Raw genomic sequence first — 57,671 nt, 5'->3', positions numbered from 1 at the left:
CGGAACCCAATCTATTTACCCAGCACTTCGCCTCTAACACTTTCCACCAGTGCGGCAGCTTCCGAGATCAGATCTTCCGGCACATTCAGTTCGTGTAAGGTAGCGCCCAAATGCTCCATAACGGCGTCGTAATGCGAGTCATTCAAGCCCATGGTGACCAAGCGGGCATGACCGTCCCGTAAGGACCGCCCCGTATAGTTGTTTGGGCCACCGAAGGCTACCGTCATAAAGGCTTTCAGATGCTCAACCTGCTTAGGCATATCGGTTTTTGCGAAGAAGCGGTTGATCCGGTAGTCATCCAGCACTTTGCCGTAGAACACATCGACAGCGGCGTTGACTGCCGCATCGCCACCAATGCGCTCATACAACGATGGTCCTTGTACTTGGTTTGCTTCACTCATTTTTTTACCCCTCCTCTTATAATTATTGAATTGTCGAGGCGGCGACTAATTTGGCAAGCTATTGATTTTGCCAGTTTTAACGGCCTCGGCAGCGATGATAACTCATGATAGTTTCGCATCCAAACTATTTACTCGCCGCCAAAGACCCGATGATTTGTAAGTTATTGAATCTTCTCAAGACCGCCCAAATAAGGCCGCAAAGCTTCCGGCACCGTGATCGAACCGTCTTCGTTTTGATAATTTTCCATCACGGCGATTAAGGTCCGTCCAGCCGCCAAGCCCGAGCCGTTTAAGGTATGCACCAACTCCGGCTTGCCGGTTTCCGGATTACGCCAGCGGGCTTGTAAGCGCCGCGCCTGGAAATCCTTAAAGTTACTGCAAGACGAAATTTCTCGGTATTTTTGCTGACCGGGCAACCACACTTCCAGATCATAGGTTTTTGACGACGAAAAGCCGGTGTCGCCGGCGCACAGCAATACTTTGCGGTACGGCAAGTTCAGCTTTTGCAAAATGGTTTCGGCGTGTGCGGTCAACTCTTCATGGGCTTGGGCAGAGGTTTCCGGGGTGACGATTTGCACCAACTCGACTTTTTCGAATTGATGTTGACGAATCATGCCGCGTACATCGCTGCCATAAGCGCCGGCTTCACTGCGGAAACAGGGCGAATGGCAAACAAATTTTAACGGCATCTGCTTGGCTTCGACGATCACATCGCGGACGATGTTGGTGACCGGCACTTCGGCCGTCGGGATCAGATAAAAAGTCGGGTCGTTTTTGACCGTGAACAGATCGGCTTCGAACTTGGGTAATTGGCCGGTACCGCGCAAACTGTCGGCATTGGCCAGAAACGGTACATAGGTTTCCTGATAGCCGTGCTCGTTGATATGCGTGTTCAACATTAACTGAATAATCGCGCGTTGCAAGGTTGCCAGTTTGCCAGCCAGTACCACGAAACGGGCGCTGGCGATTTTCGCGCCCAGCTCGAAATTCATCCCCAGCGGTTCGCCCAAGTCGACATGGTCTTTCGGAGCAAATGAAAACTGGCGCGGTTCACCCCAACGACTGATTTCAACGTTGTCGGCGTCGCTTTTACCCGCCGGCACGGCTTCGTCGAGAATATTGGGAATGCCTTCCAGCAGGATATTCAACTGGTTTTGAATGTCATTCAACTCAGATTCCGCACCTTTCAGCTGATCGCCCAAATCCGCCACTTGATCCAGCAGAGGTTGAATGTCCTCACCCTTAGCCTTGGCCTGACCGATGGCTTTGGAACGGGTGTTGCGTTCGTTCTGCAATTCCTGGGTTTTGACCTGCACGTCTTTGCGCCGATCTTCAAGACTTTGATAGGCGGCGGCATCGAATTGAAAGCCGCGTCTTTGCAATTGTTGTAAAACCAGTTCCAGGTCGCTTCTAAATAAACGGGGGTCTAGCATGGTTGTGAATATCCTGATTTGAAAAAAGAGAAAACGGCGGCTATACCTGCTTGCCTAGCCACAAGCCGAACCACAGCGCGGCCGCACAAAAGACGATGTTACTTAGAAAAACGGTCAGCATCGCGCCCATATGCGATTCGAAGGAATGACCGCTTTCCAACAGGTAGAGAATTAAATATAAACCGGACAGGGTAATGAATAAGCCAATCAGAACGGTCACTAAAATAGCCCGGTACTCTATTGAAATGGACAGTTTGTGCATCAATACCGTGGCGACGATACCGATCAAAAACGCGCCGATACCATTGACCAGCGTCAAGGCATAAGGAAACGGCCAATCGAACAGCCGAAATGTACCTTGCGAATAGAAAAACAGGCCTTTGCCTAGCGCCAGACCGGCCCATACCGCTAACAGACACCCGAACACGCTGGCTACAATATTTAGCCCGGCCTTGCCGATTTGACCTTGTTCGAGCAAATAAAAGGTTTCCAGAGAAAAGCTGGAAAAGGTGGTAAAACCGCCCATAACGCCGACCAAAATCGCGGTGCGGTATTCCAACGCTATAGCAAGCCTTTGCAGAATCAGTGCTTCAGTCATCAGCCCGATCAAAAACGAGCCAAGCAAATTGACGGTCAAGGTACCGTATGGAAAACCTCTACCCAACCATAGATACACGCCGCTAGAGGCCAGATAGCGTAACATGGAGCCGATGGCGCCGCCCAAAGCGACTGCGAACAATTGCAGCATCAGTATTTAAAGAACGTTTCCCGGTAGTATCGCAGTTCTTCGATGGACTCGATAATGTCGTCCAGGGCCTTGTGCGAGGCCTGCTTGTTAAAGCCGTCCTTCAGTTGCGGCGCCCAACGTGCGGCCAGTTCCTTGACGGTAGACACATCCAGATTGCGGTAATGGAAAAACGCTTCCAATTTGGGCATGTAACGGTAGAGAAATCGCCGATCCTGACAGATGCTGTTGCCGCATATTGGTGAGGTTTTGGCAGGCACCCATTCTTGCAAAAACGCGATGATCCTAGCCTCTGCTTCGGCGGCATCGATTTTTGAATCCTTGACCCGTTGAATCAATCCGGATTGACCGTGATGTTGCTGATTCCAGTCGTCCATAGCCGCCAGAGCCGCATCGGATTGATGCACAGCCATCACCGGCCCTTCGGCGAGGATTTGCAGATTTTTGTCGGTCACCACCGTGGCGATTTCGATGATCAGATCGTTATCAGGATCCAAGCCTGTCATTTCCAGATCGATCCAGATAAGATTGTCGGCATCTTGAGCCATTTTCATTCCATGGTATTAATAATGTTGCGGCAAATTGTAGCATTAGCTAATCTGTACCGCTAATTGTTAACCCCACCCACATAGGCTTGATGAACACGTTTACTGGCATTTTTTTAGCGGCTTTAGTCCTTTCCTACGGCATCCAATTCTGGCTGGCAATGCGCCAGAAATCCTATGTTTTACAGCATCGTGAACAGGTGCCGACCGCCTTTCAGGACCGGGTATCGCTCAGCGCGCACCAAAAGGCCGCCGATTACACCATAGAGAAGAGCAAACTGGGCGACATCGACAGCGTGGTCGGCATGATATTTCTGCTGGCGCTGACCTTGGGTGGCGGCATCAGCCTGGTTTTCGATTTCTGGTCGACCTTCGATTTATCGCCACTGATGGCCAGCTTGTTCTCAATGGCCAGCATTTTTCTGCTGATGACCGTGATTGAAATCCCGTTCAGCTTGTACCAAACCTTTGTCATCGAAGAAAAATACGGCTTCAATAAAAGCAAACTGCCGCAGTTCGTGAAAGACCAACTGATGTCCATGGGCTTGACGCTGGTGATCGGTTTGCCGATTCTGGCTCTGATTCTGTGGGTAATGGACAGCATCGGCAGCCTGTGGTGGCTCTATGCTTGGGCCATCATCATGAGTTTTTCACTGTTGATGAGCTGGCTGTTTCCGACCGTAATCGCGCCGCTATTCAACAAATTCGAGCCGATGCAGGAAGGTTCCTTAAAGCAACGCATTCAAGGATTATTGGAACGTTGCGGCTTTAACAGCCAAGGCATTTTCATCATGGACGGCTCGCGCCGCTCCGGTCACGGCAATGCTTATTTCACCGGCCTGGGTAATAACAAGCGCATCGTGTTTTTCGACACTCTGGTGAATTCGCTGGATGAGGAAGAACTGGAAGCGGTGCTGGCGCACGAGTTGGGTCATTTCAAATGCAAACACACCATCAAAATGCTGGTGGCGTCGTCGGTAATGACCCTGATCAGCTTTGCGGTGTTAGGCTGGTTGATCACCCAGGACTGGTTTTTCGACGGTTTGGGTGTCAGCACTCACTCAAATGCCGCGGCGCTTTTGCTGTTTATGCTGGTGTCACCAGTCTTTACCACCTTCATGCAGCCAATCAGCGCCTATTTTCAACGCAAATTTGAGTTCGAAGCCGACGACTTTGCGACCCGTAACGCCCAAGGCAGCAAAATGATTAGCGGTTTGGTGAAACTTTACGAAGAAAACGCCAGCACCCTGACACCCGATCCTTTGTACTCCGCATTCCACTACAGCCATCCGCCTGCCGCGATCCGCATAGCGCATATCGAAGAAAAGATGCAGTCCGCCTGATGGCAGACCTGCACCAGGGTTTGGTGGTCGCCCATCTCGGCAAAGGCATCGCCGTCGAGGTTGGCGACGATGCAGGCAAAGCTGCCGAGCAACTCGTACTTTGCCAGACTTTACGCAAACTGGACACCGTGGTCGTCGGCGACCGGGTGATGCTTTCCATGTCCTCCCCCGAACAAGGCCGCATCGAGCAAATACTGCCCAGGCGCTCGGTGTTGCAGCGTCCCAGTCGCGGCAACGACACGCGGCCGGTAGCGGCCAATCTGGATACTATATTCATCGTCTTCGCCGCCGAACCGGAATGCGATTTTTTGCTGCTGGATCAATATCTGGCAATCTGCGAAAACTGCAATATCGATGCGGCACTGGTGCTGAATAAAGTCGATCTGCCGCTGTCAGCAGCTGTCGAAGCAGGATTGGCCTACTATCAAAACTTAGGCTACAGCCTACACAGAGTCAGCGCGAATCAAAAAATCGGCATCGACGGCTTGCAAGAGGTTTTGGCACAGCGCACCAGCATGTTCGCCGGCCAATCCGGGGTAGGCAAATCGTCCTTGACCAACGCGCTATTGCCGGAGCGCAATTTAAAAATCAACAGCGTCTCGGAAATCACTCGCCACGGCCGCCATACCACCACGGCTGCGACGCTTTACCATTTACCCGGAGGCGGCGATTTAATCGACAGCCCCGGCGTCGCGATATTTGGCTTGGCAGGTTTGTCGGAAGGACAACTGGCTTGGGGTTATAGAGAGTTTCAGCCTTACATTCCCAAATGCCGCTTCAACGACTGTCGGCATGTCAACGACAAGGATTGCGCGGTGCGCTTAGCAGTGGAAACCGGTGAGATCGCCACAGAACGCTATCAGCGCTTCTTAAAACTCAGAGAAAAGATGCCGCCGGGCAATCGTAATTGACCCGCTTAAATATCATCTAATTTTATAAAATAAGCGCACAGAGAAACAGAAAATAGATGTGTGAAGATTCACAGTTAAAGGGCGATAGAGCCGGTGCTGAAAAATTGAACAGCCCATTAAGTAAAGGGCATGCTAGTTTTGAGTAATCCGTAAGGACACACAGACAGAGTGGAACATATCCAAAAAAACCAAGAAGAAAGCAATATCAGGCCTATAACTTGCTGCCGCAGTTTAAAAAGGCAACCCAATCAATGGCTGGGACTTCACGTTAAATTCTGGAATTATTGCTCAATGGTTTGAGCCCACCTATCCATGTTGCCAGGAGTCAAGTGTCTGCTATTCGCGCCTATAAGGAAATCGCATGCATAAAACGAGTATTTAGCTGGGCGTATGAATATGAAAAAGTAAAATTTAACCCAACTTCCGGGGTTAAAAAGCTTACGGTTAAAGCCCGGCAACATTACGCTGGAGATCAAGATTACCAATTCATGCTGTAAGTTGCACGCGCTTCAAACTATTGATACGTAACAACATACATGGAGATTGCATACCTGTGTAGATACTCTGTTCCAAGTCAACAAAATTCCATCACTTTTTCAGTCAACGATGATGGGTGCCGGAATGGCATAAAATCGTGTGTTATCGAACGGTTGAAGTCGCGCAATTCTGCGCACTTTGGTTTGTTGCTCGTGATGTAGCGACCGCGCTTGGTTATGCTGATCCGGCAAAAGCCGTTTCAACTCATTGCCGCAAATCAGGCGTTTTGCCTGAATTTAACAAAATCAACGGCTTAGCGCCTTCTACAAAATGATGAAAAGGGTCTGCGTTTAATGCAGACCCCTGGAGGTCAGCAAGAAATAACCGTCATCAATGAATCAGGACTTTACTCGCTAATTCTAGGCAGCCGCAAGCCAGAGGCCAAGCCATTGATTTGTTTAGTGTCGGAAATTCCGATAGCAGTAAAATCAATGGGTTATCGAAAGACGTTGTAAACACTGCAAGGGGCGCTGTTTCACCACCCTTCAAACTGCCGTCGGCATTCCCGACGCCATCCGTAAAACCGCCAGAACGGCGGTTTTGCCCTGAGAATGCACCCGCGCGCGTGAATAGCTGGTTTGTTTTAATTTCCGCCGTTGGCGGTAATTCAAAACGCACCGAGGCTCGTGAAGAGCTGACGACTGGGTGGGGATCACAAGTCAGTATCAAGACATTGTAAAAAAGCTAAGTCATTGAAAAAGAACGGTGGCTCCAATTTTAAGCCAGTAAAATCCTCGTTCAAGGAGATAAACAAGGTCACTGCTGATTTTTCAGCAGTCCATCCAAAACACTTGTTTACACCTACGCCGCGTGGATCAGCGCCAAGCCATCATCAAGACAAAAACCGCCAGACATAAAAAAGCCGGCGCCAAACCATGAAGAAAGACGCCGGCTTATAAGTCCCGGTTGCCTCAATGACTCAACTCACCGTGCCCGGCAACCGGCGCGCTTAAATGCCTAAAAGCGCACTGACAGTATGCCGCGTTTTTGGCGGGCGGTTGGGGTGGTTTTCTGTGGCGGGAATAGCAGTTTAGCCGGTCAATTGCCGGTGATAATCGAGGGGGTTTGCTTGCACGTCAGGAATGGAAAGTTTCTCCATCTGCTTACATAGTGCTTGCATGGGATTTTAGACTAACTTAAGCTTTACCTTAAGTTATTGAATTTATTGGGGTGAACGATGGGGCTCGAACCCACGACAACCGGAATCACAATCCGGGACTCTACCAACTGAGCTACGCTCACCATAATGATGAATTTTTGCGATGGCACGCTTGGCAGGACTCGAACCTGCGACCCTCGGCTTAGAAGGCCGATGCTCTATCCAGCTGAGCTACAAGCGCAAATCTTGGTCGGGGTAGAGAGATTCGAACTCCCGACATTCTGCTCCCAAAGCAGACGCGCTACCAGACTGCGCTATACCCCGAATTGACCTTCTTATTATCCCGAAGAGCGGAAGCACTCCAGAAAGATAGCTATGATAAAGACGTAGATTACTTACGTCAACAGATTTTTTCACATTGATCTGATAATCCGATTTTAGCCGTCAAATAGCTGGCACAAAAAACTCCAAAAAAGCGTTGAAAGCCTCAATATTATGATCTAACGCAGGCGACGTGTTAAGCGACAACACACTCCAGCCCATCCACTTTTTGGAAGCCGCGCGGCAATGCTGTGCCGCGATTGGCGCGATTGCCGGTGTATTGAGCAATATCCATAGCCTTGAGTGTAACGTGTCGTTTGCCGGAGACGATTTTTAATTCGCTATTCGCTGACAACGCTGTCACCGCAACCACCGCATCCTTGCCGGAAACTAAGTCTCCACCGGGAATTTGGATCAGCTTATTGCCCTTGCCTTTCGCCAGCTCCGGCAAATCCAGCGCCGGAAATATCAGCAGCCTTCCCTGCAATGTCGCAACCGCCAGCAAGTCAAGACCGTTCGGAATAGGCGCGGGTGTCAAAACTTTTGCTCCTGTAGGCAAGCTCAACAACGCCTTACCCGCCTTATTTTTACTTTGCAGCTCTTTTACTTGAACCCGAAAGCCGTAACCGGCATTGCTGGCAATCAACAACCAATCATCAGGCTGCCCGGTAAACACATCGGTGAACAAACTGCCTGGCGGCGGATTAAGTCTACCGGTCAGCGGCTCACCCTGACTACGCGCGGACGGCAGATCGTGCGTAGTAATCGTATAGACGCGCCCCGTGGAATCCAACACATACGCCGGCTGAGTAGTCCGGCCTTTTGCCGACGATAAATGCCCATCGCCGGCCCGGTAGCTGAGACTTTCCACTTCGATGTCATAACCCTTGGCGGCGCGTATCCAACCTTTTTGCGACAAAATAATAGTGACCGGCTCGTTGGCGATTAGCTCGGTCGTATCCAATGCCTGCGCGGCTTCGCGGGCAACGATGGGCGAACGGCGGTCATCGCCGTATTTTTCCGCGTCTCGTTCAATTTCCTTGCGGATCAGACGATTCAGCAAACGCTCGGAACCCAGAGTTTTTTCCAACGCTTGGCGCTCCTGCTCCAACTCGTCCTGTTCGCCGCGAATCTTCATTTCCTCCAGCTTGGCCAAGTGGCGCAGCTTCAGTTCCAGAATTGCTTCCGCCTGCAAGTCGCTCAAGCCAAAACGTGCCATCAACACCGGCTTGGGGTGATCCTCGGCGCGGATGATGGCGATCACTTCATCGATATTTAAGTAGGCAATCAGCAAACCTTCCAGAATATGCAAACGCGCCAGCACCTTATCCAAGCGATATTGCAAACGGCGGCGTACGGTTTCGGTTCTGAAGCTGATCCATTCGGTCAAAATCATGCGCAAATTCTTGACCTGCGGCTTACCGTTCAAGCCGATCATGTTCATATTGACCCGGTAATTTTTCTCCAGGTCAGTGGTAGCGAACAGATGCGACATCACCGCATCGACATCAATGCGTTTGGTCTTGGGAATAACCAACAACCGTGTCGGATTCTCATGATCCGATTCATCGCGTAAATCCTCGATCATCGGCAGCTTTTTCGCCAGCATTTGCGCGGCAATTTGTTCCAGCAACTTGGCGCCGGAGACTTGATGCGGCAAGGCGGTGATGACGATGTTGCCATCTTCCAGCTCGTACTTCGCCCTCATCTTTACCGAACCGTTGCCGGTCGCATACATTTTTTGAATATCGGCACTAGCCGTGACAATCTCGGCATCGGTCGGATAATCCGGCCCCTTGATATGTGTCAGCAAGTTCTCCAGAGGCGTTTCAGGGGCGTCAAGTAATTGCAGACAGGCGTTGGCTACTTCCCGCAGATTATGCGGCGGAATGTCGGTCGCCATACCCACGGCAATGCCCATGGTGCCATTCAACAGCACATTCGGCAAACGGGCCGGCATCAAACTCGGTTCTTTCAAGGTGCCGTCGAAATTGTCGGTCCAATCCACCGTACCCTGCCCCAGCTCGCTGAGTAGGGTTTGTGCATAGGCAGTCAGTCGCGATTCGGTGTACCGCATCGCTGCAAAGGATTTCGGATCGTCCGGCGACCCCCAGTTGCCCTGGCCGTCAATTAACGGATAGCGGTAAGAAAAGTCCTGCGCCATCAGCACCATGGCTTCGTAACATGCCGAGTCGCCGTGCGGATGGTATTTACCCAACACGTCACCGACAGTACGCGCCGATTTTTTGTACTTGGCCAGCGCGGTCAAACCCAGCTCCGACATCGCATAGACAATACGGCGCTGCACCGGCTTTAAGCCGTCGCCAATATGCGGCAAAGCCCGATCCAAAATGACGTACATGGAATAATCCAGGTAGGCTTTTTCGGTGAATTCTTTTAGCGGGAGTTGTTCGAAGTTTTCCTGTACACCCATTGTTTTGCGAATAATCCTGTGTTGTAAGCCGGCGAATCGCGGCGCGATATAGGGCGGCTAAAATACCATAGTCACCGAAGGATAGCGTATCGGAAATAGGATAGTGCCAGCGGAGTATGCCTGGCCGGACCAGGAAAGATGGAAGAAATCCACGCGCCCGTGTGAGGCAAGGCATGTAATTCAGCAAGCTCTGTTACTATGCAGTTTACAGCGACATTAACCCAGGGCAAACGTGACTGAATCCAACTCCACCAAGGTCACTTGCCAAACCTGCAAGCTGTCCGAATTATGCCTGCCTTTTGGTTTACAACAGTCAGAAGTCGAAGAACTGGCGACAATAGTCCGCGAACGGCGGCCACTGCGGATCGACGATTTACTCTACCGGCAAGGCGATACTTGCCGCAGCTTATATGCCATCAAATCCGGCTCTTTCAGAAGCTTTATCGCTAACGAGGAAGGCGAAGAACAAACCATGGGGTTTTATTTGCCCGGGGAATTGATGGGGCTGGATTCGCTGCAACACGGACGCTTTACTTGTTCGACGGTTGCGCTGGAAACCGCTTCGGTCTGCGAATTGCCGTTAAGCAATCTCAATGAATTATGCGGCAAGATACCTAGCTTACATAGCCAGCTGATGCGAATTTTGGGCAAAGAAATCGCGTCGGACCACGACAAGATTATCTTGCTGGGACATCGCTCCGCCAAGGAACGGATGGCCACTTTTTTATTGATGCTCTCACAACGCTATGCAGCATTGGGCTTTTCCAGCACGGCATTCAATTTGACGATGAGCCGTTTGCATATGGCCAATTTTCTAGGCCTGACGATTGAAACAGTCAGCCGGCAGTTAGCTTATTTAAGCCAACAAGGCATTATTTCCGTCAAGCAACGCGGGATACAAATCCACAATTTAGGCGCCTTGAGAACCGCGGTTAATTCTTGTACGGTAAATTGCGCTGTCCACGCCAGCGCCCCGGATTGATATTGCCGGACCGAAAAGACGCGGCAATATCGCGTTCCAAGCTGAAGCCGCTTATTTGATTTCTTTAGAGGAATCAGCTTTTGGTTTGCTCGGGCCAACACCTTGCTCGCCGCATGCGGCCAGGGTGGTTACTGCGATAACTAACAATAATACTTGGCTGATTAATTTCATGAATTTTCCTGTTGTGACGATGTTTTTATAATTCGCCTTTGCAGCGCCACAGCGCATTGTCAAAGGAGATGCTGTCCAAGCCTTAAGGCTTGGACAGCATCATGACACCGTTCAGTCAAAGCCATTTGACATCGATCAAATGCGGCAAACATATAAACTCTTAACCACTGCTTTAAAATCATGCCGTACAAACCCAACATCAGACTTCCGAGCCAGTGTTTCACGCTATAGCCGATTAGCGATGACGCCGGTGGTCACGATGCTCGGATCCGCAATGTCCTAAATATCCAACATTACCGGCATTAATCGACGCATCGCGCGCCGCAACCCCGGTATCGGCGAAATCGGTAAACAAGCCGTCAACACCCAAATCAAAGTAATACATCATTTCCTGTTGCGGATCGGCAAAGCCGTAGCCGCTGGCATCGTTGCGGAAGGTCCAGGTATGGACCAGCAAGCCTTTGTCGTGGGCCATTTCTACTACGCCGGTGCTACCTTCGACAATACGGTCACTAATGTTGATTTTACCGTCGCCGTTGCGGTCAAAATCGACGGCTACGGTTTTCACCAGATAAGGCTTCCACGGACCTACCGCATCCGCGTAGGTTTTAACAAAATCCAAACCGTCGTTGCTCAGCAAGTCGGCAAACGTCCGTTGATCGCCTTTTACCACGAAGTCATAAGGCTGCTTGTAAGGTGCGACCAGCGACATCGAGCCGTCGGCATTGACATCGTCCGCATCGATCAACTGCACCAATTTGATATCGGTCTTGCGACTCAGGTATTGCAGATTGCTGACTTCAAATGACTGGATGAACACCGGCGCGCAAGCACTGTTGCCGTAAGCCTTATGCAGTTTTTTCAGCAGTTTATCTTCGAAAAAATTCTTACCAAATAGCGGCTTACCTTTAGCGTTCTTCAGTTCGGCGTGATAAGTGGAATGCTTGATTTCAGGGTAGATGCCAATGCGGCGGCCGGTTTTTTCGCTTTGCAGCTTGGCCAGCGCAATCACTTCGTTCAAGGTTGGGATTTCAAACTCGCCGTCATAAGAATTATCCCGGCCGCGGGTTTGAATGGCGCGCAGGGTTTTGATTTCTTTCAAGGTAAAGTCGCTGGCAAACCAATCGGTCACCGCAAAGCCATCGACCATACGGGTGGTTTTTCGATCGGCAAATTCCGGATGATTCGCCACATCGGTGGTGCCGCCTATCATCGGTTCGTGGCGGGCAATCATTTGGCCGTCCTTGGTCAGTACCAGATCCGGCTCGATAAAGTCCGCGCCCATTTCAACCGCCAAGGCATAGCCGGCCAAAGTATGTTCCGGGCGATAGCCGGACGCGCCGCGATGGCCAATAACCAGCGGGCCGGCATCGGCATGTTCTTGATGTTCGCTGTGCGGCAGCGCCTGAGCACTGTTTTGCGCACCGAGTGAAGCCAGCATGGCAATAGTCAATAACGTGGGTTTCAACATGAATAGAGTCCTTATTTTGCTTGAAGTTAAATGTCTTAACCAGAGAAATTGCCGGGCGGCAAACACCACCCCGGCAATTTGGTTTTAGTCGTGATCGCGGTCGTGATGATCGTGTTCGTGCTCACGGTCGGCTTCCGCCGCCAGGGTTTTGCTGAAGACAACCGCGCCGTCGATGTCCTTAAAATCCACCGTCATGGCCCGGCTTTTTTTGTCGATGTTCACTTCGCCAAAGAATTGCAGGCCGGCGTAAGGCGACAGATTGACTTGGCCGGCTGGCGGCGCTTTATAGAAAACCACTTGCGGGCCGAAAGTGCCGTCCGTGCTGTTTGGCCCGAAGGAGCCGGCGTTTAATGGACCGGCGACGAATTCCCAGAACGGCGCAAAATCTTTGGAGGCGGCCTTGGCAGGATCGTAATAATGCGCGGCGGCATAGTGGACATCGGCAGTCAGCCAAACCAGGTTGTTGATATGCTCATGCTTGATAAAGCTCAACAACCGTGCAACTTCCAGTTCACGGCCCGCAGCGGCACCGTCGTTGCCGTTAGCAACCGCTTCCCAACGCGCCTGGCCTTGGGCAGTGTTACCGTCGCCGATATTCAAACCAATCGGCATGTCTGCGGAGATGACTTTCCAGGTGGCTTTAGAGTTTTTCAACTCGTCCTGCAACCAAGCCATTTGCTCTGCCCCGAGGAAGGCGGTTTCGGCATTTTCTTGAGATTGCAGATTAGCGGTGTTAGGGCCACGATAGCTGCGCATATCCAACACAAACACATCCAACAGTTTGCCGTAGGAAATTTTGCGATAAATCCGCTCGGATTCTTCTGCGTCGTGTGGGCGCAGCGGTGCATACTCCAGGAAGGCTTTTGTCGCGCGGGCAATCAGCGTAGGCACGTTCTTTTCGGTGTAGCGCGGATCGGCACTCAAGTCTTTGGAATCCGACCAGTTATTGACCACTTCATGATCGTCCCACTGCCAGATTTGCGGTACTTCGGCATTGAAGCGACGGACGTTTTCGTCTAATAGATTGTATTTGTAACGGCCACGGAACTCGTCCAAGGTTTCCGCAACTTTACTCACTTCCGGAGTGACCACGTTAGTCCAAACCTGGCCATTCTCGGCCAGCTTGCTCTCAGGAATCGGACCGTCGGAATATACATTGTCGCCGCTTTGAATGAAAAACTGCGGTTGCACTTGGCGCATGGCTTCGTAAATTTTCATGCCGCCGAAGCTTTCGTTGATACCCCAGCCTTGGCCGGCGGTGTCGCCGCCCCAGACGAAACGGATATCGTCACGCTTGCCGATAGTATGAAAATGCCCAACCACCGGTTCGCTTTTGCCACGGGCATTGGTCAAATCTTCAAACCAGACTTTCACGTAAACGTCTTTGCCTTCGAGTAGCCCGGTCAAGTCTTGGCGAGCTGTAAAGTCGGTCTCCGCCAGTGCGTAAGGACCACGGACACTGACCGCATCCTTGAACTGCGGGTTATAGGCATATTTCAGCATCATGCGCGAGGGGCGGTCAGCCCGGCTCCAGACGATAGCGCGTCCGGGCGCTAAATCACCGATTTGGATACCTTGCTCCATTTGCGGCACTTCAACGGTTTCCGCAAATACCGGCGCGTTCAGCGTTAACAAGCCGGCGATTGCCAATGCCAGTTTGGCCGGTTTTAAAAATTGACAGCTGGGTTTTAGTAATTGCATTGCGACTGCTCCTAAGCATTGTGAAGAGGCCCGGATTATAGGCAGCGGCAAATGACAATCTGATTAAGGTCCGCAGAGAACGAACCGGAATGTTTTGTAGCCGATTCCGTCGCCAGAGACGCGTTCCGTTTGCTAGGCGGCAGTCGGGCGGAATCCACCACGTTTTGTGACGCGCTTCGCATTTAGGCACGGTTGTTGCTAAGCAACATTTTGTCTTTCGCTTTTTATTTCAATTAGTTACGATTGGTCTATTATTGATACTCCGCTAAAGCTCGGCGTTTGGCTCACGGGTGGATTAACAATTGCTTGGCCGCCGATAACGGCATACCTAAGCAGACCGGCAAGTTGTTTTCCAAGCGCGCATATCAACATGCCATTCAAGCCGACACGACTAAACAGTCATCGGTGTATGCCAGCTATAGCATTAATAACTATAACAATAGCAAGCAAGAGGAAGGAATCATGATCAAACCCGGAAGCACGCGGCGTGGAGCCAAATCCAAACAACTGAATCGTTTATTGACGATTCCGGTATCTCATATCAGTGAATTAGTACGCTGGATGCTCGACTACGGCGGGGTGCCGTATCGGGAGGAAGGCAGTGTGCCGATGCTGCATTTACCAGCTTTCTTATTGGCCGGCGCCGATGCGAAGGCCATGCCGGTGTTGATCACCAGCGAAGCAACCTTATGCACCATGCACGAATCGCTGCAATACATCGATGCCCGTTTGCCGGCTGAACTGCGGCTATATCCGCGCGAAGAAAAGAGTCTGGCGGAAACCGAACGCTTGCTGGCGTTGCTGGTGGACAAATTGGGCTTGGCGACGCGCAATTACGGCTATGCCATGTTATTACCGCACAAAGAAACTGTGCTGTCGTTCTGGCAACAGCGGGTACCTAGCTGGCAAAAATGGTTGGCAGAACGCGCTTATCCCTTATTGGCTAAAGCCATGGAAAAATCCCTACCCGCCGATCCAGGACAAATCGAACCCTGCAAACAACAAATTGAAGCGATCTTTGCGGAGCTGGACACCCTGCTGGCAGACGGCAGAGCCTATTTGCTGGGCGACCAACCCAGCATCGCCGATTATTGTCTGGCAGCACTATCCGCTCCGGTGTTGTTGCCGGCCCAGTTCGGCGGCGTACAACCGACCAAGGTAGAGTTGCCGGCTGCCTACAAGGCTTTTGTCGAGCAATTAGCGGCTACACCAACCGGCGCGCTGGCTCTGAAAATGTACCGCGAACATCGGTCTGCGCCGGAACCTGTTCTGGATCATCACCCCACATCCACCACGCCGCAAAATATCGTCAGTTACTATCTGGCGCGCGGCGTCGCCATGCTGACCGGCGCTACAACGCAACGCTGGCTATTCGGGCTGTTACGTAAACACAAACCGGTATTGGTGCTGGGCAAGCGCGCCTTGGTAACTCGCGACAGCGATGTACGCGAAACCTTGGCTCGCGACACCGAATTCACCATCGCCGAAATAAACGCCCCCAATATGCAACGGCTTAACGGACCGTTTTTCTTAGGCATGGACCGCTCGGAAGCCTATAGCAAAGAACAAGGCGCCTTGCGACGAGTGATCAAGCCCGGCGAAGACCGACTGATTCGCCGCATCGTCCGCCAACACTGCGACGAGATGATCCAAGCCGCCTTGCCGGTGGGCCGGATCGACATGGTGTCGCAATTAACCCGGCCGGTAGCACGGCGCTTTATCCGCGATTACCTGGGTGTGCCCGGCCCGGATGAAGTGACGATGATGCGCTGGATGCGCTCCTTGTTTCACGATCTGTTTTTGAATCTGAGCAACGACCGCAGCATTCAAATCACCGCCGAACAATCGTTCCGGGAAATGGGGCCATACCTGTTAAACCTGATCGCTGAACGCCGGCAGCGCATCAAGCAAGGCGAGCAGTTCGAGGACTTTCTGTCGCGGCTGATCAAAATGGGCATGGACGGCGAACACGATCTGGACGACGACGGCATCCGCCGCAACATCTCAGGTTTGATCGTCGGCGCACTGGATACCACTTCGATGGCTACCACCTTGATTGTCGAGCAATTGCTCAGCAAACCCGATGTCTTGCAACGCGCCAAACAGGCGGTCGATGACGAAGACAAATTATTGCATTTATGCTTCGACGTGTTCCGTTTCAACACTATGGCGGCGGCAATGCGCCGGCATTGCAAAAACGGCGCTGAGATTGCCGGCGTGAAAATTCCGCCCGGCACAGAAGTTTTCGCGTTTACCGCCTCGGCGATGTTCGACGAAAGCGCTTGGCCGGAGCCTTTCAGTGTACGCGATGATCGTGCGCTGGATCGCTATATGCACTTTGGCGACGGCATGCACCGCTGCTTTGGCGAATACATCAATCGCATCCAGATTCCGACCTTGGTAGCCAGTTTGCTGCGCTTGAACAACTTAAAAATATCCAGCGGCATCTTGTACGACGGACCGTTTCCCGATCAATTTGTCCTGAGCTTTGATCGGTAATTTCTTCACCAGCACGATAATAATTTCAAGAGGACGTGTGTATGCAACAAAACCCCATGACCGTTATCACGGAAATATTGCCGGACCAGCTGCAAAAGCTGGAAGCGTATCTGGCGCCGATAGGCACGGATATCAAAAACAATCCGGTAATTAAATTTTCCAATTATCAACAGCTGCACTATTGCACTTTTTTCGTTATCCCCGGCAAACATCCCTCAGAGGTGGATACCGGCGAGCCCGCTTTGCTGGCCTTTGAAGCCAACATCGACGGCGACGTGAAGCAATTTATCAACGATTTGCTTGCCGGCAATCCGGACTTTGTGAATAGCGTTTATAGCTGCTGCAAGGATTATCCGGGCAATAATGCCAGCCAACTGACCGACTATTTATTGAAAAATGATTTTGGCGCCAATGCCTTTTACGTCGCCCACCCCGGCCAGACCCGCAATACGATTGTCGAGCAACAGCAAATCCGCCAGCGTATCCAAGACTATATTGATGCCAATCGCCCGGCACTGGCGGCCAAGCAAGCGACCGAGATTCATGCCGACATCGTCAAGCATTTGGGCACCATCAACAAACCCGCGCCGCAGCCGTTTTTAAACAGTATGGGGCAAATGATCTTCAACGGCTTACTAGCAGTGCTGGGGATTTTATTGGTAGGCGGCTTCTTCGGCATGTTCGGGCCGCTAGTGGAATTTTTGGCGGTACTGGTGCTGATAGCCGGCGTCGCATTCGCGGTGGTGTTGCGCTGGAACGAGATGCGCGACAAGCAGGACGACAAGCCTTGGGTAGTTTCCGAGCAAATGGAAGCTATTCAACGCGTGGAAGACCGGCAATTGCAAAACCATCTGACCAGCGTCATTGAAATCAAACCCGGCTGGTTCAGATTGACTACCTTGAGGGTGGTGCTGGCCGGCATCAATCTGGTGGCCAAACTGGTAGCTACCAAAGGCGATCTCAGCGGCATCGTCACCATCCATTTTGCCCGCTGGGTGATTCTGCCCGGCAATAAACGCCTGCTGTTCATGAGCAATTACGACGGCAGCTGGGAAAACTACTTGGGCGAATTTATCGACCACGCCAGCGTCGGTCTAACCGCTGTGTGGAGCAACACGCAACTAGGCAAGGACCGGGGCTTTCCGGATACGCAATGGCTGGCCTTGCGTGGCGGTTCTCGAGACGAACAACGTTTCAAAAATTTCGCCAGAAACAGCCAGCTCGCCGAGCTGGTTTGGTATAGCGCCTACATCGATTTGTCCGTGAAAAATGTCGCCAATAACCGGGCGATTCACGAAGGCTTGTTTTCCACGACCAATCTGGCTGCTTGGCTGAGATGCTTATAAAAGGACTCCAACAATGACCACCATCGATAAATTAGAAGACGTACAAGGCATCGTGTTTAGCGGCTATAACAAACATATGGCCAACTGTAGTTATTACCTGTTAAAAATCGACGATGCCGGCAAAACCAAGCCCTGGCTGAAAAACCTGGTCGAACAAAAGCAAATCAGCCACGGCGCGGATAAACCGACCGACGAAACTGAAAACCGCATAAATCTGGCGATCAGTTATTCCGGTTTCGAACAGCTAAATCTGGATAAAGACAGTCTTTACAGCTTTGAATTGTCCTTCCGGGAGGGTATGCATTCCGAGCATCGTTCCGCGCTATTGGGCGACCGCGGCATCAACGATCCCAGCGTTTGGGATTGGGGCAGTGGCGCCAAGCGCGTGGATATGTTGTTTATACTGTTTTCCAAAAACGACGCGATCCACAATGCCAGCCGGAAATACCATGAAAAGGCCTTTAAAGGCGCCGGCTTGAACGTCGTGCAACGTTTGGATGCCAGCGAAAAAAAACAAGACGCCAATGGCTTTACCTTGGAGCATTTCGGTTTTGCGGACGGTATTTCCGACCCGATAGTGGACGGCTTCCCAACGACGAGCGGCACTGGCGAAATCGCTACCGGCGAGTTTTTGCTAGGTTACCCTAATCAATACGACGGTAAACTCACCAAAATGCCGCAGCTAGGTGCTGCCGGCGAAGCGTTCGGTAAAAACGGTACCTATCTAGTATTGCGGCAATTGAAACAAGATGTCGGCGCATTCTGGCAATTCATGGAAGAAGAAGCTGCGCGCCAAGGCATCACCGCCGACTATCTGGCCGCCAAATTCGTCGGCCGCTGGAAAAGCGGTGCGGTGGTGGAACCCAATCAGGATACCGATCCGAACAAGGTCGATAACAGCTTCAATTTCACCAAAGACCCGCATGGCACCGGCTGCCCGCTAGGCTCGCACATTCGCCGCGCCAATCCCAGAGCGGTAGGTTTGGGCGCTACTGAAGCAGAAGCGCTAAAAGTAGCCAACCGCCACCGCATCCTGCGTAGAGGCCGCAGCTACGGCAATTTCCTGGAAAACCCGACAAAAGACGACGGCAAAGAGCGCGGCTTGCTGTTCATCTGCTTGAACGCCAATATCGAACGCCAGTTCGAGTTTGTGCAACATACCTGGATCAACAGCGTCAAATTCGCCGGCTTGTACGACGAAGACGATCCGTTAATCGGCAGCGGCGTGGCGGAGAATCGTAATTTCACCATTCAGGATGAACCGTTGCGCCGGCGGGTTTGTGGGTTTCAGCAATTTGTGACAACGCGGGGCGGGAGTTATTTCTTTTTGCCCAGCTTGAGTGCGCTGGGGTTGTTAGGCAATTCCTGATTGGGTATTTTGAAGTAAGCATTTCCCGCTGGATAAGCTTGGCGAAAGGAGCACAGCCCCCTTTCCCCAAGCTGCGTCAACCTACTCCCCTTGATCTCAACCTTCGGGTGCAGCGCAGCCAAATTCTCGGGGCAACTAGCCAAGTAAACTTTTCAGTTTGCATCATGGCAAACTCCACCTGCTTCTTCTATGCTTAAAATCAATGATTAACGGCCCGGTGGAGTTGATGAGCATCAAGAATTGGCCCGCGGACGAACGCCCCCGCGAAAAACTGTTGCAACGCGGCGCAACCGCACTGACCGACGCCGAACTGCTGGCGATTTTTCTGCGTACCGGCACGCCCGGCAAATCGGCGGTAGACATGGCCCGCGACTTGTTAAGCGAATACGGTTCCTTGCAGGCTTTGCTCGGCGCCGATCAACAACGCTTCTGCCGGAGCAACGGTTTGGGCGATGCGAAATACGCCCAGTTGCAAGCGGTGTTGGAAATGGCCCGCCGCCATTTCGCCGAGATTCTGCAACGCGGCAACGCCTTGACCAGCCCGGATATCACCCGCGCTTATCTCAGCGCCCAATTACGCAGCTACAGTTTCGAAGTGTTCGCCTGCCTGTTTCTGGACAATCAGCACCGGGTGATTCAGTGGGAAGAATTATTTCGCGGCACGATAGACGGTGCCAGCGTCTACCCGCGCGAAGTGGCGAAACGGGCTTTGTTTCACCACGCCGCAGCGGTCATATTTGCGCACAACCATCCGTCCGGCATCAACGAACCCAGTCAGGCCGACAGGCAAATTACCGATAAACTGAAACACGCCCTAGGCCTGTTCGATATTCGCGTGTTGGATCATTTCATCGTCGGCGACGGCCAGCCTTTTTCGTTCGCCGAACACGGCTTGCTTTAGTGTTTAACCGCTACTGGCTATCTTGACCGATTGGCGGCTTGTATTGGCTCAACACCCGCTCCGCCAAACGCGAAAACGGCATGCTCTGGATCCACACCGAACCCGTACCTGCCAGCGTCGCTAGAAATAAGCCTTCACCGCCGAACAGCATGCTTTTCAAGCCGCCGCTCATGCCGATGTTGTAATCGATGTCACCGCTGAAAGCCACCAGACAGCCGGTATCCAGACGCAAGGTTTCGTTGCGCAATTCCTTGCGGATCACCGTGCCGCCGGCGTGAATAAAAGCCATGCCGTCACCGCGCAGCCGTTGCAGAATAAAGCCCTCGCCGCCGAAAAAGCCGCTGCCCAGGCGTTTGTTGAAGGCAATGTCAACTTGAGTGCCGAAAGCCGCCGCCAAAAACGCCGATTTTTGACAAATCACTTCCTCGCCCAATTCGGCCAAATTCAAAGCCGCAATCGAGCCGGGAAACGGCGCGGCAAACGCCACGCGCCGCTTTTGAACGCCACTGTTGGTGAAATGGGTCAGAAACACCGATTCGCCGGTCAACATACGCTTACCAAGACCAAACAGCTTATCCATCACTCCACCGGAACCGTCGCCCATCTTGGCTTCGAAGTCGATATCCTGCTCAAGATAGGTCATCGCCCCCGCTTCGGCGATCACCGTTTCCTTGGGATCGAGTTCGACTTCGACCATTTGAATGTCATGGCCGATAATTTGATAGTCGACTTGGTGGCAACGCATGGCTATATCCTCTTGTTTAGTTGAAAAAATTAAATACTTACTGAGCGGACTCAACCGAGCTCAAAAAATTCATAGCAGTCGCGGCCATGCTGTTTGGCAAGATACATGGCCTGATCGGCGTGACTGAGTAAACAATCCGGCGTACCCATGTCCAGCGGGCATAAGGTGATGCCGCTACTCACGCCAATCACCGCGATTTGCCCGCCGACATGGTAGGGCAGGGAAATCGCCTGATGAATGCGCTGTAAAGCCTGCTCGCATTGCGCTTTGGATTCGAGACCACCCATCAATAAAGCAAATTCGTCACCGCCCAATCGGCATACCGTGTCATCCTCACGCATATTGGCCTTTATCCGGCTAGCCACCTCGATCAGCAATATATCGCCGGCCTGGTGGCCGAATTGGTCGTTGACCTGTTTGAAACCGTCCAGGTCCATATACACCACGCCCAACAGCGTATTATCGCGTTTGCAGCGCGCCAAGGCTTGGCGAAATCTATCGTTGAACAAGACGCGATTGGGCAATTGCGTCAACGGATCGTGATGCGCCATGCGCTCCAACTCCTGTTGTTGGAGCTTGGATTGGGTAATGTCGGAAAACAGGCCGACATAGTTCATGATTTCGCCGGTACGATTGCGCATCGCGGAAATCGTCAGCAGTTCCACATACAGCTCACCGCTTTTTTTGCGATTCCAGATTTCGCCTTGCCAGCAACCCTCGGTTTGCAAGGTTTGCCACAAGTCTTTATAAAATTCCGCATCATGTTTGCCCGATTGCAAAATACTATGGTTGCGGCCTATCACTTCTTCGCGGGTATAGCCGGTTATCGCGCAAAAGGTCGGGTTGGCATCAATAATATTGCCGGACGCATCGGTGATGGTGATGCCTTCATGCGCATCGCTAAACACCCTGGCCGCCAATTGGAGTTTATCCTCGGCGCGCTTGCGCTCGGTAATATTGGTCAAAATGCAATGAATAACCGCCGGACGGGCTTTATCACCCTGTAAGCGGCCGTCGAGAATCACGGTCAGCATGTGACCTAATTTTGTGACCAGCGACAATTCGCATTCCAGCAAACCGTAATGATTGAGCAGTTGCAGCTTTAGCTGAAAATCCTGCCCCGTTTCCGGCGAAATAAATTCAAACAGTTTTCGGCCTATCAGTTCATCTGTGCCATAGTCCAGCAGCGCGCACAATTGCGGATTCACGTCCAATAAACTGCCGTGTCTATCCACGGCCAGGTACGCCACCGGCGAGTTTTCGAATAAGCTGCGAAACCGGCTTTCACTTTGCCGCAACGACTCGGTCAATTGCTGGGCTATCGCCGCATTTCTGCGTGCATTGATGTAAGCCCAAGTGATAAAAAACAGCAAAAAACTGATCAACACCAGTACCAGAACTTCAACCCAGGGCGGTTCGAATTTGGCGGTCTTACTGAATGCCGGCATTGCACTGTAACGCAATGTCCAAAAATGCCCGCCCAAATCCAGGCGTTGACGGCGAGTCATGGCACCGGCTTGGGTTCTAAACGCTGCCGGCATCAAGCGGGTCTGACTATCGTAAAGCAGGCCATCGGCGCTGAGATCGTCCTGATCGAAAATCTCCAGGCGCAAGGCCAATAAGTCCTGTCCCAGGATGGCTTTCAGCAAATCGTTCATGCGGTACGGAATATACACCCAGCCCAATAGGGCAGCGCGGCGCTGTTCCGTGGTTTGCGGGATACTGCCGTTGCGATACACCGGAAAATACGCCAATATCCCTGCTTGTAAATCAGCATTGGTTTCCTGGATTAGAACCACTTTACCGGTGTAGGCCAACTCACCGTGGTCTCGTGAGCGCTCCATCGCCCTGCGTCGAATCGGTTCGGAGTACATATCGTAACCAAAGGCGCGGAGATTGCGGCCACTGAACGGCTCCAAATAGATGATGCTGGAATACTCGGCACGCGGCTCTAACGGATTGACTACATAGTCGGGAAAACCCTGGCGACGAATATCGGCAATATGTTGTTCGAGCTGCGCGGCGGGAATCCAGACCGCATAACCAATGCCTTGCACCCCCGGATGGCTTCGATCGAGCTCCAGCATTTCGATAAAAGCACGCCAGTCCTCTCGGGTCACTTCTTGGCTAGCGGCAAGTAAACCGGCAGCACTGCGCAGCGTTTGGCCGTGCAAACCCATACGTTTGCTGATGTCGCTGGTAAGGCGCTGGGTTTCGAAATCGAAATATTCCTGCAAGCGCTGCTGATAACGCCAGTTTAGATCTTGCCAAGCCAGAAACAAGGCCAACAGCGAAACTAACAACATCAGGACAGCCGGATAATAATGCCGGTAACGCGCCAATAATTTTTGTTGAGCAGGGCTACTGATCATACTTTCCCCTGTTGATATTGGAATATTCCTTAGCAAACTGTCGGCCGAACTAACACCTAAATTTATCCTTAAGAGTATAGCGTGGCCGTTGCGATTCGTATCCGGCGAAATTTCGGCGTCAAAACAGACGCGAGCAGCGATGGAGGATGGGCCCCTATTTTCTGCGGGATGATGTCGGTGTTTCGGCCACTTTCCGCCAATTTGAGCAAACCATTAGCGGCCGTGATGTGAGGAGCATGAAGACTCGGAGGACGAGAAAATTCCTGAACCTTGATTCGAAAGGAAGCAATCCTCCAGCGGATCTAGTGCGGGGAGTTTGGCTCCCAAAACGAGGGAGCGCCGATATTTAAGGGCCTGATTCTTAAGCCAGCAGATTCACCAAAATCTGTTGGTAAATCCGGCTTAAAACGTCCAGTTCGTCCAGGCCGATATGTTCGTTAACCTTATGGATGCTGGCGTTCAACGGCCCCAGCTCGATGACTTGCGCGCCGGTGGGTGCGATAAAGCGGCCATCGGAGGTGCCGCCGCCGGTGTCATCCAAGGTCTGGAAGCCGCAGACGCTTTCAATCGCCGCATGCGTGGCATCGATCAATTCGCCTTGCGAGGTCAAAAACGGATTGCCAGACAAACGCCATTGCAGCTCGTATTTGAAACCGTGTTTGTCCAGAATCGCCTGAGTGCGAGCTTTGATGGTGGCTTCGTCCAATTCGGTACAAAAACGCAGATTAAACTGCACTTCCACCTGGCCGGGAATGATGTTTTCCGCGCCGGTGCCGCCGTTGATGTTGGAAACCTGCAAGCGGGTCGGCGGAAAGAATTGATTGCCGTGGTCCCATACTTCCTCGGTCAGCTCCTTCAAGGCCGGGGCGAACGTGTGAATCGGGTTTTCCGCCAATTCCGGATAAGCCACGTGGCCTTGAATACCCAACACGGTGAGTTTGGCGCATAGGGAACCGCGCCGCCCCACCCGAATCACATCGCCGATTTTCTTGTCGCTGGACGGTTCGCCGACCAGGCACCAGTCGATCTTTTCGCCGCGCTGTTCCAGCACTTCGACCACTTTGACCACGCCATGGGTGGCTATGCCCTCCTCATCGCTGGTCATCATGATGGCTATCGAGCCCTTATGTTCGGGATACTCGGCCAGGAAACGCTCGACGGCTGTGATAAAGGCCGCAATGCCGCCTTTCATATCCGCCGCGCCTCGACCATAGAGTTTGCCGTCGCGGATGGTCGGCTCGAACGGTGGCGAATCCCAAGCCGCCAGCGGCCCGGTCGGTACCACATCGGTGTGTCCTAAAAACACAAACAGCGGCGATTGTTGCCCCTTACGCAGCCAAAGGTTTTGGGTGTCGGCAAAATTCAGTCGCTCATCAGTAAAGCCAAGCTGGGTCAAACGCGCCGCCAGCAAATCCTGACAGCCGGCGTCGTGGGGGGTCACCGATTCGCGACGAATCAGCGCTTCTAACAGGGAAAGGGTTTCGCTCATTATTCGGTCGGGTACTGATCGGGATTAAAGCCGACGATCAGTTGCTGTCCATTATCCAGAATCGGGCGCTTGATCAAGGTCGGCACAGCCAGCATGAGTTGCACGGCTTTGTCGGGAGTTAAATCGGATTTTTGGGCGTCGTCCAATTGGCGCCAGCTGGTACTGCGCTGGTTAAGAACGGCATCCACGCCCAGCGCATCGACAAACCTTTGCAGCAAAGCCGCATCCAGTCCATCGATCCGATAGTCGTGGAAGCGGTAAGCAATCTGCCGCGCTTCCAGCCAGGTCCGCGCCTTTTTGACGCTATCGCAGTTTTTGATGCCGTAAACTACGATCATGCAGCATTAGCCTTCTTCACCGGCCAGCAATTCTTCTATGCTGGGCAGCGACTCGTCGGCTTTGGCGCGCGCTTTGTAAACATCGACGAATTCCATGAAGGCTTGCTCCAAATCGTCCAGCACTTCTTCCTCATCGGTCACTTCGTCTTCGGGAATCTCGCCGGATTCGAGGTAATCTTTTTGGATAGCGATCTCGCCGTTCAGGGACAGCAGGGCGAGGATTAAGGCATTATTGGAAATATTTTCTGGCATGGTGTGCTCGCAGGTTAGGATTGAGGAGAAAAACGGGGCCGGCAACTGGCGGCAATTAAATCAAGTGCGCGTAGGCAGCGTATCGAAAGGGTTGGCATTCATGCTGTATGGCCTCCTTGGCACTAATTTCAGCATTGTAACGCATAGCCGCTTATCCTTGCCATGCGTTAACGCACCCTAGCCTACCGCCACGTTCCTCCGCGCAATTATTTTCAGCCCCGGATTCACCGGCTTCGCATCGCAGTATTTGGATTCGCGAACGCTAGCTTACCAGCTCGATATACAAATGCATCAGTCGGCTCCGAAAATCCCTTATGGCCGACTCAACTCTATTACAGTGAGAGACGCCAAGCGGACGCTCAAAATGTCTAAAGCCGTTTCAACCGTATCCGCGTTCTGAATGCCGGCAGCCAACTTCTGCTTGAAAAGTGCAAACAAGGCAAGTTATGCGGCGTAATAGTCACTTGCCAATGCTCATCTCGAAAAAACGTAAGTTTTAAATTGGCATCGTCCAACACCAACACCTCGTCTAGCCAGAAAGAGCCGTAGGGCACAGCAAACGAACGCACCGCCAACACCTTGAGCTGACTATCCAGCAAGATTATCTCCGTCGCTTCTTCAAAGGGGCAATCCCAATCGCAGATTAATAGATATTCATGGGCCGGCGTTTTAAATTGCTGCAAAAGCCGATAGCCGGGCACATAACATGGACTCGGCTGGCCATTGATCAGTAACTGCGTCTGCAACGGCCAGTCTTGAAATTCGCCGGCGTGACTTTTCAAGGAAAAAATATCGATTGCTTGCATCGTTTCTACCTGGAAAAACCGAGGTTACAGATTGATTTTCTCATGGTCGATAGTCCGACAAATGGCGAAAATCTTTAGTCAATTGGGCGCACCGCTTTGCCAAAACATCGGCACGGCAAGCCGAAATCCGCCATTTTCTCAGCCCCGTTGTTTACAATACCCGCCAAGGCACTTTTTTACCGAGAAAATCCGCTTAATGCAGCTCGCTTGCAAGGCATGCAGCGGCGCTCGTCCCACCTCATAACGTAAAACCACTAAAGTACAGGATACATTTTTCAAAATGAAATTCACCGACACAGGTACCTTAATCAATTGGCAGTTAGACGACATTCATATTATCCATCCCTTGCACGACAAACCCGACGGCGGCTCGCGGGGCGGCGTGTATCTGTGCATCCCCAATTTTGAAGAACTCTCCCCGCCTTTCGCAATTAAACACGGCGAATATCGCGTAACACCTTGTGACAGCGATCTGCCGCACCAAAAAAACCTCACAGCGCCGGCTGATGTGAATTGGGGCGCTGTCGAGGTGATTACCGACTGGCAGGAACTTACGGAAGCCAACAGTAAAATCCTGACCGTCAGCACCCGCATTCGTGCCGTGTCGGAAACCGCCCTGGTTCGCCCCGGCTTTCATCCTTATTTTTCGATTTCGCCTAACAGTTTTATCGATATTGCGGAAACGCATATCGAAGTCACCGCACTCCCGCACGATAGCTTAAGAGTACACCACGCAAAATCGCCAACGGCACCGGTCAAGTTAAGTACATCAGAGTATACGGTCAGCATGGCTTGCAATATCTCGCCATTGTCGGAAGGTCTATCCTTGGCGTTTGGTATTTGGAGCGACAAAAAAGCCGAGTATGTCTGCATCGAGCCGATCATCGGCAAACAACCCGGCCCGGACGGTCTGCCAACACCGCTAACATTGCAACAGGATGAGGAGTTAGTGATGGTGTTTACGATTCGGGCGGAGAGAGTGGGATTTGCGGATTAGCCGCCAATTTGTAGGCAGAAATAAACCGACAGACTTGCCGACCTACTTGGCTTTTCATGCGCGGCTACATGCCACAAACTTAAAAAAACTGCGAGTCATCGACTCCCGTATATTGTGCGGATTTCCATACGCCTCGCTGTGATACCAAAGTTCTGGCGCCAAGGCTGATGGAAAGACATACATAGGCGCCGCCAATCCGGCCACCGCTAACTCGGATTCAAGAAAGGTCAGATCCTGCTTGATTAAAAACAGCGGCTGAAACGCCTGGGCCTGTGAAACCGGCAGATCGTTAAGACCTACGGAAGAGTTAGCTGATTGCATAGCCGCTAGCGGCGTCATTGACAGCGTCGTAAAACCATTGCCAAAGTTCAGCCGAAACCGATACGTAAAGGCACTTTTGGCTGAAGCGACAAAAAACACCAACTCGCCGTCAGGCGAGACCACCGTTGGTTTTAACTCAAATCCAGCGGTATATTCCGGATCTGCCATCAGTTGGTAGCGAGCTCGCTCAATAGGACAATCGTCGGCGACACTCACCCCGGCAGCCAAAATAGATACCAATAAAAGAGCAGGAATTTTAACCTTTGTCATAGCCGAGAACCTTGGGTTAGGTTGAATGCAATGAAGACCCGCATTGAAGGGCCTAAAAACTGGGTGTCACTTCCGTCCCACCCAGCCTAACGTTCTGGCCTTATATCAATCCCGCAACAACTCATTAATCCCGGTTTTGCTCCGAGTTTTTTCATCTACTTGCTTGATGATCACCGCGCAATACAAACTGTGGCTACCGTCTTTGCTCGGCAGGTTGCCGGAGACCACCACCGAACCGGCAGGAATACGACCATAACTGACTTCGCCGGTCATGCGGTTGAAAATCTTGGTGCTTTGGCCGATGTAGACGCCCATCGAGACCACGCAGTTGTCTTCGACGATCACGCCTTCGACGATTTCGGAACGAGCGCCGATGAAGCAGTTGTCGCCGATGATGGTCGGGTTGGCTTGCAGCGGCTCCAGTACGCCACCAATGCCAACGCCGCCGGACAAATGCACGTTTTTACCGATTTGCGCGCAAGAACCCACGGTAACCCAGGTGTCCACCATGGTGCCGCTATCAACGTAAGCGCCGATGTTGACGTAAGACGGCATCAGGATCGCGCCGGGGGCGATGTAGGAACCGTAACGGGCCACCGCATTCGGCACCACCCGCACGCCGGCTTGGGCGAAATCGGCTTCGCTGTATTGGCCGAATTTGGTCGGCACTTTGTCGTAATAACGTACGTCGCCGCTTTCGATGACTTTGTTTTCGTTGATGCGAAACGACAGCAATACGGCTTTTTTCAGCCATTGATTAGTGACCCAGTCGCCGTCTTTTTTCTCGGCGACGCGAGCTTCGCCCTTGTCGAGCATATTCAAGACTTCGGCAACCGCGTTGCGAACTTCGGTTGAGACGGTGGATGGGCTGATTTCGGCGCGATTTTCAAAGGCGTCGTTGATGATGGTTTCCAGGTTTGACATGGTTTCTCGGGGTTAAGTTGAAATAATGTAGGCTGGGTAGGAGCGATAGCGCAAACCCAGCTTGAAGCTTTTCACGCTGGGTTTCACTATCGTGCTTTTCAAGTCGCTTTGCTCTACCCAGCCTACGAAAGACTATTGATGAACGTTTTTATCCGTTGCGCAGCCTCGACACACTCTTCAATCGGCGCAACCAACGCGATACGCACATGGTTGGCGCCGGGGTTGATACCGCCACTTTCGCGGGACAAATAACTCCCCGGCAACACCGTAATGTTTTGCTGGGCAAACAACTCGCGCGCAAATTCGGTATCCGAGATTGACGTCTTCAGCCAGATATAAAAGCTGGCCGGCGGGCGGCTGATGTCGCAAACATCCTGCAAAATCTCGATAAACGCATTGAACTTGTCGCGGTACAACTGACGGTTGTGCCTAACGTGTTCCTCGTCATTCCAGGCGGCGATGCTGGCATGCTGGGTAGGCACCGACATCGGGCAGCCGTGGTAGGTGCGGTATTTGAAATACTGCTTCAACACCTCGGCGTCGCCGGCCACAAAACCGGAGCGCAGGCCAGGCGCGTTGGAGCGCTTGGACAAACTTTGGAAAATCACGCAGCGTTTGAAATCGGTGTTGCCTGCCTGATAAGCGCTTTGCAACAGCCCTTGCGGCGGATTGGCTTCGTCGTCGTAAAGCTCGGTGTAACACTCGTCGGAAGCGATGACAAAATCGTACTTTTCGGCCAAAGCTAATAACTTCAGATGATCGGCTTGTGTCAACACCGTGCCGGTCGGGTTGCCCGGCGAACAGATGAAAATCAACTGGCAGCGTTTCCAGATCGCTTCCGGTACGCTGTCGAAATCCGGCAGATAAGCATTTTCTTCGGTCGTGTTCAAATAATACGGCTCGGCACCGGCCAGCAAGGCCGCGCCTTCGTAGATCTGATAAAACGGGTTGGGCATGATCACCACCGGCTTGTCGGCAGGATCGATTACGGCCTGCGCCAGCGAAAACAAGGCTTCGCGGGTGCCGTTCACCGGCAAGACCTGGGTCTCGGCATCCACACCGCCAGCCGGAATGCCAAAGCGGCGGCACGTCCAATCGGCGATGGTCTGCCGGAGTTCCAGTAAGCCCTTGGTAGTGGGATATTGGGTCAAGCCATGCAAATGCCGCAGCAAGGCTTCCTGAATAAAATGCGGAGTAGCGTGCTTGGGTTCGCCAATCGACAAGGCAATGTGCGACTTGCCAGCCGGCGGCGTAATGCCTTGTTTCAGCGTGGCAAGCTTTTCAAACGGGTACGGATGTAACTGGGATAAATGCGGGTTCATTATTTGCTGCAACGCGGTTGTCTGCCGCCCCCCCAGGCCTGTTGCTGTAGCTGGACGGCTCTACTCATATTTTGATTCAAATTATCGATGCGGCTGGCATGCGACGGATGCGTAGACATAAACTCGATAGGCTGGCCGCCTTGCGCGGCTTTGTCCATTTTCAACCAAAGATTCACGCTCTGGCGCGGATCGAAACCGGCTTTGGCCATTAAATCCAAACCGATGGTATCGGCTTCTGTTTCGTGAATCCGGCTGTACGGCAGGATTACGCCGTACTGGGCGCCGACACCCAATAGACCCAATGCGGTTTGCCCCAACGCAGTTTGCGGTTGCGTCACCGCTTGCACCATGGCCAAGCCGGTGCTGACCGCCGTTTCCTGCGACAAACGCTCGTTGCTGTGTCTGGATAAGACGTGGCCGATTTCATGACCGATTACCGCCGCCAGTTGGTCCTGATTATCCACCAGATTGATCAGACCGGTATGCACGCCGATTTTGTTGCCGGGCAAAGCAAAGGCGTTCAAGGATTCGTCTTCAAACACCACCACTTCCCATTGCCCGCCGGTTTGCTGGGTAATAGCGTACGCCACGCATTGAGCGAACTGGCTGTAGCGCTGATTGCCGCTGATCGGGTTTTTGCTCTTCATACTGCTGAAGGCTTGCAAGCCCATCTGATCGACCTGATTGTCCGGCATATAGATAAACTGCGAACGGCCGGTGGGACTGGTGGCGCAGGCGTTTAACAACAAGGAAACAGCCGTGGAAAGAAAGAGTTTTTTCAACATGGCGACAACATCCGCAAGGAAAAGAAGCGGCATTTTAGCGTAACTTGTCGGCCGGGGTTAAAAGCTTTTTGGCGGATCCAGCCCGGCTCAAACATACGGACGCGATTGCACTCAGGCTAATGGCGAAACAGCCGATGGAAATAGTTTGATTATTATTTGTCAGCTAATTCGGTAGGAACACAAACCGCCGAAGTTAAGTGTTTTCCAGCAATTGTAAAATTTGCTGTAAACAAAACAGCGTCGCCTGTTGCCGTATCGACTGCCGGTCGCCGCTGAATTGTTTCTTCAAGCAAGCCCCGCTAACACCGCGTTTTTGCCAGGCGATAAATACCGTTCCGACCGGCTTTACAGGCGTGCCGCCGTCCGGCCCGGCAATGCCGGTGACAGCCAGAGCCAAATCGGCAAGGCTATGCGTCAACGTGCCCGCGACCATTTCCAAAGCAGTCTCTTCGCTAACCGCCCCTACTCTCGCCAAAGTCTCCGGTTTGACGCCCAGCATGTCGATCTTGGCATCGTTGCTGTAGGTGACGAAACCGCGATCGAACCAGCCGGAACTGCCCGGCACATCGGTGATCGCCTTGGCTATGCCGCCGCCGGTGCAGGACTCCGCTAAGGCCAGACATAGATTCAGTGTGTTTAGACGATTGCCGAGCGCTTCTGCGAGTAAATAGCTTGGATCGTGCATGGCAGTCCGATTAGCTGATACGGCATCAAGCCGAGAAGAGGTTTTGTTGCAGCGGATAAGTCATCGCTGCAACAACCGGACAAACTTACTTGGGTAGCCGGGAGATTTCCGAGACTTTCTCGAAATCGGCGCCTACGCTGATGATAAAGCTGGTCACTTGTTCGATGCTCATGTCCGACTTGATCACTTTCGATTCGTGGACAATCACCGCAAAACCCGAGGTGGGGTTGGGCGACGTAGGTACAAACAACACATAACGGTCTTCGGTTTTGTTAGTGACATAGGCGGGCACCCAAATGCCTTCTTTCGGATATTCGATGTAAACCACTTCTCGCGGTTCTTGCAACTGATGCCCGGCAATCATATTCACCAGTTTTTTAGTCACGCGGTAAATCGTGCTTAACAGCGGAATCCGCTCGATCAGGTGTTCGAACATCGCGATGATGGAAAACCGGCCCATGCTGACCCTATGTCCCACATAGGTAATGGTCGCAAAACTGGCGCCGAACAGCAGAAATGTCACCAGATAATTGTCGGAGTAGCCGTAAACGAACTGAAACAAATCGGTTAGCCGGTCTTTTACGAACAAGACGATTTGTACAATCACCATAATCGGGATAAACGCCAGAACGCCGATCAGGGTGTGATTAAGAATTTTCTTCATGATGCGCCTACCTTTATTAGTTATAGTTGTTAGGAAACTAGGTTTTAGCAGAGTTATGCCGGTTAAGGAAGTCTCGATGCATGTAGTGCTTGCGAAATGGCCACGTCCGGACTCAAGGTAACATTTTATACAGGCCGCGCGTGGCAATCGCCATAAGCGGCAGCAGTACGCCGGTCAAACACAGCAGCGCATTTAAGGTAGTTAGGCTGGCGCTGGCATCCCATATAGTCAGCGAACTATTCAAAGATATATTGGAGGGCGCCAAAAACGGAAACATGGACACACCCATGGTCAAAATCACCATCACCACCGTCACCGCACTGGCCAGCAGTGCCCAATATGTCTTATCCAGACGCGACAACACCAACGCGGCTATCCCGCAGACAAAGGCCAAAACAGGCAAGGCCCATAAGGCCGGTTCGTGTTCGTAATTGTCCAGCCACAAACCGTCGCCGCGCTTCACAAATTTGGTCAAGGGGTTGGAAACGCCGTTCGGCATAATCTCGGTACTGACGTGATAGCCTTCCAGATGGGTAATCCAGCCGCCCGCCAGCGCAAACAACACCAAAAACGCCAGACCGCCGGACATTGCCAACGCTTTGCTGCGCTGATAAAGCGCGTCTTGGGTATGCGTTTGCAGATAAATCGCGCCATGCACTGTCAATAACGCTACGCAGGTAGCGCCGACCAGCGACGCAAACGGACTGAACAGCCCGGAAAAACTGCCCAGAAAAGCAATGTGCATATCGCTGGCCAAATGAAACGGCACACCTTTCAATAGATTACCGGCCATCACCCCCAACAGCGCCGCCGGCAGCAAGCCACTAATAAACAGGGCTTTATCCCATTTTTTCAGCCATTCCTCGCGAGTCACGCTAGCTCTGAAATACCAACCCAAAGGCCGCACGAACAGCGATAACACCGTCAACAACAGCAAAGGCTGAAAACTGGCAAACGTCGCCGCATACACCGTTGGCCAGCCGGCAAACAATACACCGACAGTCGCCAAAAGCCATATCTGATTGCCGGCGCTGGTTGGCGCCAACCTGGCGACCAGCGCGGCGCGCTGTGGTTCGGACGCATTTAAAAAGGGTAACAGCATGCTCACGCCGATTTCGATACCGCTGCTCAGCACAAAACCAATCACAAACAAGCCCAACACGCCCCAACTGACCAAGCGCAGCATTTCATAATCAAGCAACATAACTTGGCTCCTGGTTAATCGGCAACGCGTCGGCGCTGCCCTGCTCGATAAATTTTAAAGTTAACATCACAGCCAAAGCCAGCAGCCCGGTATACGCCAAACCGTAAGCCACCAGACTGACTGCTAGATCGGCAACAGTCAACGTGGACACACCTTGCCAGATGGGCAGCATATCGGCAACCAGCCAAGGTTGCCGGCCGAATTCCGAGATAAACCAGCCGCTGGCGCTCGCCAACCACGGCAACGGTAAGGCATAAAAACTGGCCTTAAATAACCAGGCATGCCGCCAACCGAGGATATTGACGGCATTCGCCGCTAAAAACAGCAGCGCCAGCAATGCGCCAGCCGCAATCATCAATCTATATCCCCAATACAAGGGCGCGGTAGCCGGCAAACTGGCGCGCACGGCTTGTTCTATCTGCGCCGGGCTGGCGTCGGTCACACTCTCCCGCCAACGTTTCAGCAATAAGGCATAGCCCAAATCAACTTTGGCGGCGGCAAACGCCGCCAGTAATTCCGGCTCCTTTTTGTCATCGCGCAATTCTTGCAGCAGGGAATACGCTTTTACGCCATTGCCGATGCGCTGGCGATTTTGTTCCAGTGCCGCGTCACTGGGTAGACCGTTAATTGCCGCCAGCTTGTTATGCTGCATGGCACCGGCGCCATAAACACTGGTATCGCCTATCGCCATGATAACAATCACCGTCAGCAAACCAAAAGCGGCCGCGATGCGGTAAGAACACTGCGCCAACTCGGTTTCGCGCTGCTTAATTAAATAGTAAGCGCTGATAGCCAACACAAAACCGGCGGCCACCACATAACTGGCCAGCAAGCTATGTACAAATTTCGCCCAGGCCAGCGGATTGCTCAGCACCAGCGACGAATCAAGCAACTCCAGGCGTAGCGTTTGGGGATTTAATTCCGCACCCACTGGATTTTGCATCCAGCCGCTGGCCAGCAGAAAACCGAACAAACTCAAGTGACAGCCTATAGCGATTAGCCAAGTTACGCCCAGATGCGCGCCTTTGCCCAAGCGCTGCCAACCCAATAAAAACCAGCCCAGCGCATTGGCGACTATGAACAAACCGGCAAAACCCAGTAATAAAGGCATGGCGAACACATCGCCTACATAATGCGAAAAATACGACCAGTTGGCCCCGAATTGACAGGCCATCGCCAGCGAAGAGGCCATGCTTAAGCCAAAACCGATGGCAAACAACTTGCCCCAAAATTGCGTCAGCCGCTGGTAAACCTCCTGCCCGCTGATGACAAACCAGGATTCCAAGCCCGCCAACAATAACGACAAACCCAGCGTCAACGGTACGAATAGAAAATATTGCACCGCATGCAGCGCAAACTGCGCCCGCGATAACACAACAACCGTTTCGGAAATCATCCCCTCTCCTCGGTCTAGCTCAAAAATGCGGGCAATTATAGAGTTATCCGCTTGCTTGTCTGCGATTTTCTCGACCGCTTCGCATTAAAACCGGCGGGAAAAACTGGAGAATGCAGACTACTGATATACACTTTTCACCTTACAAGCACACATTCCAAAACCTCATGGGCTTTACTCCGCGCAACATCGTTGGACTAAAAATAGTCGGTATAGCCCTGCTCTACGCCATGTTAGCCAAACTGGTATTGGCTTTTTTTTCCGACAACGGCAATGTCACGCTGGTTTGGTTTCCAGCCGGTCTGGGGATGGCCACCTTTCTATTGGGCGGCAAGCGCTATTGGCCGGGCGTGTTCATCGGCGCTTTTCTTGCCGGCATGCTGGTCGGCGACTCCTGGCTAATCTCCGCCAGCATCGCTACCGGTAATATCCTGGAATCCTGGCTTGGCGCTTGGCTGCTGCTCGGCAACCCAGGCTTTTCTTTATCGCTGCGGCATCCTCGGGATTTTGCCTGGCTGACATTGACAGGCATCATCGCCGCCTGCTTCAGCGCCCTGATCGGCCCCATGACTTTGTTTTTAAGCAAGTATCTGCCTGCTGACGCCCTGCTGCCCAGTATGCTGCACTGGTGGATGGCCGATGTATTGGGAATCGCCTTGGTCACGCCTTTAATTCTGATCTGGCGAAACTGGCCGAAAGACTGGTTCGCCCCCAAACGGGCTTTGGAAACGCTGGCATTTATTGCAACAAGTTTTCTGAGCGGCCAAGCAGTGTTTTTAAGCTGGTTTCCCAACCTGCTGAGCGTTTACGGCCAAACCTATTGGGCCTTCCTGTTTGTGGTTTGGGCGGCGGTCAGATTCGGCCGGCACGGCGTGTTGCTTTTGGTGACTATGACCGCCATTCAATCGCTGTGGGGTTTGCTGCATCAGTTGGGCGCGTTCGCCACCGCACACCTGCAAAGCGGCCTGTTAAATATCTGGTTTTATCTGTTCATCCTGGCTAGCGTGGGCATACCGCTGGCCCTGACTTTATTCCATCAGCAACAAATCAACCAGGCTCTAAAACAAAGCGAAGCCCGCTTGAGTTTTGCATTGGAAACCATCGATACCGGCGCCTGGGACCTGGACTTACAAGATTATTCGGTGCAACGCACCGACATACACGATCAAATCTTCGGCTACAGCCATCTGCTACCGCACTGGACATATCATACTTTTCTCGGCCATGTGGCACCGGAGCATCGCGACATGGTTAATGCCGGTTTCCAGCATGCCCTAACCACGCACAGCAATTGGGATTTCGAATGCCGCATTCGCCGCATCGACGGCGAAATCCGCTGGATTCGCGGCTCCGGTTGTCACCAACTCGGCAATGGCCCGCGCATGACGGGTATTCTGCAAGACATCACGGCATACAAATTAGCCGAAGAAGATCGGCAACTAGGCATGTTGTTTTACCAAAATTGCAGCGAAGCGATGATGATCACCGAAGCTGATGCCACTATCGTCTCGATTAACCCGGCATTCAGCCGCATTACCGGTTATTCCGCCGAAGACATAATCGGCAAGAACGCCCGGATTCTGGGTTCTGGCCGGCATGACGATAGTTTTTTCCAAGCCATGTGGCAAATCATCAATACCAAAGGGAAGTGGCAGGGCGAAATCTGGAATAGACGTAAAAACGGCGAACTCTATGTCGAGCAGCTCAACATCAACACCATTTTCGACAGCAACGGTATACCGCTAAAGCGCATCGGCCTGTTTTTCGACATTACCCAGCGCAAGCTCGGTGAAGAACAACTGTGGAAACAGGTTAATTTAGATCCGCTCACCGGTATTGGCAACCGCCGCCTGTTTTACGACAGACTGGAGCAAGACATTAAGAAAGCGCAGCGCGGCGGCTGGTTTTTGGCCTTGCTGGTGGTGGACATCGAGCACTTCAAAGAGATTAACGAGCGCTTCGGTTATGCGCAAGGCGACAGCATTTTGCAGGAAGCCGCGCAACGGGTGCTGGCAAATGTCCGGGAAACCGATCTGGTAGCGCGAATGGATGGTGCGGAATTTGCGATTATCCTCACCGAGCTGGAAAAAATCGACAGCGTGGAGCGCATCGCTAAATTAATTATCGAAAAACTCGCCGAACCATTTGCGCTGGAACACGACACAGCCCAACTCAATTGCCGTATCGGTATCGCCATCTGCCCTTATGATGCCGACAATACCGAAGCGCTGAAACAAGCGGCCATGGATGCCGCCAAAAAATCCGCCTCGCAAACGTTCCAATTCGCTAATCCGCCGACCGCGCTTTAGCAACGATCCCGCCGCACCTCAACACACCCGCTGCCGCGGAAACACGCAACGGAATTTACTGCCTTTACCCAATTGGCTTTCAATATCCAATTTAGCATCGTGCCTGACCAACACATGCTTGACAATGGCCAAACCCAAGCCGGTGCCGGGGACTTTTTGATTGCGTTTAACTTCCGCGCGGTAAAAGCGCTCGGTAATCCTGGGAATATCCACGCTGGCGATCCCGTCCCCAAAGTCTTCCACTTCAAAATAAACGCTACCGTCGGGCTTACCCCGCCAACTCACTTTAACCGGCGAGCTGGGCTGTGAGTATTTCATCGCATTGACCAACAGATTGCTGAAGGCGCTGCGCAATTCTTCCATATCACCACGCACATTGGCACGGCTATCCAAAACCAGCTCGACCCGGCGCTCGTCTCGTTCCAGCAGATCGCTTTCCTGGCAAACCTGCCCGAGTAACTCCGGAATATTGACGCATTCGAATTTTTTGGTTTTGCTTTCCAGACGCGCCAGCAGCAGCAAATCGTCTATCAATGCCTGCATGCGTTCGGTTTGCGCGGCCATGTTTTGAAACGAGCGGGTATAGCGGCTGGAACCGTCATCCAGTTCTTGCAGGGTTTCCAGATAGCCGCGTAATACGGTGATCGGCGTGCGCAATTCGTGCGAGACATTGGCCACAAAGTCGGTACGCATCCGTTCGATATTCTTCAAATGGGTCACATCCTGAGCCATCAACAGGCGCAATCCGGCCCCGTAGGGGAAGATACCGATTTGCAAAATCATGTTTTCGTTTATCGGCGACGGAATGCAGATTTTGTTTTGGTAATCCTGATCTTTTAGATACTGAATAAATAGCGGATGCCGCACCAGATTAGGAATCCGTTGACCATTATCGGACCGTTTCAGCCCCAGAAAATCGTGGGCAACCTTATTGCTCCACTCAATCTCGCCATACGCGCCCAACACTACAATCGCATCGGGTAAGGCACTGGTGGACTTGCGAAAGCTTTCCAACATCTTGCCGAGCTTTTTCTTGCGGCGTTTCTGACTTTTACGGATTTTATACAGGTGATAGTAAATGTCGCCCCAGATGCCTTTAAAATCGGGGCGTTCGCCGATCCCGCCCTGACTGAGCCAACGTTCCAGCTTATTTACGCTGATGGTCTGCCTGATATACAGAAATAGCGTAATCGCCAACAAAAAATGACTGAAGTGCCCAACAAAAAAACTCAGCAGTAAAGCCGGTATCAGTAAAGCAATAGCGATATTTATTTCCCGCTGCCAACGCTGCATGAATAATCAGTGCGCCATCGAAAAGCGGTAACCGAATCCGCGTACGGTCTGGATCAGTTCCTCGCGACCGTATTCGGCCAGGATTTTGCGCAAGCGGCGAATATGCACATCCACAGTACGTTCCTCGATATACACGCTACGGCCCCAGACCTGATCCAGCAAATGGGTGCGGCTGTAAACCTTATCGGGATTGGTCATAAAAAACTGCATCAATCTAAACTCGGTAGGACTGACTTCCAGACTGCGGCCGGCAATAGTCAGCTTGTGTTGCTCGGCGTCCAGGGTTAAGTCGCCTACGCTGAGCAGGCCGGACTCCGACAATTTACCGCTACGGCGCATCACGGCCTTGATCCGGGCGATGAGTTCCTTGGGCGAAAAAGGCTTGGTTACATAATCGTCGGCACCAATTTCCAAACCGCGAATCTTGTCTTCTTCCTCGCCGCGCGCGGTGAGCAAAATGATAGGCAATTCCTTATAACCCGGCTCGTTTTTCAGGCGTCGAGCCAGCTCAACACCGCTAATGCCCGGCAGCATCCAGTCCAGGATAATTAGATCCACCATGTTATCGGCCAGACTCTCCCTTGCCTGCTCGGCGCTACCAACGGCGATCACAGTCAGGTTGGCTTGCTCCAACACCATGACCAGCATCTCCCTGATAGCTTCTTCGTCTTCCACGACCAGGATTTTCAAGTTCGACATAAGCATGTTTAGTCTAAAGGGTCCAAGGATAGCGCTAATTTAGCAGCGCTATATTACCGTTTTGTGACAAAAAAAACCGGCCAATCCCAGTTACTACCTACCCTTGCCAGGGTCCGGCGTGGGCCGCGCCATCGCTCCACTATCGCCGACCGGCGCGGCAAAGGCGTCGGAAATCAAGGCGCTTACGTTACCGCCGCTCAACGCTTCCAAAAACACTACCAGGTCGGCGATTTCCCGGTCAGACAAAGCCAGCGGTTTGAGCAAGGGCGATAAATTTTCATTGGCCGCGCCGCCCTGATTGTAAAACTTCACTACGTCTGCCAAGGTCGGCAACGAGCCGTTATGCATATAGGGCGCGCTGAGCGCGACATTACGCAGCGACGGGGTTTTGTAGGCCCAGCGGTCGGCGGGATTTTGACTGATTTCGTAATAGCCCAGGTCGTTGGCTTTCTCAGTATTTAGACCTTTCAAATTGTCGCTATTCACATCCACGAACACGCCCGGCGCGACTTGCACTCTGTGCTTTTCCGGAGACCTTTGCATGGACTCGGTATAACCAATGCCGGTGTTGTGGCGTTTTTGATCGGTAAATAAAGCAGTTTTTTCGCCGATGCTATGACAAGTGCTGCAAGCCGCTTTGCCGGTAAATAAGGCAAAGCCGCGTTGGGCGGGCTCACTCAGCGCGCCTTTTTGTCTGCCGAAATACCAACGGTCGAACGGCGAATCGGCGGCATTCAGAGTCCGTTGATAACTGGCCAAGGCCTGGCCTATGGTTTCCATCGTCGGCCCTTTGTTAAAGGCTTTTTCGAACAGTCCGCGATAATCGACGCTGGCTTTTAGCTTGTCCACCACATAAGCAATCGACGGATTTGCCATTTCATTATGCGCCAGCAGCGGCCCCCAGGCTTGTTGTTCCAGGCTGTTCTCTCGACCGTCGTGAAACAGCAACTGCGCATAACCGACGTTGTACAAGGACGGGCTGTTACGGCGCACACTGCGCCCTTCGATCCCGACCGCCGTGGTCATTTCGTTATTGCTGAAACCTTGTTCCGGGATATGGCAAATCGCGCAGGAAAACGTGTTGTTCAGCGACAAGCGCCGGTCGTAAAACAACTTGCGGCCCAACGCGATTTTGGCTTGGGTCAGCGGGTTGTCTTTGGGCACCGGCAACTTCGGCAAACCCAGCGGAGGCTTTTGCGCCAAGGCCAGCAAATTAGCCGGTTGGCCGCGCCGCTGCGCCAGCGCCAAGGAGCGGGTTTGGTAATCGGCTTGCTGGTAATTTTGTTTATTGTCGCCGGGTTGAAATAACATTTCGGGGTTGGCTGCTTGTACTTTGGCCTGCGGCTTGGCGTCGGCCAGCAAGTTAAGCACATCGTTGATCAAGGTGTCGGCATGCAGGAAATCCACGCTATAAATATTGCGGACGTTCTTGTCTTTATCGATCAAATACACCCGCAGCAAATGCGAAAACGTACCGGTGAACTGGCCTTTGTCGTCGTAGACTTTTTGTACGTTTTGCTGGTAACCATCGAGGATGGGCTGCAAAGCGGCTTCGTCGCGGGTGGTCAGAAACTGCCAGTCGAAGTTGCCGGTTTTAAAGCCTTCGCCGTAATGGCGCATCATTTCCGGCGTGTCTTGCGCGGGGTTGAAGCTGAGCGTTAATAACCTGAGTTTGTCTGCCAATTCCGGCTGCTTTTGCAATTGCCGGCTGATTTTATGCAGCACCTGGGTAGCCAGCGGACAGCCGTTGACGTCGCTACAGGCGGCGTAGATGAAACTGAGTATGACGATTTTGTCGCCCATCAAAATGTGAAGTTGTTTGGGCTGGTTGTTGCTGGTTATTACTTCGCCGTTGGCGGCTTGGGTGATGATGGGTAGGGTGTAGGAGCCGGGTTTTGCGGGTTTAAAGGGTAATTCTGTGTATCCGGGGGCTAAGGGTTTATTCTCTTGGGCATTTGCGTGAGTGGTAATTAATAGTATGCCGAATAGTAGTAGGAGTTTCATGTGCTTACTCTGAACAGATCACGCATCGAATTCGATGGCTTGCCCCCTCTCCTGCTGGAGAGGGCAGGGGTGAGGAGATTTAGAATTAGGTGTCGCTGCTGCGACGGCTTGATTTAATGTCGGTTCGCGGACCGACGACCGCGATACTTTTCTTTGCTTGTCCAAAGAAAAGTATCCAAAAGAAAAGACACCCGGATGCCGCTTTTATCCTGCGCTCCTCGCTTTTGAACGGGGTCGCCGAAAGGAGCTTCCTGCCCCTTCGGCAACTCGATGCATCCCTACCGCCCCCTTCGGGCTGCTCACTCGGTACATCCATGTACCTCGCCCTTCGGGTGCTGCGCATGCAAATCGGCTATCCTGCCGATTTGTCCGTTCAAAAGCTCCGGTGCTCGGCGCGGCATACGGGAGGAAACCCAACCTGAATTCGAAGGACTCTTTATTTTCGTGTAAATGAAGTAGCCTCGATGCAGTAAAACGGAATCGAGGGTTAGACGACTTTGATTATCCTCAACTCCGCTGCGCTTCATCGACACTACTTGCTCAAAGCTCATCCGGCAAACGAATCAGCTCCTGGTCTTTGTCTATTTTCATGGTTACGATAGAAATGATTGCGTGCCTTACTATGTTTCCAGACTGATAGACGACTGAAAGACGCTGGCTATCAAGCAGCTGATGTGAAAGCACCCGAGATACTCCGGTTAACACTTCAGTAAATGCTAAACCTTGAGGATTAGAAACACCGATGCTGGATAAGTCTTTAGACGAAAGCTTTCCGTCTGCATTTGTGTCCAGGGTTACATACTCGAAATATAATGCTCTAGTGGGATTATCTCGTGCTTCCTTTGATTCCTCTCGTAATTGCTCAGTAGTCAGCACTACGTTGCTTTGCTTAGGAAACAACCATCGTGCCGTTTTGTCCGAACCCATCAAAAAAAGGATATTCCTTGTTTCAGAACTGTTGTAGCCACCTGAGGAAAAGCCTCCTGATTCTCTCTCAGCAGTCAACGACACCATTTGGGCATTTGCACCGATAATGTTTTGAACCCGATCAAGGCGAAGAAGTATTTTGTCCCTGGAGGCCGATTCGCCAGACGGAACTTTTATAGTTCCTCGATTTTGCAGCTGGTCGTTATTAAATAACGATACCCCACCGACGAGAATGCCTACCCCAACAAAGACAAGCAATAACAAGATGCTGTTAATTTTTTCAAGCACGCGAAATAGTCGTTCCATAGGCTTTCTCAGATTACTTTATTTTTTTAAATCATAGTCAATGTCCAAGCAACAAGCCCGCGTAGCTCCGATTAGCGATAGCGTAATCGGAGGAATGTTGACTTCGAAATGTGCGATTACGCAAGCCAATCGCACCTAAAATTTGATTGGCAGCTTTTTGCCTTTTCAAATTAATTTTCATTGACTGCTAGGGGGTCAATGATTGTCGGCCAAAGTCACCATCAAAAACACCTTATTACATTGCTCGGACGGCAAATATCTCCAAAAATTCGAGATGGTTTTCCTCCCGTATGCCGCGCCGAGCACCGGAGCTTTTATCGAGATCAGCCCGAAGGGGTGCGGCAGGAACGCCGCACGTCGGCGGAGGGGCTGGGAAGCCCCTTCTGCCGACCCTCGATAAAAGCTTCGTCGCGCAGGATTAAAGCGGCATTCGGGTGTCTTTTCTTTTGGATACTTTTCTTTGGACAAGCAAAGAAAAGTATCGCGGTTGTCGGTCCGCGAACCGACATCAAAATACCCGTCGCGATAGCGACACTAACACGACAACCCCGGAAGTTACCCCGAACAACAAAGCTATTTAGGCGAACCACCATACAAAGCATACGCCCCAAACCGCATTTGATGCGCCCTACCCAGCTTCTCTTTATTAAAATCAATCGAGAACTGCTCGGTCAACTTGCTGCCATCCCAGCTGTACGCTTTGAAGAATTGCTCGTTATCCGCGCCTTTCTTGTCCCAGTTGGCTAACAGCGACGAAGTGTAATACAGACGTTTGCCGTCCCAACTCGACGACACCATATTCACCTGCGCACCGATTTTTTGCTCGAACACTTGTTTAGGATGAAACGGATCGCTAATGTCGAAACGACGAGTCATGCCGTCCATGAAGGTGTTGACCCACAAGGTTTTGTCGTCGCTGGAGATGGAAATGTCCACCGGCAGCGGGATTTTGGCCGGTTCGCCGATGTCCGCAACATCTTTAGCTTGCCATTCGCCTTTGTCGTCTTGATGAATCAACCAGATTTTCGAGGTCAACGCGGTGCTGGTGAAGCAGTAGTTATGATCTTCCGCCCAGGCGCAACGGATTTCCAAAGGCGCACCGGGGACGTCGAAGACTTTTTTCGGTTGGCGGCTGTGTAAATCCCATTGCACCACGGTGTTGCCGAAACGCTTCATCGCTTCCGGATCAGCCAGCATCTTGCCGAAATCCATCATGTAATTCGACCAGCCGGTAAACGACGAAGTCAGCATCAGGTTTTTGCGCGGCAATACCCGCACGTCGTAGTTATAGCCGTCGGCGTATTTACCGGACTTGATCGCGCCTTCTAAGTTGCTGTCGGTCGGCAGCCAATAGGTGGCGATGTATTCGCCGGCGTTGCTGTATTCCACAATCGCGGTGCGGCCGCCGTGGTCTTTGTTATTGGACAAGCCGGTGATGATCATCCTGCCCGGTAAGGCGTAGAGGCTGTGCGGCCCCACCACGCCGCCGCTCTTGGCGACGAAATCGGTGATGGTTTTGCTGAGTTTAGGCTTGGCGGGGTCGGTAGACACGTCGAAGATGAATATCTTGTTGGTATCCAGACCACCGGCCCACAGAAATTTACGGTCGTCGGTAAAGTCGGAATGGTGGGCTTCGTTACGGCCGCCTACAGACAGGCTGCCTATCACCTTGCCGTATTGTTTGGATTTGGGATTGACGTCGACGGTGACCAATTTGTCCTGCTCGTCGCCGACGCCTTCCGCGCCCAAGGTCCAGATGTAAACGAAATCTTCCTGGCCGGTGATTTTTGCCATGTATGGCGAGGCGCAGGTTTCGTCGGCAGTGGCCGACAGGCTGGCGGTGCCGAGCATTAGCGCGGCGGTAAAGGTGCTTAGTTTAAATGTCATGGTGTTCTCTCCCCTGGTTGTTGTTATCGTTCCCACGCTCCAGCATCACTGCCATTGAGTTAAGAAAAATCACGTCGTTCCGGCAGGGATTGCCGGAACCCAGAAGCCAAGGACGGCGGAGGCCTTTCACATCCTTGTGAACTGGATACCGGCAATCCCTGCCGGTATGACGGTTTAACTTAATGGCAGTGACGCTCCAGCATAGGAATGCATGTTAAATCGGTCCTGCGGTTCGGAACGCAGGAGCGTCCCTGGCTCGGTTCCAACGCCGGAGCGTGGGAACCATAAGCCATCGTCAATCGCCCGTGGTCGGGTCGATAATGGTAGTGATTTTCTCGATGCGATTGGCCGGAAAACCGCCCTGCTCAGCGTGTTCGCGGATCGCCTGCTCGCTGTCGGCAATATAAATGCAATAGACCTTATCGCCGGTCACATAGCTCTGTAGCCATTGGATGCGCGGCCCCATGTCGCGCAACACGCCGCAGGATTTTTGGGAAATACCTTGCAGCTCGGCTTGCGTCAGCTGGCCGGCGCCGGGAATATCGCGTTCGATAATGTATTTGGGCATGATGATCTCCTAATAAATGACCGGTCGTCTAAATTGCCGGCGTTAAAAAATGCTGCCGGGTGGGCAGCGGTTATTTAGATAGATGTAGGATGTGCCGACAACAGGAGGCGCATCTGTCGCGAACGATGCGCTTCACTCCGTTCAGCACATCCTACGGTCCTATCAAGTAACATCAAACCGCAAAGTTCAATAATAATCTGGAGACCAATTCCGCTGTTGTTCTTTGAGATCATTTAAATTAACTTCTTTCACTTTCATCTCTTCCTTATACAAAGGGAATGGCAAATCATTTATTATTAAGCTAAAGTCACTATCCGAAGCCTCATTATCTTTTAGCGCCCCCTTACTTTCGAGAATCTGAAGAAAATTATAATTAGCTTCTCTGAAGATTTGATAACGTGTACTTTCGTCAAACACAAAGTCTCTCCAAAAATTTGAAAATAAAATCAAATTTTCCATTCTAGTTATCCCTATATTATGCAATGCCATAACCATTCGCACTACAGACATATTTGAACTAAAAGATAAAGATAATTCGTCGGATATGTCGTAACTCTTTGGAGACAGCCAAAAATAAGAATCATCACCCTTGGCATAATCTACGTAAAACGTCTCCTCCCGCTCAGAGATAATCCTATTTCTAAAAATGAAATCCACTCCATTTGGCCCATCAAGGTACAAACTATCTAAACTATTTTCTATATATTCGCATAGCCTACTATAAGTATCAGGCTTCCAATTACAAAGCTCGGCATAGAGCCCTTTCGCCAAATGATCATTAAATTTTCCTAGTTGTCTTGCAAATTCTATTTTATTTTTTCTTGGGCAACGTAAGGCGTCAACAAGAATCAAATATTTTGCTGCCTCTTCTTTCAGCACTAGTTTTAAAACTCTTGATGCTCGAAAATGTTCGGCTTCAACAAGAAATCTGTAAGATCTATTAAGTTCAATGCAATTTTCATAAATAGCATCGAGCCCTTGAGATATTTCCCGATAACAGTCATTATCAGCAAGTTGATTGAGATCTTTTATTGCGCGATGCTTCATTTGTTCTCTCAATAAAATCTAGTCAAACCCGAAAGTAATCATCCAACAAATCCCGGCAAACCGCCTGCAAAGGTTCCACCGATTGTTCGACTTTCATTCTCAGCAAAGCCCCTTGCCAGCCGTTCAACATCAAATCCGCCATGCTTTTCGCCGAACGGTCTAGCCTTACCGAACCTTGCCTTTGGCCCCGCTCCAACGCCGCTTGCTGTAAGGCACTGTATCGGCCAACCGCATCCAATAAGGCATCGCGGCATAATGGACTGGTGTCGCCAATCTCGCCCATCAAGTTGCCCAGCAAACAGCCTCCCTTGAAACCGCTTTGCGCCACTTCGCCGATCAATCCGGTGTAATAGGCTTTCAAGGCGGCCAAGCCATCCGTTTCCGGGTCTTGCAAATGGCCGGACAAACGGATGATAAACGGCTCTATGTAATGGTGGATCGCCTCGGCGGCGAAGCGTTCTTTGCTCTCGAAATAGGCATAAAACGAGCCCTTGGGAATCTGCACGGTATCCAGAATCTCTTTCAAGCCGGTGGCGTGGTAACCTTTTTCCAGCAACAGGCTCACGCCCTGCTCCAGGAGCTTGTCTTTTTTGATCTGTTTGGGTGCCAACTTCGCCATGGGCCACATTATGCGACCGGTCGTCTTATTTTGTAAATAAGTTTTTTCTAATTTATATGAAACATCTTGGTTTTGACAGGTCAGGGTATGTGGCAGCGTCACTACTATTCGCTGGCTTGTCGCACAACTCCCCCAAAACCAGCAAGCGCCAACCCCAACAAATTAGCGCCATCCGCCAAGCTAACTAGCGATTTTTCCGCCCTAATATGCTATTTTGGACGCTCTGTTATTTTTCCCTACCCAACCAGCAACATGAGCATAAAATCAGACAAATGGATTCGCCGCATGTCCGAGCAACACGGCATGATAGAGCCGTTTCAGGCCGGGCAAGTCCGTGAATCCGCGCAAGGCCGCATCATTTCCTACGGCACCTCCAGTTACGGTTACGACGTACGCTGCTCCAACGAGTTTAAAATCTTCACCAACATCAATTCCACCATCGTCGATCCGAAAGATTTTGACGAAGGCAGCTTCGTGGACGTGAAATCCGACGTATGCATCATTCCGCCCAACTCGTTTGCGCTGGCACGCACCGTGGAGTTTTTCCGAATTCCGCGCGATGTGCTCGTCATATGCCTGGGTAAATCGACTTACGCGCGTTGCGGCATTATCGTCAACGTCACCCCGCTGGAACCGGAATGGGAAGGCCATGTGACGCTGGAATTTTCCAACACCACACCGCTACCCGCAAAAATCTACGCCAACGAAGGCGTCGCGCAAATGCTGTTTTTCGGCGGCGACGAAATCTGCGAAACCTCTTACCGGGATCGCGGCGGTAAATATCAAGGCCAAACCGGAGTAACCTTGCCCAAGGCTTGAGTGCCCGATTCTTTAAACGCCACCTCACCATCCATTAAATACATGATGCCGACCAGTCAAACCGAGACGCTCGACCAGTATTATCAGCAAGTTCAAGACATTATCCTGAAACGCCAGGATTGGATAAGTGGCCTGCTACCGGCCAGTACCGCCGTCACCACCCACGGCAATTACACCGACGCCTGGGTGCGGGACAATGTTTACAGCATCTTGGCGGCCTGGGGCTTGGGCTTGGCATACCGTAAGGTAGACGGCCAACAGGAGCGTACTTATTTATTGGAGCAAAGCGTCGTCAAATTGATGCGCGGCCTGTTAACGGCAATGATGCGGCAAGCGGCGAAAGTGGAAAAATTCAAGCACAGCCAAGACCCATTGGATGCACTGCACGCCAAATACAAAACCACTAGCGGTGAAGTAGTGGTCGGCGACAGCGAATGGGGACATTTACAACTGGACGCCACATCGCTGTTTTTGCTGATGCTGGCGCAGATGACTGCCTCCGGCTTGCGCATCGTGTTTAGTATCGACGAAGTCAATTTCGTGCAAAATCTGGTGCATTACGTCAGTCGCGCTTACCGCACGCCGGACTACGGCATCTGGGAGCGTGGGAACAAGATGAATCACGGCCTGGCGGAATTGAACGCCAGCTCCATAGGTATGGCCAAGGCCGCACTGGAAGCCATGTCCGGCTGTAATCTGTTCGGCAAAGACGGCGGTCAGATCGCCATCATCCACGTCATCAGCGACGACATCGCCCGCACCCGTATTACCCTGGAAGCCCTGCTGCCACGCGAGTCCATCTCCAAGGAGGTCGATTCGGCGGTGCTCAGTGTCACCGGCTTTCCCGCGTTCGCGGTCGACAACAAAGCGCTGCGCGAAAGAACCGAGTCGCTGATCGTCGACAAACTCCAAGGCCGCTACGGCTGCAAACGCTTCTTGCTCGACGGCCATCAAACCGTGATCGAAGACCATCAGCGTCTGCATTACGAACCTCACGAATTGAAACAGTTCATGGACATCGAATGCGAATGGCCGCTGTTTTTCTGTTATCTATTACTAAACAAATTGTTTGCCGGGGATAGTGAAGGGGTTGGCGATTATCGGCGCCGCCTGGAAGACCTGCTGGTCGAGCAAAACGGCCAATGGTTGTTACCGGAACTTTACATCGTGCCGGACAGCGCCATCGCCGCCGAAAAACGCCACCCGCACAGCCAAACCCGCGTCCCTAACGAAAACGTGCCGCTGGTCTGGGCGCAAAGCTTATATATCCTGGGTGGCTTGCTACAAGACGGCTTGATTAGCCTGGACGACATCGATCCGCTGGGACGCTACAAAGCCACCCGCCTGTATCCCGATTCCACCTTGCAGATTGCCCTACTGGCCGAAGACGAACAGGTACAAGACGAGTTGCGCGGCCGCGGCATTCCTTCGCAAACCTTAACCGAGATTGCGCCTATTCAAGTCCGCGACGCCAGCGAATTAGCCGATGCCTACACCCAGGTCGGCCGCAATGACCGCATCGGCCTGAGCGGCAGACCGCTGAGGCAATTACGCACGCTGGCTACCTCCAAACTCTATGTCCTGGCAGGCGAACCACTATTATTTCTACCGCAGTTCATGAACCAAAAGGGCTTCTACATTGCGATGGACAACCAGTTGCTGATTCAGCGCCTGCGCATGGAACTGGCTTACATCAGCCGCCATTGGGACAATCCCGCTCAACCCTTGCTGGTGATCAATATAAAGCACAACATGCTGGGCAATGAAGACCGGCAAGTTTTGCTGGGTTTTATCGACCAACTCCGGGAAGGCAATGTGCAAGGCACGCCGGTAAAACTGGGGCTGTTGACCGATTTTGTGAAAACCTCCAGCCGGGAAAAAATCGGCTATCTGCACGATTTTACTTTTTCCGAAGCCTGCTGGGAGGAAGTGGAACGGCCGTTCGCCAACTTACTGGCTTTCGACGGCCAAACCCCGCAAGCGCTGGACAGCTTCGTATTGACGGAATGGGAAATCGGCGACGACGCGCAACTACTCGCGCAATTGCAAAACAATCCCAACCTGCACGCGCAACTGGAAGCCTTGGCCCTACTCTGCCAACGCCACGGGCTGGACCACGACACCGGCTTGCGCAACAGCGACGGTACCCCTTGCCAGGTACGGGATTTACTGGAAGAAGTTTATGTGCGGGCCGGTGACCGCCATGCTTGGTATATCGTGCGCCGCTGCGCCGGCTTGGTGGGTAAGTACGACATCAATCTGGAACAGGCGGCCACGGAAATATTGGTCCGCCAACACGGCTTGACCGTGGGCCGCGCCTACAGCGGCAAAGCGACGTTGCGCAGACCGACCGACTCCTGGCAAATCCTGGATACCATCCGCACCTTTAACCCAAACGACAGCAGCCAGCAGATCATCATCCAGGAACTAATTATCTACTTGGGGATGCTGATCAAGTTAAAACCGGAACTGTTCGCCGATATGCACACTATTCGGGTCGGCCATATCCTGCAATTGATTATCGCCAGACAAAAGCGCCTGACCAGCACCTCGCTGGACCAAGCTTTCAGCGACATTTTGTCGCTGCCACCGCATCAAGTGGCGGAGTTGTTGCAAGAAACGCTGGAAGATTACAACAACAGCGAAAATCAGCTCGGCCAGGTAGAAACCCTGAATTGCGAAGGCCCGCATCGCGATCTGACGGCGGCGCGTTTTCCCGAGTCGATGAATCCGAAAGACCGTGGCGACGCTGACGATTGGTACGCTTGGCGCGAACAGCAAGGCAGCGTCGGCCGCGAGAACGAGGTATTTTTCGCCGGCGTATGGGACTTATTGCATCATTGCAAAGGCCTGATGGTCGGCGAAAAATACAATAGCAAACGCCGGATCGACAGCGAGATCATGCTAGCGCAAATGACCGCCGGCGAACAAAGCTTTAGGCTGCATATCAACCATATTCTGAATAAAATTCAGGCGCCGGTGTATCGGCAATTGAGCGTGGAAGCGCTACGTGCGTTGGCGTCCATCGTCCGCGATTATCCCGACCTTTACATCGACGACACCTTGGTCACGGATATTTTAATCGGCCATGCGGTCAGAATCAGCTGGCTACAGCAGCATCCGCAATATCGCGATCATTACGAAGAATGCGTATCGCTGGCTTGGCAGGCGTTTTACCAGTTGCCGCCGCATGCACTGGCCAACGCGATACTCGATGCCTTGATTCACCTGCTCAACAACGCCACCCCAACCTCATGAGGACGCATATGATTCTAGCCGGCGACATCGGCGGAACCAAAACGGTTCTGGCCTTACTCGACAGACAAGCCGACGGCACGCTGAGCTGTTTGCAGGAACAAACCTTTGCCAGCGGCGAATTTCAGACTTTTGAGGAAATTCTGGATCTATTTCTGAGCAACAGCCCAACGGTGACATCGGCCTGTTTCGGCATCGCCGGGCCGGTCGTCAATCAACGCTGCCAAACCACCAACCTGCCGTGGCTACTGGATGGCGAGCAACTCAAAATTCGGCTCGGCACCGAACGGGTGAAATTGCTGAACGACCTGGAAGCGATGGCAATCGGCATGCTGCACTTGCAGGAACAGGACTTTGTCGAACTCAATCCCAACGCCGAGCCGCAAACCGGCAATATCGCTGTAATCGCCGCCGGCACCGGTCTCGGCGAAGCGATGCTGCATTGGGACGGCGAAAAATATCATCCGATTGCCACCGAAGGCGGTCATTGCGATTTTGCATCGCAAAACCCGCAACAAGACCAACTGCTGGTTTATTTGCGCAGCCGCTATCCGGATCATGTCAGCTGCGAGCGGGTTTTATCCGGTATCGGCTTCAGCAATATCTACGATTTTCTTGCCGATATGCGTTTCGCCCCGCCCTGTCCCGCTGTACCCGCCGCCACCGAAGCCCGCGGCGTTGATCGCAATGCGCTGATTTCGCGCTTGGGCGTGGACGGCGAAGATCCCTTGTGCCGCGAAACAGTGCGCTTGTTTGCCGAGCTTTACGGCGCGGAGGCCGGCAATCTGGCCTTGAAAGCTTTTGCTACCGGCGGCGTATTCATAGGCGGCGGCATTGGCCCGAAAATCAGATCGGTGCTGGAATCCGGGGAATTCATGCAGGCTTTTGTTACCAAAGGCCGGTTTCAGCCTATGCTCGCCAAATTATCGGTCAAGTTGGCTTTGAATCCGCGCACCCCCTTGCTGGGTGCGATGTATTATTTTGCCGCGCAATAAGCATTTCGTATTGATCGACATAAAAAGGGGCAGGCAGCGGCGGAATCGGCTAGGCTTATCAGGCAACCTTTTTGAAAATAAGCCTTTGCTAGCATTTACGTACTAGCAGCGTAGCCGAGACATGGTCCAATCCAAGCAGAAACAAGCCAGTTTGCAAAAATCGCTATCCATACTTCAAGCCGCGCTCGACTCCAGCACCGACGCTATATTGGTAGTCGATCTGTTCGGCAAAATCGCGACTTTCAACCCCCAATTCATGCGGATTTGGGGCATCCCGGCAGGCTCTCTACAGATCGGCGACGATGAAAAATCGCTGAGCTATGCATTGAAGCTGTTGAAAGACCCACCTGCCTTCCTCAGCCGTATCGAGGAGATTTATAAAAACCCCAAACAACGGCACGCCAGTGAACTGGAGTTTAAAGACGGCCGCTTTATTGAAAGCTATTGCCAACCGCAATATTTGGACGGCCAACCGGCTGGTCGGGTCTGGAGTTTTCGGGACATCACCGAACAAAAAACGTCCCGCAAACGTTTGGCCCAATTAAGCTTTGGTATGGACCAAATGCATGACAGCGCTTATTTGATCACTGAGAACGCTGGATTCGTCTACATCAACAACCAATCTTGCAAGGCCTTGGGATATAGCCATCAAGAGTTGTTGCAGATGAGCGTATTCGATGTAGACCCTTGCTTTCCACGCCATGTATGGGCCGCGCATTGGGCAGAACTGAAAATTAAGCGCTCGAACAAGCTGGAAACCATCCACAAAACTAAGGATGGCCGGCTGTTTCCGGTAGAAGTGGTTGCCAATTATTTCGAATACGCCAACGTCGGCTATAACTTGGCTATCGCTCGCGACATCAGTGAGCGCAAGCGCATCGAAGAGGCTCTGCAACAGGCCGCGCTGATTTATCAAAACAGCAGCGAAGCCATGTTGTTGGCAGACTCGGACGATCGCATTCTGACAATCAACGCCGCGTTCACCACCATTACCGGCTACCAATCGGATGAAGTCGTCGGTAAACACATAGGCATTTTAAACACCGGCGGCCACAGCGAAGCCATGTGGCAAGCCATTCACAGCCAGGGCAGTTGGCAGGGCGAAATCTGGGACAAACGTAAAAACGGCGAGTTGTTTGCCAAGTGGTTGACCGTCAATACCATCTTCGATGCCCAGCAAACCATGCAGCGCCGGGTGGCATTGTTTTCCGACATTACCGAAAAGAAAAAAACCGAAGGCGTCATCTGGCAACAAGCTAATTTCGACCCTTTGACCCAATTGCCGAATCGGCGCATGTTTTACGACCGACTGAGTCAAGACATCAAAAAAGCCCACCGCGAACACAAACGCCTGGCCCTGCTGTTTATCGACCTGGACTTATTCAAGGAAGTGAATGACACGCTTGGTCACGACATGGGTGACGAGTTGCTGCAAATAGCCGCACACCGCATTTTAGCCAGCGTGCGAGAAACCGATACCGTGGCCCGCCTGGGCGGAGACGAGTTTACTGTGATCCTGAGCGATGTCGGCGACCCAGCCAATGCCGAGCGCATCGCCGGCAACCTGTTGCAAAAAATGACCGAATGTTTTCAGCTGGGTAACGAAATTGCTTATATCTCGACCAGTATCGGCATCGCTTTTTACCCGGACGATGCCGACAACCTGAAATCCCTGTTAAAACATGCGGACCAGGCAATGTATGCCGCCAAGCGCCAGGGCCGGAATCAATATTGCTTCTTCATCCCGACCATGCAGGAATCCGCGCAAGCGCGGCTGCGGCTAAGCAACGATTTAAGATTGGCCCTTGCCGGGCAGCAGTTTTATTTGTGTTACCAACCCATCGTCGAACTGGCCACCAATACGGTGCGTAAAGCCGAGGCGCTGATCCGCTGGCAACATCCGACGCGGGGCCTGATCAGCCCGGCGGATTTTATTCCGATTGCCGAAGAAACCGGCTTGATTAGCAGTATAGGCAATTGGATTTTTCAGGAAGCCGCCGAGCAGACCAGCCGCTGGCGCCAATCGATACACGAAAAATTCCAGATCAGCATTAATAAGTCGCCGGTCCAGTTTCGTAACGAGCGCGACAGCCATCGCGATTGGCTGGATCGCCTGGAAGCGCTGAGCCTTTCCGGGCAAAGCGTCGTCATCGAAATTACCGAAGGCTTGCTACTGGATGCCAATAACAGCGTGGCTGAGCAACTGCTATCCTTCCGCGATGCAGGTATTCAGGTGTCTCTGGATGATTTCGGCACGGGCTATTCCTCGCTGTCTTATCTGAAAAAGTTCGACATCGATTATCTGAAAATAGACCAGAGCTTCGTCCGCAATCTGGCGATCGGTTCCGACGACATGGCCTTATGCGAGGCGATCATCGTGATGGCTCACAAACTGGGAATAAAAGTGATTGCCGAAGGCATAGAAACCTCAAGCCAACGCGAATTGCTTACCGCTGCTGGTTGCGATTTCGGACAAGGCTATTTGTTCGCAAAGCCTTTACCAGCTCGGGAATTTGAGAGATTGTTTGCCGACTGTAAGCTTTAAAAAATCAGCAGCTGAGAGAATAACGGAAGGGATGCCAAGCAGGCATGAACATCGAAAACTATTTAGTTGGGAGCCACCGAGAAAACACGTCTTCCGGTGGCAGCCGTTAATCAATCCTGATTGGATTGACTAGATGCGTCCTTAGTGAGCGGCGCTATAAACTTTCATCATTTCTTTGTAAAGCTCCAGAGTAGCTTTCAAGCTAGCTGTGGCGTTGGCGTCGCCTTTTTCGATCTCATCGCGGGCAACTTTCAGTTTGTCGCCAGCTCTTTGACGCAAACGCTCGGTTTGCTCGTAGCGGAACTCTTTTTGTGACTGACGAACATCGCCCAGCGCTTTCAAAGTGCCTTCTTTGTCGCCTTTTTCCAGCAAACTTACAGCTTCTTCTACTTTGGCAACGGTAGCTTCACCGGCTGCACGAACTTTGGCGTCGCCAGCGCTGTTTGCATTAGCTGATGTGGAAACCAATGCTGCGGCGATCACCAAAAATGAAGCCAAGGTTTTTTTTACTGTGTTCATACAAATCCTATCAATTGATATTTAAGTGTTTTTTTAAACCACATTAAAATTACAAATTTATGACTGTATATTTTAATCCGGTTGCTTGCTCAAAGCCTTTTCATACTACCATAGATTCTGAAAATAACAGCAAAACCGGGAAAAATAACTCAATTCCCACAAACGAAAAACGGTATTGATTATTGCGCCGCCAGCTCGGCAATGTGTTTGATAAACCCCGTCTCATTGACGAAGGTAATATCGTACATTTTGGTTAACCCCAACACCTGCTCATCACTAACACCCAAGACCAGTAACAGAAAGTTTTCCTTGGCGATATCCAGTCTGCGCCGCATTTTGCAGTATTTTTCGATAAAAGAACGAAATTCTCCGGATTTACATTCTATAAATACCGGTATACGTCCGTTAATTAGAAAAAATACATCCACTTCATATTTATCTTCGTTGGCAAACTGAATATTAAAGCTTCTTAAGCAAGAGAAAAGTCCTTTACTTTCGTAGAAGTGTTTCAGCAATTTCATAAACACATACCATTCCAACCACTCGCCATTAAAAAACCCGACGATGGCTGACATACTCTGTAAAGTAAGATGGACTCTCTTTTCATTTTTATTATAAAAATACTTGGCAACAAATGAGAACTCATACAGATTTTTACAAAAACCGGTAATGGTTTTAATTTGATTTTGACTGTAATCGTTTAAATTCAAAACTACCGATGCGTAGTTATTTCTCTGGGCTTTTCTAATTTTATCCAGCACATCCTGCAACAGCGGAAAGTTATCGCCCAACTCAACCGCCACTTCATCATAAAAACCTTGCGTATCCAAGGCATTATGATTTACTTCGACCTGAACATTCTTACGCTCGAACCAGCTGATAATAGGCTTGTATTGCATGCTGTTGCTCATCACCGCAGTATTATGCAGATCCACTTCTTCGTCTTTATGCAAGCGCATATTGGATCGCGAAATTTCCGCCACGGGATTCCCCGCCTGCTCTAACTCCCGATATTTGCCCAATAACAAGCCGTATTTATCGATCAGTTTCTTCACAAAAACCACGGTATCGTGAATTGCCGATGCTTGTTCGCAAACCGGGCATTTAACCGTTTTGCCCACATGTTCATTCGGCACTTCGCGTAAATAGGCACAATTGTTACAGCGCAGAATTGCCATAAGGCGTCCTTGAATGTTTATTACGGTAATTAATTTACTTGGCTGGACAGAATAACCGCTTAATCAGCTTGCGCTAAAACAGGCGTTTAGCTCATGCCGTTTTAGGAGAAAACCAGCGCATTTCAATCGCGGCAGACATCGCCACGGCTGCAAACGGGTACCTCATCGCGTTCGTTGGAGAGCCGCATCTTGACGCTAACAATCCACCCTAAACCTAACGGGTAATGCGGGTAGCTGTGTCACAAATCACCCCATCCGTCCTGCAATTGTAGACATGCCTGCACAGACCTCAACCGGAAAATACGGCAAAAATACCTATCTAACTGATCTAAAACAAAAAAATTAGATAAGCCGGTTATTTTTGAATCTGGATCAAAATTTGCTGAGAAGTTTAAAACGGCTGCACAAGCCTTATCCCGCACTCTCGATCACAGGTGATTTATGAGCAAAATCGGCATTTTTTTCGGAACGGATACCGGCAGCACCCGGCTAGTGGCAAAAAAGATTTTCAGCTTGTTGGGCGAAGAGCTGGCCGACAAACCCAAAAACATCAATCGGGTTAAACCCGAAGAACTATTGCAGTACGACGCACTGATATTAGGTACTCCCAGCTATGGCATCGGCGACTTGCCCGGCCTGGGAGCCGGATGCCAGGAGCGCAGCTGGCAAGAGTTCGTACCCACTCTGGATGGCGTCGATCTTTCCGGCAAACGCATCGCGCTATTCGGCTTGGGCCATCAAGAACGCTATGCCTCGCGCTTCGCCAGCTCCCTGATCCAGCTTTACCAGGTATTTTACGGATTCGGTGCCGAGATGATCGGCCGTTGGAGCACGGAAGGCTATACCTTCGAACATTCCGATTCGGTGATCGACGATCAATTCGTCGGTCTGGTACTGGACCAACGCGGTCAACCGCATTTGACCGACGAGCGCATCAGAGTCTGGCTGGCGCAAGTCACGCCGCAGTTGCTGCCGGTCTTGGCGGAGGCCGCCTAAATGTTGGCCTCATCCATAGAGGAGCGGGACTCCCTAGATTTAACCCCGTTAGCCGACTGCTCAAACTGCGCTTACCGGGATACTTTACTGGCCACCGGCACCTGCAAACCGGGTGACCGTTGCGTGGTAGCGGAAAGCGGCCGACAAATCGACCGGTTTTTCAAAGCTCACCCGGTCTACGCGTTAAATTACACCCAAGATCCTTTCTGGGAACGGCGCGCGATTGCGGCCCAGTATTTGCCGACCAATCATTTACGCCCCTTACTCACCGACCCCGACGAGGCCGTGCGCAGGGTACTGGCCTATCGTGTGCCGGTGGAATGGCTGCTGGAATTAAGCCAAGACAGCGACAGAGAAGTGCGAGTGACCGTGGCCGACCGTCTGCCGGAAACCCAGCTCGAACTAATGGCCAACGATCCGGATTACTTGGTACGCGCTTACGTTGCCAAACGCTTGCCCAAGGGCCGCTTGTTCCGTTTGGTCGCCGACCCGGACAACGAGGTGCGCCGCACCGTCGCGGAACGTATTCCCAGCGTGAGCTTGGGCTTGATGGCTGACGATCAGGAAGTGAACATCCGCCGTATCGTCGCCCAGCGCATGGAGGTTGACGATCTGGCCATGATGAGCAAGGACGAAGACTGGACCGTACGCTATGAAGTGGCGCTGCGCGCAGAGCCGGAACTACTTAAACAGATGCTCGACGACGCCGATGAAGAAGTCAGCTTTACCGCTCGCGAGCGCTGGGAAGCCTTGGCGATGGAGGCCGCGCATGCCGCAGACTGAACACATCGTCGGCCTGACCTATGCGGACCGCCTGCGGATGGCGACCGAGTCCCGCCACCAAGCATTGAAAGAACGGCTGGGCTCCGACCTAGCCGCCCTGACTTCCTTGATGGGTCCGATGAGCGACGGCCCGGAATGGCCGGCAG

Annotated in this window: 48 protein-coding genes and 3 tRNA genes; 17 read left to right on the top strand and 34 right to left on the bottom strand. The window is 52.0% G+C overall.

Features of this window, described 5'->3' with window-relative positions; translation table 11 throughout:
* Positions 1 to 11: 11 nt before the first annotated feature.
* The 4 genes from NP589_RS02795 to orn form a co-directional block, all read right to left on the bottom strand.
* The gene (locus NP589_RS02795; protein WP_256605588.1) at positions 12 to 401 is read right to left on the bottom strand and encodes a group I truncated hemoglobin; all 390 of its coding nucleotides are present in this window, start codon (positions 399 to 401) and stop codon (positions 12 to 14) included.
* Positions 402 to 562: 161 nt separating this feature from the next.
* On the bottom strand, positions 563 to 1,834 hold the full coding sequence (gene serS, locus NP589_RS02790) for a serine--tRNA ligase (RefSeq protein ID WP_256605587.1): 1,272 nt from the start codon (positions 1,832 to 1,834) through the stop codon (positions 563 to 565).
* A 40-nt stretch (positions 1,835 to 1,874) separates the two neighbouring features.
* Positions 1,875 to 2,582, bottom strand: coding sequence for a fluoride efflux transporter CrcB (crcB, locus tag NP589_RS02785; protein WP_256605586.1), 708 nt, complete (start codon positions 2,580 to 2,582; stop codon positions 1,875 to 1,877).
* Positions 2,582 to 3,127 (bottom strand): oligoribonuclease, encoded by a 546-nt coding sequence (orn, locus tag NP589_RS02780; RefSeq protein WP_256605629.1) that lies wholly within the window; start codon positions 3,125 to 3,127, stop codon positions 2,582 to 2,584. Before orn ends, crcB begins: the two co-directional genes overlap by 1 nt.
* Positions 3,128 to 3,216: 89 nt before the next feature.
* Between orn and NP589_RS02775 the strand changes: the two genes are divergently transcribed.
* The 4 genes from NP589_RS02775 to NP589_RS02760 all read left to right on the top strand — a co-directional run bounded on the left by NP589_RS02775 (position 3,217) and on the right by NP589_RS02760 (position 6,370).
* The gene (locus NP589_RS02775) at positions 3,217 to 4,467 is read left to right on the top strand and encodes a M48 family metallopeptidase (protein WP_256605585.1); all 1,251 of its coding nucleotides are present in this window, start codon (positions 3,217 to 3,219) and stop codon (positions 4,465 to 4,467) included.
* Positions 4,467 to 5,378 carry a ribosome small subunit-dependent GTPase A gene (gene rsgA / locus NP589_RS02770; protein WP_256605584.1) on the top strand — a complete coding sequence of 304 codons (912 nt, stop codon included), beginning with the start codon at positions 4,467 to 4,469 and terminating at the stop codon, positions 5,376 to 5,378. The genes NP589_RS02775 and rsgA overlap by 1 nt, the downstream gene beginning before the upstream one ends.
* A gap of 613 nt (positions 5,379 to 5,991) precedes the next feature.
* Positions 5,992 to 6,189 (top strand): BRO family protein, encoded by a 198-nt coding sequence (locus tag NP589_RS02765; RefSeq protein ID WP_256605583.1) that lies wholly within the window; start codon positions 5,992 to 5,994, stop codon positions 6,187 to 6,189.
* 19 nt (positions 6,190 to 6,208) lie between these two features.
* Complete coding sequence (locus NP589_RS02760) at positions 6,209 to 6,370, top strand: BRO family protein (protein WP_256605582.1); 162 nt, start codon at positions 6,209 to 6,211, stop codon at positions 6,368 to 6,370.
* Positions 6,371 to 7,081: 711 nt separating this feature from the next.
* Here NP589_RS02760 and NP589_RS02755 read toward each other — a convergent pair.
* From NP589_RS02755 to parC, 4 genes are all read right to left on the bottom strand, one after another.
* Positions 7,082 to 7,157, bottom strand: a tRNA-His gene (locus NP589_RS02755).
* Positions 7,158 to 7,178: 21 nt separating this feature from the next.
* Positions 7,179 to 7,255: transfer RNA gene (locus NP589_RS02750), tRNA-Arg, on the bottom strand.
* Positions 7,256 to 7,261: 6 nt separating this feature from the next.
* Positions 7,262 to 7,338, bottom strand: a tRNA-Pro gene (locus tag NP589_RS02745).
* A gap of 193 nt (positions 7,339 to 7,531) precedes the next feature.
* Positions 7,532 to 9,769, bottom strand: coding sequence for a DNA topoisomerase IV subunit A (gene parC / locus NP589_RS02740; protein ID WP_256605581.1), 2,238 nt, complete (start codon positions 9,767 to 9,769; stop codon positions 7,532 to 7,534).
* 232 nt (positions 9,770 to 10,001) lie between these two features.
* Here parC and fnr point away from each other — a divergent pair, with 232 nt between their 5' ends.
* Positions 10,002 to 10,751 carry a fumarate/nitrate reduction transcriptional regulator Fnr gene (gene fnr, locus NP589_RS02735; protein WP_256605580.1) on the top strand — a complete coding sequence of 250 codons (750 nt, stop codon included), beginning with the start codon at positions 10,002 to 10,004 and terminating at the stop codon, positions 10,749 to 10,751.
* A gap of 406 nt (positions 10,752 to 11,157) precedes the next feature.
* On the opposite strand, the gene NP589_RS02730 is transcribed toward fnr, so the two are convergent.
* Both NP589_RS02730 and NP589_RS02725 read right to left on the bottom strand, forming a co-directional pair.
* The gene (locus NP589_RS02730) at positions 11,158 to 12,393 is read right to left on the bottom strand and encodes a glycerophosphodiester phosphodiesterase (protein ID WP_256605579.1); all 1,236 of its coding nucleotides are present in this window, start codon (positions 12,391 to 12,393) and stop codon (positions 11,158 to 11,160) included.
* Positions 12,394 to 12,477: 84 nt separating this feature from the next.
* Positions 12,478 to 14,094, bottom strand: a complete 1,617-nt coding sequence (locus NP589_RS02725) for an alkaline phosphatase D family protein (RefSeq protein WP_256605578.1) — start codon at positions 14,092 to 14,094, stop codon at positions 12,478 to 12,480.
* A gap of 462 nt (positions 14,095 to 14,556) precedes the next feature.
* On the opposite strand from NP589_RS02725, the gene NP589_RS02720 reads away from it, so the two are divergent.
* The 4 genes from NP589_RS02720 to radC all read left to right on the top strand — a co-directional run bounded on the left by NP589_RS02720 (position 14,557) and on the right by radC (position 20,209).
* Positions 14,557 to 16,593, top strand: a complete 2,037-nt coding sequence (locus tag NP589_RS02720; RefSeq protein WP_256605577.1) for a cytochrome P450 — start codon at positions 14,557 to 14,559, stop codon at positions 16,591 to 16,593.
* 41 nt (positions 16,594 to 16,634) lie between these two features.
* A complete protein-coding gene (locus NP589_RS02715; protein WP_256605576.1) occupies positions 16,635 to 17,939 on the top strand; it encodes a hypothetical protein in 1,305 nt (434 codons plus the stop codon).
* 13 nt (positions 17,940 to 17,952) lie between these two features.
* Complete coding sequence (locus tag NP589_RS02710; protein ID WP_256605575.1) at positions 17,953 to 19,308, top strand: Dyp-type peroxidase; 1,356 nt, start codon at positions 17,953 to 17,955, stop codon at positions 19,306 to 19,308.
* Positions 19,309 to 19,534: 226 nt separating this feature from the next.
* Positions 19,535 to 20,209: a RadC family protein gene (gene radC, locus NP589_RS02705; protein WP_256605628.1), complete on the top strand. Its 675-nt coding sequence runs from the start codon at positions 19,535 to 19,537 to the stop codon at positions 20,207 to 20,209.
* A gap of 10 nt (positions 20,210 to 20,219) precedes the next feature.
* Here the strand turns inward: radC and NP589_RS02700 are convergent, their stop codons facing one another.
* From NP589_RS02700 to NP589_RS02675, 6 genes are all read right to left on the bottom strand, one after another.
* A complete protein-coding gene (locus NP589_RS02700; RefSeq protein ID WP_256605574.1) occupies positions 20,220 to 20,954 on the bottom strand; it encodes a TIGR00266 family protein in 735 nt (244 codons plus the stop codon).
* Positions 20,955 to 21,004: 50 nt separating this feature from the next.
* Positions 21,005 to 23,326 carry a sensor domain-containing diguanylate cyclase gene (locus NP589_RS02695; protein WP_256605573.1) on the bottom strand — a complete coding sequence of 774 codons (2,322 nt, stop codon included), beginning with the start codon at positions 23,324 to 23,326 and terminating at the stop codon, positions 21,005 to 21,007.
* Positions 23,327 to 23,687: 361 nt separating this feature from the next.
* Complete coding sequence (dapE, locus tag NP589_RS02690) at positions 23,688 to 24,815, bottom strand: succinyl-diaminopimelate desuccinylase (protein ID WP_256605572.1); 1,128 nt, start codon at positions 24,813 to 24,815, stop codon at positions 23,688 to 23,690.
* Positions 24,815 to 25,153, bottom strand: coding sequence for an ArsC family reductase (locus tag NP589_RS02685; protein WP_064035632.1), 339 nt, complete (start codon positions 25,151 to 25,153; stop codon positions 24,815 to 24,817). Before NP589_RS02685 ends, dapE begins: the two co-directional genes overlap by 1 nt.
* Positions 25,154 to 25,159: 6 nt before the next feature.
* Positions 25,160 to 25,405, bottom strand: a complete 246-nt coding sequence (locus tag NP589_RS02680) for a hypothetical protein (RefSeq protein WP_256605571.1) — start codon at positions 25,403 to 25,405, stop codon at positions 25,160 to 25,162.
* Positions 25,406 to 25,773: 368 nt separating this feature from the next.
* Positions 25,774 to 26,211, bottom strand: coding sequence for a hypothetical protein (locus NP589_RS02675; RefSeq protein WP_256605570.1), 438 nt, complete (start codon positions 26,209 to 26,211; stop codon positions 25,774 to 25,776).
* Between the two features lie 280 nt (positions 26,212 to 26,491).
* Here NP589_RS02675 and NP589_RS02670 point away from each other — a divergent pair, with 280 nt between their 5' ends.
* The gene (locus NP589_RS02670; RefSeq protein WP_256605569.1) at positions 26,492 to 27,208 is read left to right on the top strand and encodes an aldose epimerase family protein; all 717 of its coding nucleotides are present in this window, start codon (positions 26,492 to 26,494) and stop codon (positions 27,206 to 27,208) included.
* 54 nt (positions 27,209 to 27,262) lie between these two features.
* Here the strand turns inward: NP589_RS02670 and NP589_RS02665 are convergent, their stop codons facing one another.
* The 8 genes from NP589_RS02665 to NP589_RS02630 all read right to left on the bottom strand — a co-directional run bounded on the left by NP589_RS02665 (position 27,263) and on the right by NP589_RS02630 (position 34,779).
* On the bottom strand, positions 27,263 to 27,799 hold the full coding sequence (locus NP589_RS02665) for a hypothetical protein (RefSeq protein ID WP_256605568.1): 537 nt from the start codon (positions 27,797 to 27,799) through the stop codon (positions 27,263 to 27,265).
* Positions 27,800 to 27,904: 105 nt separating this feature from the next.
* The gene (dapD, locus tag NP589_RS02660; protein WP_256605567.1) at positions 27,905 to 28,723 is read right to left on the bottom strand and encodes a 2,3,4,5-tetrahydropyridine-2,6-dicarboxylate N-succinyltransferase; all 819 of its coding nucleotides are present in this window, start codon (positions 28,721 to 28,723) and stop codon (positions 27,905 to 27,907) included.
* A 122-nt stretch (positions 28,724 to 28,845) separates the two neighbouring features.
* Entirely contained in the window at positions 28,846 to 30,045 is a 1,200-nt protein-coding gene (gene dapC, locus NP589_RS02655; RefSeq protein WP_256605566.1) for a succinyldiaminopimelate transaminase, read from the bottom strand.
* Positions 30,045 to 30,830: a M48 family metallopeptidase gene (locus tag NP589_RS02650; protein WP_256605565.1), complete on the bottom strand. Its 786-nt coding sequence runs from the start codon at positions 30,828 to 30,830 to the stop codon at positions 30,045 to 30,047. Before NP589_RS02650 ends, dapC begins: the two co-directional genes overlap by 1 nt.
* Before the next feature lie 193 nt (positions 30,831 to 31,023).
* Positions 31,024 to 31,515 carry a CinA family protein gene (locus NP589_RS02645; RefSeq protein ID WP_256605564.1) on the bottom strand — a complete coding sequence of 164 codons (492 nt, stop codon included), beginning with the start codon at positions 31,513 to 31,515 and terminating at the stop codon, positions 31,024 to 31,026.
* Positions 31,516 to 31,600: 85 nt separating this feature from the next.
* Complete coding sequence (locus tag NP589_RS02640; RefSeq protein WP_256605563.1) at positions 31,601 to 32,179, bottom strand: DUF502 domain-containing protein; 579 nt, start codon at positions 32,177 to 32,179, stop codon at positions 31,601 to 31,603.
* 112 nt (positions 32,180 to 32,291) lie between these two features.
* Positions 32,292 to 33,383 (bottom strand): cytochrome d ubiquinol oxidase subunit II, encoded by a 1,092-nt coding sequence (gene cydB, locus NP589_RS02635; protein WP_256605562.1) that lies wholly within the window; start codon positions 33,381 to 33,383, stop codon positions 32,292 to 32,294.
* Positions 33,373 to 34,779 carry a cytochrome ubiquinol oxidase subunit I gene (locus tag NP589_RS02630; protein ID WP_256605561.1) on the bottom strand — a complete coding sequence of 469 codons (1,407 nt, stop codon included), beginning with the start codon at positions 34,777 to 34,779 and terminating at the stop codon, positions 33,373 to 33,375. Before NP589_RS02630 ends, cydB begins: the two co-directional genes overlap by 11 nt.
* A gap of 164 nt (positions 34,780 to 34,943) precedes the next feature.
* Between NP589_RS02630 and NP589_RS02625 the strand changes: the two genes are divergently transcribed.
* Positions 34,944 to 37,085: a sensor domain-containing diguanylate cyclase gene (locus NP589_RS02625; protein WP_256605560.1), complete on the top strand. Its 2,142-nt coding sequence runs from the start codon at positions 34,944 to 34,946 to the stop codon at positions 37,083 to 37,085.
* Between the two features lie 18 nt (positions 37,086 to 37,103).
* On the opposite strand, the gene phoR is transcribed toward NP589_RS02625, so the two are convergent.
* The 8 genes from phoR to NP589_RS02585 all read right to left on the bottom strand — a co-directional run bounded on the left by phoR (position 37,104) and on the right by NP589_RS02585 (position 46,435).
* Entirely contained in the window at positions 37,104 to 38,378 is a 1,275-nt protein-coding gene (gene phoR, locus NP589_RS02620) for a phosphate regulon sensor histidine kinase PhoR (protein WP_256605559.1), read from the bottom strand.
* 6 nt (positions 38,379 to 38,384) lie between these two features.
* Positions 38,385 to 39,077, bottom strand: coding sequence for a phosphate regulon transcriptional regulator PhoB (gene phoB / locus NP589_RS02615; protein ID WP_064008439.1), 693 nt, complete (start codon positions 39,075 to 39,077; stop codon positions 38,385 to 38,387).
* A 93-nt stretch (positions 39,078 to 39,170) separates the two neighbouring features.
* A complete protein-coding gene (locus NP589_RS02610; RefSeq protein WP_256605558.1) occupies positions 39,171 to 41,081 on the bottom strand; it encodes a cytochrome c peroxidase in 1,911 nt (636 codons plus the stop codon).
* A 540-nt stretch (positions 41,082 to 41,621) separates the two neighbouring features.
* The gene (locus tag NP589_RS02605) at positions 41,622 to 42,314 is read right to left on the bottom strand and encodes a hypothetical protein (RefSeq protein WP_256605557.1); all 693 of its coding nucleotides are present in this window, start codon (positions 42,312 to 42,314) and stop codon (positions 41,622 to 41,624) included.
* Between the two features lie 573 nt (positions 42,315 to 42,887).
* Positions 42,888 to 44,201 (bottom strand): methanethiol oxidase, encoded by a 1,314-nt coding sequence (gene mtoX / locus NP589_RS02600; RefSeq protein WP_256605556.1) that lies wholly within the window; start codon positions 44,199 to 44,201, stop codon positions 42,888 to 42,890.
* A gap of 295 nt (positions 44,202 to 44,496) precedes the next feature.
* The gene (locus NP589_RS02595) at positions 44,497 to 44,769 is read right to left on the bottom strand and encodes a DUF4242 domain-containing protein (protein ID WP_256605555.1); all 273 of its coding nucleotides are present in this window, start codon (positions 44,767 to 44,769) and stop codon (positions 44,497 to 44,499) included.
* 186 nt (positions 44,770 to 44,955) lie between these two features.
* Positions 44,956 to 45,816: an AbiV family abortive infection protein gene (locus NP589_RS02590; RefSeq protein ID WP_256605554.1), complete on the bottom strand. Its 861-nt coding sequence runs from the start codon at positions 45,814 to 45,816 to the stop codon at positions 44,956 to 44,958.
* Positions 45,817 to 45,838: 22 nt separating this feature from the next.
* Positions 45,839 to 46,435, bottom strand: coding sequence for a TetR/AcrR family transcriptional regulator (locus NP589_RS02585; RefSeq protein ID WP_256605553.1), 597 nt, complete (start codon positions 46,433 to 46,435; stop codon positions 45,839 to 45,841).
* Between the two features lie 252 nt (positions 46,436 to 46,687).
* Here NP589_RS02585 and dcd point away from each other — a divergent pair, with 252 nt between their 5' ends.
* The 4 genes from dcd (at position 46,688) to NP589_RS02565 (ending at position 54,049) form a co-directional block, all read left to right on the top strand.
* Complete coding sequence (gene dcd / locus NP589_RS02580) at positions 46,688 to 47,254, top strand: dCTP deaminase (RefSeq protein ID WP_256605552.1); 567 nt, start codon at positions 46,688 to 46,690, stop codon at positions 47,252 to 47,254.
* Positions 47,255 to 50,512, top strand: a complete 3,258-nt coding sequence (locus tag NP589_RS02575) for a phosphorylase b kinase regulatory subunit alpha/beta (protein ID WP_256605551.1) — start codon at positions 47,255 to 47,257, stop codon at positions 50,510 to 50,512.
* An 8-nt stretch (positions 50,513 to 50,520) separates the two neighbouring features.
* The gene (glk, locus tag NP589_RS02570; RefSeq protein WP_256605550.1) at positions 50,521 to 51,504 is read left to right on the top strand and encodes a glucokinase; all 984 of its coding nucleotides are present in this window, start codon (positions 50,521 to 50,523) and stop codon (positions 51,502 to 51,504) included.
* Positions 51,505 to 51,625: 121 nt separating this feature from the next.
* The gene (locus NP589_RS02565; RefSeq protein WP_256605549.1) at positions 51,626 to 54,049 is read left to right on the top strand and encodes a sensor domain-containing protein; all 2,424 of its coding nucleotides are present in this window, start codon (positions 51,626 to 51,628) and stop codon (positions 54,047 to 54,049) included.
* 141 nt (positions 54,050 to 54,190) lie between these two features.
* On the opposite strand, the gene NP589_RS02560 is transcribed toward NP589_RS02565, so the two are convergent.
* Positions 54,191 to 54,568: a hypothetical protein gene (locus NP589_RS02560; protein WP_256605548.1), complete on the bottom strand. Its 378-nt coding sequence runs from the start codon at positions 54,566 to 54,568 to the stop codon at positions 54,191 to 54,193.
* A gap of 179 nt (positions 54,569 to 54,747) precedes the next feature.
* Entirely contained in the window at positions 54,748 to 55,746 is a 999-nt protein-coding gene (locus tag NP589_RS02555; RefSeq protein WP_256605547.1) for a hypothetical protein, read from the bottom strand.
* Between the two features lie 441 nt (positions 55,747 to 56,187).
* On the opposite strand from NP589_RS02555, the gene NP589_RS02550 reads away from it, so the two are divergent.
* Both NP589_RS02550 and NP589_RS02545 read left to right on the top strand, forming a co-directional pair.
* Positions 56,188 to 56,742, top strand: a complete 555-nt coding sequence (locus NP589_RS02550) for a flavodoxin (protein ID WP_256605546.1) — start codon at positions 56,188 to 56,190, stop codon at positions 56,740 to 56,742.
* Positions 56,743 to 57,525 carry a 4Fe4S-binding leucine-rich repeat protein gene (locus tag NP589_RS02545; protein ID WP_256605545.1) on the top strand — a complete coding sequence of 261 codons (783 nt, stop codon included), beginning with the start codon at positions 56,743 to 56,745 and terminating at the stop codon, positions 57,523 to 57,525.
* Positions 57,526 to 57,671: the final 146 nt, after the last annotated feature.

This window comes from Methylomonas rosea, assembly GCF_024505055.1.
Lineage (GTDB): Bacteria > Pseudomonadota > Gammaproteobacteria > Methylococcales > Methylomonadaceae > Methylomonas > Methylomonas rosea.
This window is presented reverse-complemented; position numbering and strand designations above follow the sequence as displayed.

Excerpts from the sequence above, each read along its gene's own strand:
- NP589_RS02795 (WP_256605588.1), bottom strand. The coding sequence starts at position 401 with ATGAGTGAAGCAAACCAAGTACAAGGACCATCGTTGTATGAGCGCATT.
- serS (WP_256605587.1), bottom strand. The coding sequence starts at position 1,834 with ATGCTAGACCCCCGTTTATTTAGAAGCGACCTGGAACTGGTTTTACAA.
- crcB (WP_256605586.1), bottom strand. The coding sequence starts at position 2,582 with ATGCTGCAATTGTTCGCAGTCGCTTTGGGCGGCGCCATCGGCTCCATG.
- orn (WP_256605629.1), bottom strand. The coding sequence starts at position 3,127 with ATGGCTCAAGATGCCGACAATCTTATCTGGATCGATCTGGAAATGACA.
- NP589_RS02775 (WP_256605585.1), top strand. The coding sequence starts at position 3,217 with ATGAACACGTTTACTGGCATTTTTTTAGCGGCTTTAGTCCTTTCCTAC.
- rsgA (WP_256605584.1), top strand. The coding sequence starts at position 4,467 with ATGGCAGACCTGCACCAGGGTTTGGTGGTCGCCCATCTCGGCAAAGGC.
- NP589_RS02760 (WP_256605582.1), top strand. The coding sequence starts at position 6,209 with ATGCAGACCCCTGGAGGTCAGCAAGAAATAACCGTCATCAATGAATCA.
- parC (WP_256605581.1), bottom strand. The coding sequence starts at position 9,769 with ATGGGTGTACAGGAAAACTTCGAACAACTCCCGCTAAAAGAATTCACC.
- NP589_RS02730 (WP_256605579.1), bottom strand. The coding sequence starts at position 12,393 with ATGTTGAAACCCACGTTATTGACTATTGCCATGCTGGCTTCACTCGGT.
- NP589_RS02725 (WP_256605578.1), bottom strand. The coding sequence starts at position 14,094 with ATGCAATTACTAAAACCCAGCTGTCAATTTTTAAAACCGGCCAAACTG.
- NP589_RS02720 (WP_256605577.1), top strand. The coding sequence starts at position 14,557 with ATGATCAAACCCGGAAGCACGCGGCGTGGAGCCAAATCCAAACAACTG.
- NP589_RS02715 (WP_256605576.1), top strand. The coding sequence starts at position 16,635 with ATGCAACAAAACCCCATGACCGTTATCACGGAAATATTGCCGGACCAG.
- NP589_RS02710 (WP_256605575.1), top strand. The coding sequence starts at position 17,953 with ATGACCACCATCGATAAATTAGAAGACGTACAAGGCATCGTGTTTAGC.
- radC (WP_256605628.1), top strand. The coding sequence starts at position 19,535 with ATGAGCATCAAGAATTGGCCCGCGGACGAACGCCCCCGCGAAAAACTG.
- NP589_RS02700 (WP_256605574.1), bottom strand. The coding sequence starts at position 20,954 with ATGCGTTGCCACCAAGTCGACTATCAAATTATCGGCCATGACATTCAA.
- NP589_RS02695 (WP_256605573.1), bottom strand. The coding sequence starts at position 23,326 with ATGATCAGTAGCCCTGCTCAACAAAAATTATTGGCGCGTTACCGGCAT.
- dapE (WP_256605572.1), bottom strand. The coding sequence starts at position 24,815 with ATGAGCGAAACCCTTTCCCTGTTAGAAGCGCTGATTCGTCGCGAATCG.
- NP589_RS02685 (WP_064035632.1), bottom strand. The coding sequence starts at position 25,153 with ATGATCGTAGTTTACGGCATCAAAAACTGCGATAGCGTCAAAAAGGCG.
- NP589_RS02680 (WP_256605571.1), bottom strand. The coding sequence starts at position 25,405 with ATGCCAGAAAATATTTCCAATAATGCCTTAATCCTCGCCCTGCTGTCC.
- NP589_RS02675 (WP_256605570.1), bottom strand. The coding sequence starts at position 26,211 with ATGCAAGCAATCGATATTTTTTCCTTGAAAAGTCACGCCGGCGAATTT.
- NP589_RS02670 (WP_256605569.1), top strand. The coding sequence starts at position 26,492 with ATGAAATTCACCGACACAGGTACCTTAATCAATTGGCAGTTAGACGAC.
- NP589_RS02665 (WP_256605568.1), bottom strand. The coding sequence starts at position 27,799 with ATGACAAAGGTTAAAATTCCTGCTCTTTTATTGGTATCTATTTTGGCT.
- dapD (WP_256605567.1), bottom strand. The coding sequence starts at position 28,723 with ATGTCAAACCTGGAAACCATCATCAACGACGCCTTTGAAAATCGCGCC.
- dapC (WP_256605566.1), bottom strand. The coding sequence starts at position 30,045 with ATGAACCCGCATTTATCCCAGTTACATCCGTACCCGTTTGAAAAGCTT.
- NP589_RS02650 (WP_256605565.1), bottom strand. The coding sequence starts at position 30,830 with ATGTTGAAAAAACTCTTTCTTTCCACGGCTGTTTCCTTGTTGTTAAAC.
- NP589_RS02645 (WP_256605564.1), bottom strand. The coding sequence starts at position 31,515 with ATGCACGATCCAAGCTATTTACTCGCAGAAGCGCTCGGCAATCGTCTA.
- NP589_RS02640 (WP_256605563.1), bottom strand. The coding sequence starts at position 32,179 with ATGAAGAAAATTCTTAATCACACCCTGATCGGCGTTCTGGCGTTTATC.
- cydB (WP_256605562.1), bottom strand. The coding sequence starts at position 33,383 with ATGTTGCTTGATTATGAAATGCTGCGCTTGGTCAGTTGGGGCGTGTTG.
- NP589_RS02630 (WP_256605561.1), bottom strand. The coding sequence starts at position 34,779 with ATGATTTCCGAAACGGTTGTTGTGTTATCGCGGGCGCAGTTTGCGCTG.
- NP589_RS02625 (WP_256605560.1), top strand. The coding sequence starts at position 34,944 with ATGGGCTTTACTCCGCGCAACATCGTTGGACTAAAAATAGTCGGTATA.
- phoR (WP_256605559.1), bottom strand. The coding sequence starts at position 38,378 with ATGCAGCGTTGGCAGCGGGAAATAAATATCGCTATTGCTTTACTGATA.
- phoB (WP_064008439.1), bottom strand. The coding sequence starts at position 39,077 with ATGTCGAACTTGAAAATCCTGGTCGTGGAAGACGAAGAAGCTATCAGG.
- NP589_RS02610 (WP_256605558.1), bottom strand. The coding sequence starts at position 41,081 with ATGAAACTCCTACTACTATTCGGCATACTATTAATTACCACTCACGCA.
- NP589_RS02605 (WP_256605557.1), bottom strand. The coding sequence starts at position 42,314 with ATGGAACGACTATTTCGCGTGCTTGAAAAAATTAACAGCATCTTGTTA.
- mtoX (WP_256605556.1), bottom strand. The coding sequence starts at position 44,201 with ATGACATTTAAACTAAGCACCTTTACCGCCGCGCTAATGCTCGGCACC.
- NP589_RS02595 (WP_256605555.1), bottom strand. The coding sequence starts at position 44,769 with ATGCCCAAATACATTATCGAACGCGATATTCCCGGCGCCGGCCAGCTG.
- NP589_RS02590 (WP_256605554.1), bottom strand. The coding sequence starts at position 45,816 with ATGAAGCATCGCGCAATAAAAGATCTCAATCAACTTGCTGATAATGAC.
- NP589_RS02585 (WP_256605553.1), bottom strand. The coding sequence starts at position 46,435 with ATGGCGAAGTTGGCACCCAAACAGATCAAAAAAGACAAGCTCCTGGAG.
- dcd (WP_256605552.1), top strand. The coding sequence starts at position 46,688 with ATGAGCATAAAATCAGACAAATGGATTCGCCGCATGTCCGAGCAACAC.
- glk (WP_256605550.1), top strand. The coding sequence starts at position 50,521 with ATGATTCTAGCCGGCGACATCGGCGGAACCAAAACGGTTCTGGCCTTA.
- NP589_RS02565 (WP_256605549.1), top strand. The coding sequence starts at position 51,626 with ATGGTCCAATCCAAGCAGAAACAAGCCAGTTTGCAAAAATCGCTATCC.
- NP589_RS02560 (WP_256605548.1), bottom strand. The coding sequence starts at position 54,568 with ATGAACACAGTAAAAAAAACCTTGGCTTCATTTTTGGTGATCGCCGCA.
- NP589_RS02555 (WP_256605547.1), bottom strand. The coding sequence starts at position 55,746 with ATGGCAATTCTGCGCTGTAACAATTGTGCCTATTTACGCGAAGTGCCG.
- NP589_RS02550 (WP_256605546.1), top strand. The coding sequence starts at position 56,188 with ATGAGCAAAATCGGCATTTTTTTCGGAACGGATACCGGCAGCACCCGG.
- NP589_RS02545 (WP_256605545.1), top strand. The coding sequence starts at position 56,743 with ATGTTGGCCTCATCCATAGAGGAGCGGGACTCCCTAGATTTAACCCCG.